Genomic DNA, 49,071 nt, shown 5'->3' with positions numbered 1-49,071 from the left:
CAATCTTGGCACTCGATGCCGTTTCCAGAAAGTGGGAAGTCCCTTCGTATTCCCAAAGGGAGAGGGAAAAGAAGAGGCTTGTCTTTGCTCCCTCTCCCTTCGGGAGAGGGCAGGGGTGAGGGCAAGCGCGGCTCAAGGAGCTGAGTAGGTACAAAAAACAAGCAAAATCGGCCTCCAGCCCTTATGTAACGGGCGGAGATAGCTCCTGTTTTTATAGCAATTTAGCTCAGCTCACGCATGCTGCTTCAGCAACTGTTGCGCCCAGGCATGCAGGGCCTCGCGCAGCGCCGACGGCTCGTGGATCTCAAAAGCAAAGGGCAGCCGCGCCAGCTGACGGGCAAACCAGGCCACGTCGTCCGTCTGGCTGTGCAGCAGCACGCCTTGCCCGGCGGGCTGGAACACCCCAAAACTTTCAGGCAGCTCTCTTTGCGCGGTTTGCAGGTCGGTCTGCAGCAATACACGCACCGAGGTGGCACGCGGCATGGTGGCCAGGCCCAGCGCCAGGTGTTGCACCGCATTAAAGTCGGCCGGCGGTGTGAACACGGCATTGACGCTCTGGACCTGCCGCACGCGGTCGAGCCGGAATGAGCGCAGTTCCTTGCGCAAGTGGCACAGGCCAACCGCATACCAGCGCCCACCGCGGTAGGCCAGGCCGTAGGGGTCGAACTCCCGCTCGGTGTCTACACCGTCGGCCGACCGGTAACTCAGGTGCACGCGCTGCCAGCCGTGCGCTGCGGCGCTCAGGGCCAGCAAGGCCGTGTTGTCGCCCGGCGCAACCGAGCGGCTGAGGTCCAGCGTCACCGTTCCAGCCAGCGCGCGAATGCGGGTTTTGAGATTGCCGGGCATCACGCGTTCCAGCTTGGCCTGCGCGCTCTGCACGGCAGGCGCCGCTTCTGCCAGACCCAGGCCGCGCGCAGCGACCAGGCCGATGGACAGAGCCAGTGCTTCGTCGTCGGTGAACATCATGGGCGGCAGCTTGAAGCCGGCGATCAGGCTGTAGCAGCCATAGCGGCCACGCTCGGCCACCACCGGAATGCCCAGGTCTTCAAGCTTGGCGATGTAGCGGCGCAAGGTGCGGCCATCCACCTCCAGCCGCCGGGCCAGTTCGGCCCCGGTCAGCCGCCCGTGCGCCTGCAGCAGTTCCAGCACGGTGAGCACACGTGTTGTGGGGGAATACATGAAGAAAAGTCTAGCCGGTAATTAGGGCCGATATCGACCTATTACCTTTCTAGACTTGATTTTCACGGTGCTCGGGGATGGGCGCCAGCCACCTGATTCCCTGGAAAACATGAGCCCGACAGATACCAAAGATTTCATCCCGCCTACTGCTACTGATGATGGCCGTCACGATTTCAACTTCATCACCGGACGCTGGCTGGTCAGCCACCGGCGCCTGCGCAAGTGCCTGCAAGGCTGCACCGAATGGGAAAATCTCGAAGGCTTCCAGGACGGCGCCCTGCTGCTGGGCGGGCTGGGCAACATGAACGACCTGGTGCTGGACGGCAGGAAGCCGGCTGGCATGGCGCTGCGCTTCTTCAAGCCAGAGACCCGGCAGTGGAGCATTTACTGGACGGACAGCGGCGACGGTGCGCTCCAGCCGCCGGTGTTCGGGGCCTTTGCCAACGGCGTCGGCCGTTTTGAAGGCGCCGACACCCATGAAGGCCGGCCCATCCGGGTGCGCTCGACCTGGTCGAACATCACGCTGCGCAGCGCCCGCTGGGAACAGGCGTTCTCGCAGGACGGCGGCCGCCACTGGGAAACCAACTGGGTGATGGCCCTCACCCGCCCCGTCTACCCCGCAGCCCGCTACTGAAGCACCAACAACACCTACAACACAAGGCCAACCATGGATCACTTCGCTCACCTCTGGCTGTTTTTCCTGATGGTGCTGGGCATCATCATCCTGCCGGGCATGGACATGGCTTTTGTCATGGCCAGTTCGCTGAGCGGTGGGCGCCGCTCGGGCCTCTTCGCGGTTGCGGGCGTGGTGGCCGGCGGTATTTGCCATGTGGTGGCAGGTGTCCTGGGGCTGGGTTTGCTGCTGCAACTCGTTCCCGGTGTGGCCCGGCTCATGCTGCTGGCGGGCAGCGCCTACATTGCCTGGATCGGCTGGTCGCTGATACGCAGCACCTCGGTCTTCGGCGCGCTGCCGGCTGTCGGAACGCCCTCCTCCTGGCGCACCTTCCGGCAGGCGGCGCTGACCTGCCTGCTGAACCCCAAGGCCTACCTGTTCATGCTCGCCATTTTTCCGCAGTTCCTGCGGCTCGAATACGGCGCGCTGTGGGTACAGGCGGTGGCACTCGGTCTGATCATTGCCCTCACGCAAGTCGGCGTGTACGGCGCACTGGCGTTGGCCGCAGGAGAAGCACGCCAGTGGCTGGCCGACCAGCCGGCTGCAGGAACCATTGCGGCGCGGGCCGTGGGCCTGATGCTGATCCTGGCCGCCGCATTCACGGCCTGGCAGGGCTGGGGGCAGCTCTGAACCGGAGGCGCTGAGGTCTCATCAGCCAGGGTCTGCGGCCCGGGCGTGTCGCAGCCAGACCGGCACCAATGCCAGACCGATGCCGATACACAGCCAGGTCAGCAGCGGTCCGGTTTCCAGTGTTGGAAACAGCAAGCGGCCGACACCAACCAGCAGACTGAACAGGGACACGGCACCAGCCGCAACGGCCCAGGCCGGCCGGCGCAAGGCGTACAGCGAGGCACGGCTGCTCTCGCCGCAGAGCAGCGCGGTTCGTCCCCAAAACCCGTATGGACGAACCCGCGTGTAGAACGTTTTCAGGGTGTCGTCGTCTGTCGGTGGGGTGACGAAGGTCACCAGGATGGCCGCGGTGGTTGTCGCCAGGGCCATGGTGCCGAGGCGGACCCATTCATCCTCAGGGTTAGTGCCGAGGAAGTACAGCAGCAGGGGCGCGGTGACCAGCGACACCGCGATGGCGGCCAGCTCGGAATACAGGTTGATGCGCTCCCACAGCCAGCGAAGCACCAGCACCGAGCCCATGCCAGCGCCGAACAGCAGGGAAATGAACCATGCGGTCTGTATCGATCCGAGATTGGCCATGATGGCCATGGCGATCACCAGGACGAGCACATTGGAAAGCCGCGCCACCGCCACCTGCTCGCGGCTTTTCGGCGTGCGTTTCAAGACATGGCTGCAGAACACGCCATAAACATCGTTGCTCCAATAGGACGCTCCCCAGTTGAGGTGGGTATCAACGGTGGAAGCCAGGGCCGCCAGCAGCCCCACCAGCATGAGCCCGCGCACACCGGGCGGAAGCAGGTCGTCGATACCCCTGACAAAAAGCATTTCCCGTGCAGCAGCAAAGCCTTCGGTGCCAAGCTCATTGGCGCCGAAGGGATAAAGCACCAGCAGCCCGAGCGCGATGGCAACCCATAGCAGGCTGCGAAAGAAAATTTGCAGCCATGAGAAGAGGACTGCGGACATGCGTGCGTCGCGCTCCGACCGGCAGGCCATGAAACGCTGCGCCAGGTAACCGGTGCCATCGGAGTTCATCTGAAACAGCCATTGCATTCCAATGAGCACCAGAAACGGCATCAACAGGTCGCCGGGGCCGTTGGGTGGGCTAAAGGACATCAGCCGGCCCGCCTGCTCGGCGCCATACAGATCGGCAAGGCGTTCGCCCAAGCCACTCAAGCCGCCGGCCGCATCGATCACGAACCACGCATAAAGCGCCGTGCCGACCATGGCAACGGCGAACTGCACCACATCCGTTTCCACCACCGCACGCAGGCCGCCGGTGATGGAGTAGGTCGCGGTGAAAGCAAGGATTAGCAGGATGGAGATCAGGTTGTTCGCGCTCGTCATCGCCGGCGCAAGACCGGTCACGCTTTCCCCCAGCCGGATGCCGCTGGATCCGATGAAACCCACCACAGGCTGGTAGATGGCGGCGGGCAGCCAGTCGTGCCAGGGCAGGAAAACCTCGGCGATGCGGACCGCGGCCACCAGCACCATGGCCAGCACCACGCAGTTGATCACCGTGCCGTAATAAACCGCCTTGAGGAGGCGCAGCGGCGTCACTCCCCGGCCGCTATACCGCACCTGGGTCAGTTCCGCATCCGTCAGCACCCCCGCGCGGCGCCACGCCGCAGCAAACACGAAGGCAAGGACCAGAAAGCTCAGACCATAGATCCACAAGCGCCAGAGAGCGAACACCCCGGCCGTGGCCACCAGCCCGGTGACCAGCAGCGGCGTATCGGCTGCGAACTGCGTCGCCGCCATCGAGGTGCCGGCTTGCCAGCCCTTGATGGTCTTGCCGGCGAGAAAATATTCTTGCAGGCCTTGCGAGGCCTTGCTGCGCGCACGCAGGCCGGCGTTCAGGCTGTAGGCAATAAAGGCGCCCACAATCAGCAAGTCCAGCATCTGGTTTCCTTGGTAAATCGCAATGAAGGCCAAGCGGGCTAAAAAAAACTTCCTTGCGCGCAATGCCAAGCTTGTGCTCGCGCCGCCCGTTCATGGCCAAAGGCATTATTTTCCGCGATTGAGGGCATCCACGCACACGCTGGTGCCATTGCCAGCTCGCGGATTTCCAGCTACGGGCTTGTCAGTGCCTGGCTACGCACGTGACAGCCGCCGTGCCGGCTGCGCCCCGGCACGCGGCAGGCTGGCACTGACTACCGCCGCGGTCAGCGTGACGAGCCACGAGTAATACACCCACACCAGAAAAGCCAGCAAAGGCGCGAAGGCGCCGTAGATGGTGCGGTAGGTGGGCACGTTGGCGAGGTAAAACGCGAAGCCGTGCTTGCCCAGCTCGAACGCGATGCCGGCAAGCAAACCGCCCGCGATCGCATTGCGCCAGCGCACAACGGTGTGCGGCACGAAGCGGAACAGGCAGGCGAAACCGGCAACACTCAGAACCACGGGTCCCAGGTTCAAGGCGTGCGGCAGCCAGGTGGGCCGCGTCCCAACCAAACCGCTCGAGGCAGCCAGAAGATAGGAAACAGCCCACAAGCTGGCGCCGATGATCACCGGGCCGGTGAGCAGCATGGCAAGGTACAGGGCCAGTCGGCGCAGCACAGTGCGCGGCCTCTTCACCTGCCATATCCGGTTGAGCGTGTTTTCCACGTTCAGGAGCAGCATCAGGGCGGACACCAGCAAGACCGTAAAGCCCACTAGCGTGAGCCCCCCGGCGTTGCCTGCAAACTGCGACAGGTGTTTGAGCACCGTCCTGGCGATGTCTGCCGGTAGCAGGCCGCGCAGCAAATGCTCGCGAATCGTCTCGCCAGCCGCACGCAGGGCCGGGACTCGCGCGAACAGCGCAAAGCTCACCGCCAGCAGCGGCACCACAGACATCACCATCGTGAACGTGAGGCCACCCGCTGCCTGCGCAAGGCGTTCTTCCCGGCCGCGACGGAGAATGAGACTGATCAGGCCGCCCCGGTTTCGGCTTGCTGTATTTGCCATGGGAGAAATATATTCACGCCTGTCCCGTTTGGGTTCGGCACTCAGCCCAGCAAACGAACCAACCCGTAGAGGGAAAGTATTCCCGTTAACACCAGGAGTGCGGTCTTTGCCGCGCGAGCGCCGACCAATGTTCCCATGACGCTGCAAGCCAGGATGGCGCCGAAGATGTAGCTTGTTTTCATGTCCCCATCGTAAAGCCTGGCGTGACCCGTCATGACAGTCGGCCGTCGAAATCGGCGTTCGACCGACAACCGGATCTGACCGCCAGCCCGGCGGTCATGATCCCCCAGGTCGGCGGCCCCTGCATGCACGCGCGGCGCCACGCCAGCACGGTCGTGTAGCCTATCGCCATGGACTCCCTGATTACCGCCTCAGCGCGCGCGCTTGCCGCTGGTGACGCGCTCGGCGCCCTCAAACGCGTCGCCCTGCGTGATGACCCAGCGGCGCTGGCCCTGCGCGGCATCGCCATGGCCCAGCTCGGTGAGCACCCGCGCGCCCGTGAACTCCTGAAGCGCGCTGCCCGTGGCTTCGGCACGCATGAGGAACTGGCTCGTGCCCGATGCGTCGTGGCGGAGGCCGAGGTGGCGTTGGCCATGCGTGACTTCGGTGGTTCGCCGCGCGCGCTGGCTGCTGCAGCGGCCACGCTCGAGCTACATGCCGACAATGCCAACGCGTTGCAGGCGTGGCTCATCACGGCGCGCCGGCTGTTGCTGCTGGGCCGTCTGGGCGAAGCAAGCGCCGCGCTGGCCCGCCTTGATGCGCGCGGCCTGCCCCCGTCGCTGCGAGCCGTGGCCGAACTGACCGCAGCCGAACTGGCCTTACGCTCGCTGCGCGTCGGTGAGGCGCGGATGGCGCTGGCGCGTGCTTACGCAGCGGCTGAACACGCGCAGGTACCGGCGCTCCTGGCGGAGGTGACAGAGACGCGCGCTGCGCTGGACAAACCCGCCGCCCGCCGCCTGACAGCGGGCGGCGAGCAGGCGATGCGCCTTGATGAGGTTGCAGCGCTCCTGGCCTCGGACGCGCTGGTGGTGGATGCCTGCCGCCGCGGGCTGGGCGCCGGCGACCAGTGGCGCCCGTTGGCGCGCCGACCCGTGTTGTTCTCGCTGGCACGTTCACTCGCCGAAGTATGGCCTGATGATGTGAGCCGCGAAGCCCTGATCGAATCCGCCTTTCGCACCCGACGTCCTGACGAAACGCACAGGGCTCGCCTGCGGGTAGAGATAGGCCGCCTGCGCGCGCTGGTCAAACCACTCGCAACCATTGAAGCAACCGAGCGGGGTTTTATCTTGAGACCGCTTGGCGAACGCGACGTGGCCGTACTGGCGCCGCCCATTGATGGCGAGCAGGCCTCGCTGGTGGCGCTGCTCTCGGACGGTGCGGCCTGGTCCACTTCCGCGCTGGCGCTGGCCCTGAGCGCGAGCCAGCGCACCGTGCAGCGGGCGCTGGCCGATCTTGAAGCCGACGGGCGGGTGCGCTCCATCGGGCGGGCAAGGGCACAACGCTGGCTGGCACCGCCGCTGGCGGGATTCACGACGATCTTGTTACTCCCCGCTTCACTGCCGATTGGATAGAGTTGTCTCCATGGCGCCGATTCACGGCGCGCAACACAAGGAGCAACGATGACCCGCAAGACCCTCAACAACAAACCCGAAATCAAGTCACGCACCGCCGAGATCGTGCGCGAGTACGGTTTCCCGGGCATCCATGACATTGCCGGTGTCACGCACGACGGCCAGCGTGTCTGGGCCGCCACCGGCGCAACGCTGATTGCCTTCGACCCCGCCAGCGGCGAGCAAACGCGCACGCTGGCGTGTGCCGGCGATGCCGGCACCGCATTTGACGGCAAACATCTCTACCAGATCGCCGAGACGCGCATCGACAAGATCGACCCGGCCACCGGCAAGGTGGTGGCGTCCATTCCGGCGCCCGGCAGCGGCAGCGACTCGGGCCTGACCTGGGCGGAAGGCAGCCTGTGGGTAGGCCAGTACCGCGACCGCAGGATCCACCAGGTGGACCCGAAGACAGGCGCCATCCAGCGCACGATTGAATCGAACCGCTTCGTCACCGGCGTGACCTGGGTGGACGGCGAGCTGTGGCACGGCACCTGGGAGGGCGACGACAGCGAGATACGCCGCATCGACCCAAAGAGTGGCGCTGTGCTCGAGCGGCTGGAGATGCCGCATGGCGCCGGCGTCAGTGGACTGGAGTCCAACGGCGCCGACCTCTTTTATTGCGGCGGCGGAAAGAGCGGAAAGGTTCGCGCCGTGCGACGGCCGAGAGCCAAGGCCGCATAACCAGCCTGAGCGCATAAGCCCCATTCGGTTATTCGACCGATAACGCGCGCTCCCGTTACCAGCACGGGACGGGCAGCGCATTGACCAATGCAACACAAACCAATGCAAATGGCTCATCGAGCCAAGGAAAAAACCATGAACACATCAACTGCCGAAGTAAACCCCATGAAGCACGCCGTCGTCTCGCGGGAGCAATGGCTGGCCGAGCGCAAGACGCTGCTGGCCCAGGAGAAGGAACTGACGCGCCTGCGCGACCGGATCGCCAGTGCGCGACGCGCGCTTCCGTGGGTCCGTGTCGAAAAAGACTATGTCTTTGACACGCCCGAAGGCAAACACTCGCTCACCGACCTCTTCGAAGGCCGGCGCCAGCTGATGGTGCAGCATTTCATGTTCGGCCCCGGTTGGGAACAGGGCTGCCCGAGCTGCTCCTACATGGCCGACCACACCGCAGGCATGAAGATCCACCTGGAGCAGCGCGATGTGAGTTTTGTAGCCGTCTCGCGCGCGACGCTGCCCGAGATCGAGCGTTTCCGCCGGCGCATGGGCTGGAACTTCAAGTGGGTCTCTTCGAACGGTAATGCCTTCAACTACGACTTCCACGTGAGTTTCAAGACCGAGGAACGGGTCAATGGCGCCGTCAACTACAACTACGGCATGGTGGAGTTCCCGGCCGAGGAAGCGCCCGGCATCAGCCTGTTCTACAAAAATGACGCGGGAGAAGTCTTCCATACCTACTCGACCTACGGGCGCGGTGTGGAAGTGATGATGGGGACCTACAACATGCTGGACCTCACGCCCAAAGGCCGCGACGAGCATGACGGGTTTTACAAGATGGACTGGGTGCGCCACCATGACCGCTACGAAACCGCATCCACATTTGCCCCGGCGCCGGAAGCTGCTTCGTGCTGCAGCGTGAAGGCCTGACGCTCTCGAACCGGGGCGCGCATCATGTCAGACTTATGGCCGTGGCTTGTGGTGGCGGGGGTCGGCGCCCTTCATGGACTGAACCCCGCCGGCGGCTGGCCATTAGCCGCCGCCTGGGGCGTGCGCTCGCGTGATCGCACCCAGGCGCTGTGCGCTTTGCTACCCATCGCCGCCGGACACCTTGCGTCCGTGGCACTGGCCGGCGCAGCGGTGGTGTGGGGTCTCTCCATGGACCGCGTGCTGCTTCAGGTCCTGGTGGGCGGGCTGTTTGCCGTCGCCGTGATCGCTCATCTGTCGGGTCGTACGCCCCAGATGGCACGCGCACCGACGGGGCACGCGGGGCTTGCGCTCTGGTCTTTCATGATGTCTACCGCGCACGGCGCCGGCTTGATGCTGGTGCCGGCACTGGTTCCGCTTTGCGCTGGGGACGCATCAGCGCTGGAGATCACAGGCTCGGGACCGTTGGCGCTGGCGCTCGCGGCGATAGGGGTTCATACCGCAGCCATGCTTATCGTTACCGGCCTGATCGCCACCGGGGTTTACCGGGGCTTCGACGCTGGCGCCCGTTTACTTGCCTGGGGTGGTATGAAGGCGGCGTTGTCGCGGAAAGCCGGGTGTCCGCTCATCCCCTGCTCGCCTGCGCAGCGAGCAACTGCCGGAAATGTTGCTTCATGCGCTCCGGATCGGCTTTCAGGCCAGTGAACAGCTCGAAGGCGCCCACGGCCTGACCCGCAGCCATGGCGCCGCCGTCCATCGTCGAGCAGCCGAGCGCCCGCGCTGCCTGTAGCAACTTGGTGTTGATCGGAAAGTAGACAATCTCCGATACCCAGATCGAAGGGCGCAACAGTGCGGCGGGAATGGGCATTCCCGGTAACTTGTCCATACCGGTCGGCGTAGCGTGGATCAGGCCGGTGGCGCCTTCCAGTGCCTGCGCGGCATCACTGCAAGCGATCACGCGGGCACCAAAGCGGGCGTTCAGTGCGTCGGCGAGCGCACTGGCGCGCGCCAGATCGGTATCCACCAGGCGCAACTGTACGGCGCCCAGGCGCAGCACGGCATTTGCAATCGCCGAGCCGGCGCCCCCCGCACCCAGCAGCACCACGCAGCTCAGATCTGCATTCGGCAACGAGCGACACAGGCCCCAGACCCACCCCGAGCCGTCGGTGTTGTGGCCCACGAGCCGACCGTCGTGGATGACCACAGTGTTCACGGCGCCCATGGCCTCGGCCTCGGGCGACAGCTCGTCCAGCAAGGGGATCACCGCCTGCTTGCAGGGGTAGGTGATGTTCAGCCCGGCAAAGCCCATGATGCGCGCTGCGGCCAGCAGGGCTGGCAGCTGTTGCAGCGAGCCCGGGGTCCGGTCCAGATCGATCAGCTGGTAGTGCAGGCGCAGGCCGTGGTGGCGCGCTTCTTCTTCCTGCATGGCGGGCGTCAGTGAGCGCTGGATGCCGGAGCCGATCAGGCCCACAAGAAGCTTGCCGGGGGCCGCGTTCATCCGGTGTAGCCGGCGAGCCGGGGCAGCCACAGCACCATGCCGGGCCACACTGTCACCAGCGCCAGCGCGCCAAGCATCACCGCAAGAAAAGGCAGGGTCTCGCGCACCAGTTCCCTGAGCGAAACATTGGCGATCTTGGTCATCATGAACAGCAGCAGGCCATAAGGCGGTGTCACCAGCCCGATCATGATGTTGAGCACCGCCATCACGCCGAAGTGCACCGGGTCGATGCCCAGGGCCACGGCAGTCGGCAGCAACACGGGCAGGATGATCAGGATGATGGTCGAGCCTTCCAGGAAAGCCCCCAGCACCAGCAGGATGAGGTTGACCATCAGCAGAAAGCCCATCGGCGAGAGGTCCAGGCCTTTCAAAGCGACGCTGAGGGTCGCCGGAATGTTCTCGGAGGTGATCACATAGTTGAAGACCAGCGCACCAGCGATCAGCATGCCGATGGAGATGCTCATGCGCGCGCTGGAGAGCAGCGCGTCGTACATGTCGCCCCAGCCCAGGCTGCGGTACAGGCCGACGGAAATCAGGAGCGCGTAAGCGGCAGCAACGCCCGCGGCTTCGGTGGGCGTGGTGATGCCGCTGTACAGGCAGCCGAGCAGGATGACCGGCAGCATCAGCGCCGGAAAGGCTTCGCGGGTGATGCGCGGCATGTCGCGCAGCGGCACTTTTTCCTCCAGCGGAAAGTTGCGCCGTTTTGCCAGGTAGTAGATCAGCGCCATCTGCACGGCGCCCAGCAGCAGGCCGGGCAGAACACCGGCGATGAACAGGTACCCGATGGACGTGCCTGACACGAGCGCGTAAAGCACCAATGGGATGGAAGGCGGCAGGATGGGCCCGATGACGGCAGACACGGCGCTCAGTGCTGCGGCAAAGGCCGGCGTGTACCGGCCGCCCCGGGTCATCATGGACTGCATCAGCTTGCCCGAGCCCGCAGCGTCGGCCAGGGCAGAACCCGACATGCTGGCGAACACGATGCTCTGCAGCACATTGACCTGGGCCAGCCCGCCGGGGAAGCGGCCCACGATGGCATTGCAAAAGCGCAACAGCCGGTCCAGGATGCTGCCTGTACTCATGATGGTGGCCGCCAGAATGAACAGCGGAATCGCCAACAACAGAAAGCTGGAGTAGGTGCCATTGAGCAGTTGCTCGGCCGCCGCGCCCATGTCCATGCCCTTGAGGTACAGGTACAGGACGGAGCCGCCTATCATGGCCTGACCGACAGGCACACCAAGCAGGCTGAGCGCCACGATGGCGCCAAGCGCCAGGGAAAAAGGGCTGGTGAAGTTCACAAGGCAGAAGGGTTGGGCGGCGAGTCACCGGTTGCAGGAGCGGTGTCCGGAGCGGGCCCGCGCACCAGATGGCGCAGGGCCCGGGCGATGACGGCCACGACAAAAACCAGGTAGATCGAATACATGACGTCCATGCGCACACCCAGCGTTGCGCTCTTTTCGACTTTCATGAAGGTCACATAGGACCACGAAGCCGGCAGCGACATGCCAAACAGCACGATGACCCCGACCGCGCCAATGCCGCCTATCACCCGGCGCGTACGCCGGCTGCCTCGCCCGGAGATCAGGTCGATGCGGATTTCCTCGTCGTCCTTCAGCACAAAGGCCGCACCCCACAACACCAGCCATAGCCAGGCCGCCAGCGACACTTCGGTGGTCCAGCCCACCGGCGCATTGAAGACATAACGCATGATGATCTGCGCCATGAAGGCGAGAAAGATCACCGCCAGCAACAGCGCTGCAACCGCTTCAGCGAAGCGGTGCAGCGGCTTCAACATGTGATCCATCATCGTCCTCTCTCTCTCGCACTCACTCACTCACGCGCCACCTGGCACGCATAGGGGCACATGGGCCATTCCAATACCACCGCGGAACCGGCCTTGGCCTGTCCTGAGCCCGTCGAAGGGCCGGGCCGCTCGTGGCCCCCCTTTGAGGGGGGAGAAGGCCAAAGGCCGTTTCGGGGGTGAGCCTATTTCAGGGCGTTGATTTTGTCCAGCATGCCGGCTGGCCAGTTTTTGGCATCGTCAGAGGCCAGATACACCTTCTGGGCATGGTCGCGGAAGGCGTTGATGTTGGGCACATACACGTCCAGGCCCGCCTTGCGGAAGGATTCCGCCAGATCGGCTTCGCGCTTGGTGTGCTCGGCGGCACTCCAAGCCATGGCCTTGTCGGCGGCGGCCTGGAAGGCCTTCTGCTTCGCGGGCGCCATGCTGTTCCAGGTTTTCATGTTGATGGTCAGCACGTCAAAGGCAACCAGGTGCGAGGTCAGCACGATTTCACCCATCACTTCGTAGAACTTCATGTTCTGCACGTTAGGCAGCGGATTGTCCTGGCCGTCGATGGCGCCGGTTTGCAAGCCAGTGTAGGTCTCGGCATAGGCCATGGGCGTGGGATTGGCACCCAGCGAGCGGCCCAGCAACTGCCAGGTTTCGCCGGGAGGCATGCGCAGCTTGACACCGGCCAGGTCGGCCGGGACGGTGATTTTTTTCTTGCCCTTCAGACCCACGTGGCGCGTGCCGAAGAAGGTGGGGCCCAGAATCTTGACCTTGAGCTGGTCTTCTGCAATTTTCTTCATCTGCGAGCCCAGATCGCTGGCGAAGAATTGCGTCAGGTGGTTGGCATCGCGGAACAGGTAGGCCGAGGTCAGCAGCGACCAGGCTGGCACCTGTTTGGAGATGTCCTGCGGCGCGATGTTGCCCATCTCGAGATTGTCCCGCTGCAGGGCGACCAGCTCGGTGCCCTGGCGGAACAAGGTGGAGTTCAGGTGCATCTCCATCTTGAAGTCGGCCGCAACGTCTTTGGCCAGCATGTTCATCATCTCGGCGCGGATGTCCTTGTCGGAGAACACGGCGGCGAAGCGGATGGTAGGCGGAGTCTGCGCCCATGCCGGCAAAATGGCGCTGGCAGCGAGCGCGCCTCCGGCACCCAGCAAGGTGCGGCGATCTATGGAATGGTTCATGGTTGTCTCCTGTGGTGTTGTCGATGAAAAAAAAAGAATACGAAAACGTGAATCAGGGTGCCGGCGCGGCCGTCAGACGCTGGGCCAATGCACGGATCGCCAGCTCGTAACCGAAAGCCCCGAAGCCGCAGATGACCCCGGTGGCAGCCAGCGACACCAGTGAATGCTGGTACAGCGCGTCGCGCCGGTGGATGTTGGTGATGTGGACTTCGGCAATCGGCTGATCCAGGGTCTTGAGCGCGTCCAGCACCGGGATGGAGTGGAACGACAAACCGGCCGGATTGATGACAAGGGCGGCGGATTTTTCGCGCGCTTCCTGCACCCAGTCGACCATCACACCTTCGTGGTTGGTCTGGCGGAACTCGCAGGCATAACCCAGCTCCTTCGCTACACGCCGGCACAGTTGCTCTACATCGGCCAGCGTCGTGTGGCCGTACAGGTGCGGCTCCCGCACGCCAAGCAGGTTCAAGTTGGGGCCATTGAGAACGTAAACAGTGCGAGTCATGGGATGCGGATCAGGTCAGGAAAATTACGCATAAAAATGTTGTCTCTGAGGGATGCCAAACACGGCATTTATTTGTTGCTGGCAATTCTGCAAGCCGGATGGGAAAATGTTTCTAAATCGGAAACTCATTCCATCATACAAAATGAACCTCGCCCTTGCACGCGGACTTTCCCTTCTGGAACACCTGACCCGGTACCCCGAAGGTCTGCCCATTTCACTGATCGCCTCGGAGCTCGACATTCCGCTGAGCGCGTGTCATCGCCTGCTTGCAGACCTGCAGCAGCGCGGCTACGTGCGACAGGCGCGCAAGCAGGGCGACTATGTGCTGACCCTCAAGATGGTGTCGCTCGGACTGGGCTTCCTGAGCAGCGCAGGAATTGTGGACGTGGCCGAGCCGCTGCTGGAGCGGCTGGCGCAAACGTCGGGCGAGCTGGTGCGCCTGTCCATCGTGGATGAGGACCGCCTGACCTGGGTCTCCAAGTCTCAGGGCATGCGGCAAGCCGGGCTCCGCTACGACCCGGACATGGGTATGGACGCGCGGCTGTCGTGCACGGCATCCGGCCACGCGTGGCTGATGTGCCTGAGCGACGAACGGGCTCTGGAGCTGGTCTCGCGCCAGGGTTTTGGCAAGCCTGCCGACTACGGACCGAAAGCGCCCACCACCATCAAGGCGCTGCTGGGTTTTCTACACGCGGCGCGGGTGCGCGGCTACGCCATGATCGACGAGGTTTTTGCGCCCGGCATGGCGACCATGGCCGCGCCGGTTTTCAGGCGCAAGGAGGTCATCGGCGTCATCAGCATCGCGGGCCCGCGCTCGCGGCTGGACACAGCGCGCATGCACGAACTCGCGCCCGCGCTGCTGGACGTGGCCGCGCAGCTCGGACCGATCAGCAATGCGTCCACCTTGTTTGGCCGTCCTGCGCTGGGAAAAGGCTGAGCACACGCCGCGATGGGCGAATCCTGCGGCGCGGAACGCCTTAATTTTAAGTGAAAATAAGCTCCATCCCATGATTGGCGGGCGTAAGCAGCTATCTTTTTTATAGCAATTCTCACGCACTAAGCTGCTGGCCACGCCTCCTCGGCTTCCGCTTGCCTTGTCCGCTGGATGACGGCCTGCCGTTCTCCCCACGCCCCACCCGCGCGTTCCCCAAAAGCGCCCGCAGCCTGGTCATAGGGGCCATGACCATAAGCGCTTCCCGGCGTAGGGATCGAGCTTGCTTGAACTGACCCGTGTCCGCATCAGAGTTCATTTCAGTAAGCCCAAACGATCGCAGGGGCAGTGGTGACGGGCAGCTCTCGTGACTTGGAAAAGGCCGCGAAGCGGTTTTGCCGATCGGTTCAGCCAAGTCAAGTTCTATCAGCGGAAGCAGAAGATTCGATCAATCCTGGCGTTTGATTTCATTCTCGATGACAGCCAACCGCATGTCGAACTCGGGCAACACCCATCGTCGAAGTGCTTCACCCGGGGCTTGCCAGCGCTCGTTGCCCTGGGCACCAGGCGTGTTGCAGATGCGCACCCACGCCCAACCGAGCAGCACCAGCGCCACCGCGCGCAAGTAATCACCCGCGACCCCATAGGGCAACGCAGGCGCGGTGCGCGCGGCCTCGATCAATGCATCGGTGGTGATTTCCAGGCGTGCGAGATGGCTCAGTACAGTCTTCCCGGCCGCGCCCCTGTCGTCCAACTCGTCGCGCAACACTTCGAACATCATCCGCAGCGCGGCGCCGCCGTCCGGCAACACCTTGCGCACCAGCAAGTCGATGGCCTGGATCTCGTTGGTGCCCTCATAGATCATGCTTACGCGTGAATCGCGGACGATCTGTTCAATCCCCCATTCGCGAATGTAGCCATGGCCGCCGAAAACCTGCAGGCATTCGCTGGCACCGTGAAAGGCCTGGTCAGTGAAAGCTGCCTTCAGCACGGGGGTGAGCAAGCCGCACCACCGCTGGGCCTTCTCACGACGGGCCTGGTCGGGGTGGTGCTTGCTGATGTCGAGCTCGAGCCCCGTCTGGTAAGCCAGCAGTCGGCCACCGTCGATCCAGGCGCGCTGCGTGTCCAGCAGGCGGCGCATCGCAGGATGACCGATGATGAAGTCCGCCGGCTCAGTGCCGCTGCGAGGCCCGGGCACGCGCATTTGCCTTCGCTCGCGCGCATAAGCATCGGCTTTTTGCCGGGCCGCGTCGAGCAGGCCGATGCCCTGTAGCGCCACGTGTAGACGGGCCGCGTTCATCATCACAAACATCGCGTTCAGGCCCTGGCCGGGCTCGCCGATCAGCCAGCCCGCTGCGTCTTCGAAACGCATGGCGCAGGTGGGGCTGCCGTGCAAGCCCATTTTTTCTTCGATGCGATCACAGTGAACCTGGTTGCGGCTGCCCTCCGCCAGCAATTTTGGAACGAGTAACAGCGACAGGCCCTTGGGGCCGGCAGGCGCATCGGGCAAGCGCGCGAGGACGAGATGGAGGATGTTGTCGGTGAGATCGTGCTCGCCGCCGGAAATGAAGATTTTGCTGCCGTTGACACGGTAGCTGCCGTCCGCCTGCGGCGTTGCGCGAGTGCGCACCAGCCCGAGGTCGCTGCCGGCATGAGCTTCAGTGAGGCACATTGTGGCCAGCCATTCGCCGGAGACAAGTTTCTCCAGGTAGGCCGCTTTCAATTCATCGCTGCCGTGATGGGCCAGGCACTCGTAGGCTCCATGCAGCAGGCCTGGCGCCATGGTCCAGCCATGGTTGGCGGCGCTCAACCATTCGTACAGCGCGCCTTCCAGCACCCAGGGCAGACCTTGCCCGCCGTGTTCGGGCGCGCAAGAAAGTGCGGGCCAGCCCGCTTGCCAGAAGGCCTGGTAGGCCGGTGCGAATCCTGGGGGCGTCACAACCGCGCCGGCATGGAAGCGGCACCCGGGGTTGTCGCCCGCCGCATTCAGTGGGGCTACAACCTCGGCGACAAACTTCGCGGCTTCTTCCAGAACCTGCCGCTGCAGGTCACCGTCGGCATCGGCGAAACGCTCGATGGGGCGCAATTGACCGCTTGCGTCCAGCACGTCGAAAAGGATGAATTGTGTGTCTTGCACGGCGGGTTGATACGTCATACAGCCTTTCCTATTGGTCAGCACGAAGGAGCATTATGGTTATTTATCATAACCAAGTTGCCCGTACGTCAATAGGGCAGCGGCGTGGCCGGCCGTCAGGGGCAGGGCTAGTGCTCATCCCGCGTGGCTTTTGCGAACGCGAGGGTTGAGAGGCATCGGATTTGGAGAATGCCCCGGGACGGTGTCTCCGTCTCAGGAAATCTGGAAGCGCACCTGCCGACTTGGCGATGACCGACATGGTCAGACAGATTGCTTGCCTGCTTTGAACGAATTTGAAAATTTAGCCTTGATCAAAGTGCAATACGGGATCGATTGAGGTGGTGGATTTTGAAGGGTTGAAAGTTTGCACTCGGTGCGTGAAGCGCCTTTATGGAATGAAGGCCGGCCGATAGTCCGGCGTTCCCAGTCAACACAGGCGCCTGGCGCAGGCGCGTCCTACGCGTCAGGCCTATGCTATTGCGAAGGGCCGAGACCAGCCGCCGCTTGTACGTAAGCCCAACCTTTTGCTACTCAATTCATAGCAAACTATAGCCACCGAGAAAGGGATACTGCCTTCGAACCAGCGGCGGCCGACAGCCAGAACTGCATCCGAGCAGTTGTTGGAGAGTCACAGGGCCGCCGACCTAGCTTGGCCTAGCGCTTCGCAGCCGCAGCCAGGTCATCCAGCAGCATGCGCGCGGCTTTGCTCAGCCTGTCGAGATCACGGAAGCAGATGTTGAAGCGGCGTTTGGCCCAGACGTCCTGCAACGGAATCACCTTCAAACCGAAAGTCTCGGCCGATGCGCCGACCACCTCCCGGGGCATGATTGAGATGCCCAAGTTCGCGGAAACCACGCGCAGAGATGCCTGGAAATTTGAAACCTGGGTGCGGTAGACGATTTGCTTGCCGGCCACAGCCGCCGTACGGGCCAGCATCACATTGACCGCGCTCGGCGCCTGCAGGCCAATGTGCTCATACTCCAAGGTGTCGGCAAAACTGCAGCGCTTGCGCGATGCGAGCGGGTGGGAAATGTGGGTCACTACAGCCAGCTGGTCTGCTCGGTAAGCGACAGACCTGAGTCCATCAAGGTCGGTGGCGTCCCAGAGAACGCCCAGTACCGCACTTCCCTCCTTGACCCGGCGCACGATATCGCGACTAAAGGCTTCCTCGATGTCCACCTGAATCTCACGATGTGCCGGCTTTTTCATGAAGGCCGCCACATCGTCCGGCAGCGATTCGGCAATCGATGACACCGTCGCCAGCAGTCGGACCTGTCCGCGCACGCCGCTGCCGAAGCTGGCTATGTCCTGCGCAATGCGCGCCGCGCTCGAAAGAATCGAGCGCGATTGCTCCAACAACATCTCGCCAGCGGGAGTGGGTCTCACGCCCCGGCGCTGGCGCTGGAGCAGTGGGACACCGAGGTCATGCTCCAACTGGGTGAGCCGTTTGCTCATGGCGGAGGTGACGATGCTTTCTTGCTCAGCCGCCCTTGTAATGTTGCCCGTTTCGCAGGCCGCGACAAAGTAGCGCAGGGACGTCAGGTCAAGGTCTTTCATTGGCGTAAGTGTTTCGTGGACGGGTTAATCTGCTATGACAAAAAGTGAAGTTAGTCTTGCAAAAATACCACTTTTCACAAAAATAGGAAAGCCTAGACTTGCAGAATGTCCAACACCCATCCCCTCCCGCTTACCGCCGTGATTCGCGAAGTCGGCCTGCGCGACGGCCTGCAGAGCATCGCGAAAATTCTCCCGACCGAGCATAAAAAGGAGTGGATTCGCGACGCCTTCGCCGCCGGTCAACGCGAAATCGAAGTCGGCTCCTTCGTTCCGGCGCGCTTGTTACCACAACTGGCCGACACGGCGGACCTGCTGGCTTTCGCCAAGACACTGCCGGGGCTGTTTGTCTCCGTATTGGTGCCCAACATGAAGGGCGCCGAGCGCGCGATCGCCGAAGGAGCGGACCTCATGATCGTGCCGCTCTCAGCCAGCCATGAACACAGCCTGGCCAATCTGCGTAAAACGCCGGACGAGGTGATCTCCGAAGTCGCGAGAATCGTGGCGGCACGCGATGCGGCTCGGTCCAGTGCCCTGGTTGAAGGCGGTGTAGGAACGGCTTTCGGCTGCACGATCCAGGGCGAAGTCAAGGAATCGGAAGTGCTGCGTTGTCTGCAGGGCCTGCTTGACGCGGGTGTCGATCGCGTCAGCATGGCCGACACGGTAGGTTATGCCGACCCCGCGGCCGTGAGCCGGCTCTTCGAGAAGGCACTGAAAATCGCCGGCGACAAGTTTTGGTGCGGTCATTTCCATGACACGCGCGGCCTTGCCCTTGCGAACTGCTATGCGGCGCTCGAAGTGGGCGTCAAGCGTTTCGACGCATCCTTGGCCGGCATAGGCGGCTGCCCGCATGCCCCCGGCGCCAGCGGCAATGCGTCCACCGAAGACCTGGCTTTCATGCTGGCGTCCATGGGAGTAGACACCGGCATCGACGTCACAAAGTTGCTCACCCTGCGTGCCAAGGTGGCGAACTGGCTGAAGGGCGAACCCACGCACGGTGCCATGTGGCGCGCCGGATTGCCGAAGAATTTCATCTCCGGCCAGCGCAGTGTGAACCCGCAGGACGTTTCCGCATGAGCACCGACAGCATTCGCTTCGATGGCCGGGTGCTCTATCTGGCCCAGGACGCCCAGACTGTTGCCAGGCAATTGGCCGGAGAGGACGTCACGCTCGCACAGGCGCTGCCCCTGCGCACAGACATCTCTACCGACGAAATCACGCCTGCCTTCATCTGCTACCACTATGACGACAAGCTCGGTGATTATCCCTACCTGGGACTGAAATGCGGTGAAGAACTGCCTGTTGCCCCTGGCAGGGTAAAAGCGGGCGGCTTTGCCGTCACAGTGGCGGGGCGTCGTTATGGCAAGGGCTCTTCACGCGAGGCCAGCCCGTACGCCGAGTGGTGCGCGGGAATCCGGCTTGTCATCGCCGAGAGTTTCGAGCGCATCTATCGCCAGAACTGCCGCAACCTTGGACTTTTGACCTCGACGGACTTCGGCCTGATCGAGCGCATCCAGCGGGGCGAAGCAATTCCTGTCGAAGAGTTCACCCGCGGTGAAGACGAGGTGACCGCAGAACTGATCCGCCGCGGCGGGTTGTTCAAGCTGATGCGTGCGCGCAAACTCGGCTGGGGTCCAGTTGTCCGGCCTGCAGCCTTCCGGCCGATGACCTACGCCGAGAAGATCATTGCGCGGGCGAGCGGCCTGCAGGCGGTACTTCCCGGCGACTCGGTATTCGCCAAGGCCGACTGGCGGTACGCGCATGAATATGTCTCCCCCATGTCGATCAGTTCGCTCGAGCGCGAGATGAATGGCAATGTCATGTTGCACGACACCGCTTCGATCGTCTGTTTTGCCGACCACCTGACGTTCATTCACCGCAGCATGCCGGCTGAAAGGCGCAAGCTCGGCATGCTGGACCTGGCGCAGGCCATGGCCCAAACGCAGCAGCGCTTTTGCGAGCGGCATGGCATCAAACTGCATGGTCTTCTCGAGGACCGCGAGGGCTCTGAAGGCATCAGCCACTCGATCATGGCGGAGCGCTACGTGCGCCCGGGCGATCTCGCCATCGGCACCGATTCGCACACGCCGCACTGCGGCGCACTGGGCACGCTGGCATTTGGTGTGGGTGCGACGGAAATGGCCAGTGCCTGGATGACGGGTGAAGTGCGCGTCCAGGTACCGACGACCTGCCGCGTCCGCCTGACGGGCAGCCTGCCAGCCGTCGTCGAGGCCAAGGACATCGTTTTGCACTTGTTGCGCCTGCCCTATGTGCGCGAGGGCCGTGCTATCGGGCAAGTGTTCGAGTACACCGGCGACGTGGTCAGCGCGCTATCGACTGACGAGCGTGCAACGCTCACCAACATGGTGGCCGAAATCGGCGGCTTCACCGGAATCGTGGTGCCCGACGAGGAAACGCGCCAGTTCCTGCGTGAACGCAGGGGAATAGCCTTCGCGCTGGAAGACTGGATGTGTAGTGATGTTGATGCGGAAATCGCGCACACACTTGATATCGACTGCTCGAAGCTTGAGCCCATGCTGGCGCAGCCCGGGGATCCGGGGCTTGGCGTGGCCGTGTCGGAGCTCAATGCGCCTGTGCTGGTTGACATTGCCTACGGCGGCTCGTGCACTGGCGGCAAGCGGCAAGACCTGCAGCGCGTGCACGCTGTACTTCAGTGGGCAACAGAACGCGGCATGCGAGTGGCACGCGGTACCCGTTTCGTGCTTCAGTTCGGCAGCCAGGACGTGCGCGAGTACTGCGTGCGCGAAGGAATGCTCGACGTGTTCGAGCGCGCAGGTGTGGAGCTGATTGAGCCGGGATGCGGTGCCTGCGTGAACGCTGGGCCAGGCGTCTCCGATCGGCCCGACCAAGTGACGATCAGCGCGATCAATCGCAACTTCCCGGGCCGCTCCGGTCCGGGCCAAGTGTGGCTTGCGAGCCCTTCCACGGTTGCGGCCAGCGCCATTGCCGGGCGAATCGTGAGCTTCGAGCAACTGAAAAGAGAAAACCATGACTACTGAAAAAACCGGACTTCCCCTGGAAGGTATCCGCGTCATCGAGTTCACCCACATGGTGATGGGCCCCACCTGCGGCATGATCCTCGCGGACCTGGGGGCGGAAGTGATCAAGATCGAGCCGCCCGGCGGTGACAAGACGCGCAAGCTGCCCGGCCTGGGCATCGGCTTCTTCCGAAGCTTCAACCGCAACAAGAAGAGCGTCGTCATCGACATCAACACGCCCAAAGGCCTCGCCAGTGCGCAAGAACTGATTGGCCAGAGCGACGTCATGCTGGAGAACTTCCGCCCAGGTCTGATGACCAAGTTCGGGCTTGACTACGCAACGCTCTCGAAAAAATTCCCGCATCTGATCTACGCTTCGCACAAAGGCTTCCTACCAGGACCCTACGAGAATCGCCTCGCTCTCGATGAAGTCGTGCAGAACATGGCCGGCCTGACCTACATGACGGGACCCAAGGGCCGACCGCTGCGCGCCGGTTCGTCCGTGAACGACATCATGGGTGGCATGTTCGGCGCAATCGGCGTGCTCGCCGCGCTGCAGGAGCGCAGCCGCACTGGCAAGGGCCAGGAAATCCAGAGCGCGCTGTTCGAAAACTGCACTTTGCTGGCTTCCCAGCATATGCAGCAATTCCAGATGACCGGCGAAGCCGCGCCGCCCATGCCTTCCCGCCTGTCCGCCTGGAGCGTCTACGACGTGTTCACGATGGCCGAGGGCGAGCAACTGTTTATCGGCGCCGTCAGCGACAAGCAGTTCCAGACCCTATGCCGTGTGATCGATCGGCCCGACCTCGCGACCGACCCGGCGCTCGCTACCAATGCGCAACGGGTCGATGTGCGTCCCCAACTGCTTGAGAAGCTGGGCGAGACGCTTATCCATCACAAGATAGACGAGCTCCAGCCCAAGCTGGAAGCTGCCGGCATCCCCTATGCGCCCATCGTGCGCCCAGATCAACTCGTGACCGACAGGCACCTGATCGAGTCGGGTGGCCTGGTGGATATGGACACCGGTGACGGCGACACGACCAAGGTCGTGCTGCTGCCGCTGTTGATGGGCGGCCGCCGCCCTGGCGTTCGGCATGCGCTGCCCAGAGTGGGAGAGCATACCGAAGAGATTCTCGGGCGCCTTGCCGAGCCTGAGCCCGAGCCCGAACCCGTTTTAAACCAAGCCTGATTGAAAACACCTGGAGACAACCATGCCTACCTTTACCCGCCGCCAACTCATCCTTGCTACTACCGGCTTCACCGCCAGCCTTGCTGGCTTTGGGCCAGCATTCGCTCAAACCTTGGCCACGCCGATTCGCGTGATCCTGCCGGTGAGTGCGGGTTCCGGGCTCGACACCATTGCACGCGCCGGGCAAAACGCGCTGAGCAAGCAACTGACCCAGCCGGTTGTGATTGAGAACCTGCCGGGTGCGGGTGGCATCATCGGCACCGGAAATCTCGTTAAGGCGCCAGCTGACGGCCGGACCATCGCCTTCGTTTCAAACAACCACTCCGTGAACCCAAGTGTTTACAGAAAGATGCCATTCGACAGCCTCAAGGACATTACGCCAATATGTGTGATTGGTGAGACGCCCTTTCTTCTTGTGGTCAATCCCGCCAAATTGCCGGTCAAGAATGCCAAGGAGTTGCAGGCAGCGCTAAAGGCCAAACCTGACTATTACAACTACGCCTCGTCAGGCAACGGGACGATTATTCACCTGGCAGCAGAGATGTTTCTGGACGCGGCCGACGTGAAGGCAGGACACATTCCGTACAAGGGAATGGGTGGAATGGTTACCGATATCATCAGTGGTCAAGTCGACTTTGGCGTCGTGGCCATCAACGTCGCCCAGCAACATCTAAAAAACGGAAGTCTGCGTGCCGTCGGCGTGATGGGCGCAATGCGTATCGCCTCGGTACCCGATATTCCCACATTCAAGGAACAAGGATTCAATGACATGGAAGTGGGTGGCTGGTTTGCCGTCGTTGCACCCAAGGGTTTGCCTCCGGCGGAAGTGACACGTTTGCACAAGGCCATCGTCGCCGCATGGAACACGGCGGAGGTGAAAGAAGCGATGGCCAAACAGGAAAATATCGTGCATCCGATGACACCCGAAGCGTCCGCGCAATTCATGAAGTCGGAGCAGGCGCGTTATGCCCGGATCGTGCAGAAAGCCGACATCAAGCTGGACTGAATGAACAGGCGAACGTAATGACAGACTTTTTTGACAATCCGATGGGCTTGATGGGTTTCGAGTTCGTCGAGTTCGCATCGCCCACGCCCGGCCTGCTGGAGCCGCTTTTTGAACGGATGGGGTTTTCGCTGGTTGCGAAGCACCGCTCCAAGAACGTTCTGCTGTTCCGGCAAGGCGACATCAACTTCATCGTTAACAACGAGCCCAACAGCGAAGCGGCCTATTTCGCAGCCGAGCACGGCCCGTCAGCGTGCGGGCTTGCCTTCCGGGTAAAAGACTCGCACAAGGCCTACACCCGCGCGCTTGAATTGGGAGCGCATCCGATCGAGTTCCCCCCTGGGCCGATGGAGTTGCGCCTGCCGGCCATCAAGGGAATTGGCGGGGCACCGCTGTACCTGATCGACCGATTCGACGAAGGCAGGGCGATCTACGACATCGATTTTGAGTTCCTGCCTGGCGTGGATCGGCATCCTCGTGGCCGTGGCCTGAAGATGGTGGACCACCTCACGCACAACGTCTACCGCGGCCGGATGGCGCACTGGGCGGGCTTCTACGAGAAGCTCTTCAACTTCCGCGAGATTCGCTACTTTGATATTCAGGGTGAATACACCGGCCTGACCTCCAAGGCGATGACCGCGCCTGACGGGATGATCCGCATTCCGCTGAACGAGGAATCGTCCAAGGGCTCGGGCCAGATCGAGGAGTTCCTGATGAAGTTCAGCGGCGAAGGCATCCAGCACGTCGCGCTCTCCACAGATGACTTGCTCAAGACGGTTGACGAGTTGCAACTCGCCGGCATTCCGCTGATGACCGCGCCCAATGACGTGTACTACGACATGCTGGAAGATCGCCTGCCCGGCCATGGCCAGCCGGTGCCAGAACTTCAGGCTCGTGGCATCTTGATGGACGGTACTACCGATGGAGGCAACAAGCGCCTGCTGCTGCAGATATTTTCCGGCACGCTGCTTGGACCGGTGTTCTTCGAATTCATCCAGCGCAAAGGCGACGAGGGGTTCGGCGAAGGCAACTTCAAGGCGCTGTTCCAGTCACTCGAACGCGACCAAATCCGTCGCGGCACGCTGAAAATGGAGGCGTGATGCGCTCCATGGAGTCGCTGCAATACCAGTCCGGCTTTGGCAACGAGTTCGCAACCGAGTCCTTAGCCGGCGCGCTGCCGGTCGGCCAAAACTCGCCGCAGCGCTGCCCTTACGGCCTCTACGCCGAACAGCTCTCAGGCACCGCCTTTACCGCCCCGCGCGCCGACAATCGCCGTTCGTGGCTGTATCGCATCCGGCCTTCCGCAATGCACGCGCCGTTCGAGCGCCTGGACAATGGCCGGATCACCAGCGATTTCACCAAGGAGATCGCGCCGCCTAACCAACTGCGCTGGAATCCACTGCCGATTCCGGACGCGCCCCTGGATTGGGTCCAGGGCCTGGTAACCATGGCTGGCAATGGCGACCCCGCGTCGCAGAATGGAGCGGGCGTACACCTGTACGCCGCCAACCGTTCGATGAAGGAGCGCGCTTTCTACAACGCCGACGGCGAGATGTTGTTTGTGCCGCAGCAAGGGCGTCACCGCTTCGTCACCGAGCTGGGCATCATCGAGGCCGAGCCGCAAGAGATAGTCCTTATTCCGCGCGGCGTGCGTTTTCGCCTAGAACTGCCAGACGGCCCGGTTCGCGGCTACGTTTGCGAAAACTTTGGCGCTAACTTCCGCTTGCCAGACCGTGGGCCTATAGGCTCGAACGGGCTGGCGAACGCACGGGACTTTCTCACCCCCATCGCAACCTACGAGGATATCGACACGCCGCACGACCTGGTGGCCAAGTTCGGCGGCCACCTGTGGACGGCGCGCATGGCGCATTCACCGATGGACGTGGTGGCCTGGCACGGCAACTATGCCCCCTACAAGTACGACCTGCGCCGATTCAATGCCATCGGATCGATCAGCTTCGACCATCCGGACCCATCCATTTTTCTCGTTCTGCATAGCGCCTCGGATACGCCCGGTGTGAGCAACATCGACTTCGTGATTTTTCCTCCGCGCATCCTTGCGATGAAAGACACCTTCCGGCCGCCCTGGTTTCATCGCAACATCGCGAGCGAATTCATGGGCTTGGTGCATGGCGCTTACGATGCCAAGGCCGAAGGCTTCATGCCCGGTGGCGCCAGCCTGCACAACTGCATGAGTGGCCACGGGCCAGACGCCGAAACTTTTGAAAAAGCCAGCACGGGTGACATCTCCCAGCCCCATGTGATTGAGGACACGATGGCCTTCATGTTCGAGACCCGCAACGTGTTGCGGCCGACCAGCCATGCGCTGTCTTCCGCCCAGCTTCAGCACGAGTATTACCGCTGCTGGGAAGGCCTCAAGAAACACTTTGACCCAAGGCAACCATGAACCATGTCAATGGCACCCATGCCCCCTCGCTCGAGAGCTGGGTGGAAAGCGCCAACCTCGCCGACGCCGACTTCCCGATCCAGAACCTGCCGTTCGGGCGTTTCAGGCGCCCGGAGGACAGTGGCTGGTGTATTGGTGTGGCCATTGGAGACCAAGTGTTGGACCTGCGCAAGGCGGAACTGATCGACAGCACGGATATGAATCGGCTAATGCGGCTGACCTCGCCGACGCGCCGGCTGATGCGTGAGGCCATTTCGCACGGCCTGCGAAAGGACAGCGAACAGCGGGCGAAATTTGAGGCCGCGCTGGTTCCGCAAATGGATGTCGAGCTGGGCCTGCCCTGCGAGATCCGCGACTACACGGACTTCTACGTCGGAATCCACCACGCCACGGCTGTCGGGAAGCTGTTCCGTCCAGACGCGCCTCTGCTGCCCAACTACAAATACGTGCCCATCGGGTATCACGGACGGGCGTCCACGATCAACGTTAGCGGACATGGCTTTCACCGGCCCATGGGGCAACTGATGAGCCCCGGAGCATCGCACCCCGTGATGAAAGTGAGCGAGCGCCTGGACATCGAACTGGAACTGGGAATATTCATCAGCCGTCCCAATGCGCAGGGCCTGCCCATCGCGATTGAAGCGGCCGAGGAGCATGTGTTCGGCATGGCGCTCTTTAACGACTGGAGCGCGCGCGACATTCAGGCCTGGGAATATCAGCCACTCGGCCCCTTCCTGTCGAAGAACTTTGCGAGCACGGTTTCGCCATGGGTCGTGACGATGGAGGCTTTGGCACCGTTTCGTACTGCGTTCACCCGCCCGGACAGCGATCCCCAGCCGCTCCCCTACCTGGACAGCCCGGCCAATCGGGAGCATGGAGCGATTGACGTCGAGTTGGAGGTCTGGTTGCAGACCCCTGCCATGCGCGAAGCCGGGAATCCGGGCGACTGCATCAGCCGGTCGAATTTTGCGCAAGCGGCATACTGGACCGTCGCGCAACTCGTAGCGCATCACACGGTCAACGGCTGCAGCCTGAGCTGTGGCGACCTGTTCGGATCGGGCACACTTTCTGGTCCGAAGCCCGAGCAGGCCGGATCGCTGCTAGAACTGACGCAAGGGGGCAAGCAGCAGTTGCAACTGTCGAACGGCGAACAACGGACCTTTCTGCTGGATGGGGACACCGTCACACTGCGCGGCTTTTGCCAGCGCGAGGGGTTCAGGCGCATCGGTTTTGGAGAGTGTCAGGGTACGGTGCTGCCTTCAACGAATGGTTCAAAGCACTTTTGACTCTTGGACATCAAGACAACTGCTATTGAGTGCCAACGCAGTGTCCCCCGGGTCAGCGCTCAACCGTGCGGAACGTTTGTGATCCAAGTTCCTACAGCGGCCCAAGCGAAGCACGCCGGCGTGGAATTGGGCGTTCAGTCGTGCAGCAATTCATCCACCAACTCGCGAAGAATTCCTAGGGCTGGGGCCTCAGCGCGTCCAGCCAGCGTCACCAGTCCGAAGCGGGCTTTGACGCGCAGGACCGGCCGCACCGGAAGTTCCACGAGGTCCGGTGCCGAGGCACGAATGGCGAGCAGAACCGCGTCGCTCGCCCGGGTCGCCTCCACCAAGCTCTGAAGTTCCTCACAACGCAAGGTGACGCACTCGTCAGGATGTGCCGTAGATCCGTAGTGCTCCACGATCATGCGAGCGACTTCATCGCTGAGAGGTGTTGCAGCGATCGGAAACTGACTAACCGTCGAAAATGTGAGCGGACCGGAACGTTCCGTCAACGGATGGCCAGGGCGGCACATGAACGATCCGCGCATCTCCGCGAGCGTTTGGACTTGCAGGTCAGGCGCCGGCGAAAGCGACCGTGCATCGATCACCAGGGCGTCAAGACGCCGATCGCGCAAGGACTGCACCAGGAGTCCGGTATGCCCCCGCGCAATGGTCAGGCGCAGTCTTGGGTGTTGCGTCGCCATCCGGGTCAGCAGCGGCGTCATCAGCAGCGCGCCGGGCCCCGATCCCAGGCCGACCCGCAACCTGCCGGCGCGACCCTCGCGTAAACCACGGCCGCTGGCAGCCAGTTCCTCCGCGTCGAACAGCATTTGCTTGGCACGCTGCACGACCTCGTGTCCGAATGGGGTGAGCTGATTCTGGCGTCCCACGCGATCCAATAGCGGCTGACCCAGCTCGTCCTCCAACGCTCGGATGCTCCGGCTTAGCGCAGGTTGAGTGAGGAACAGAGTCTCCGCTGAACGACTGAAGGAGCCACTCTCGGCAATGGCGACCAAGTGTCGGAGTTGGACAAGTGTCATGGTGATTTGATGAGTTTAAATTATGAAACATCGTACAACAATGCATTGGACGTTATCCATCAAGCTTCCTAAGATGCTCCTCATTCATACACAACAGGAGACAAACCATGCACTTGATCGTCAAATATTCCCTGGCCCTCTTTGCCGGCCTCACGCTGGCCACAGGCGTTGCGGCGCAGGCCTTTCCGACCAAACCGGTGAATCTGATGGTTCCATACCCGGCGGGTGGCCCGTCGGATGCCTTGGGCCGAATCTTCAATACGCCCCTGGCGAAGGAACTCGGACAGCCGGTGCTGGTGGAAAACCTTGGCGGCGCGAGCGGAACCCTGGGGGCGCAGAAGGTACTTAACGCCCCTGCCGACGGTCACTACCTCTTGCAGGGCACCCCGAACGAGTTGATTCTCGCTCCGCTGGCGTATTCGGCCATCAAGCTTCGCGCCGAAGGCTTTCGTCTAGTGCACCCGGCGTCGGAGGCAGCCATGGTGTTCGTCACTCGCAAGGATTTGCCAGTAGACAGTGTCGACGAACTGATCGCATTGGCACGCAAGTCAGCTGACAGGCCCCTCAGCTACGGCAGTGTCGGCGTCGGCTCTCTCTATCACTTCATTCTGGAGAACGTACAGCAGCTCACAGGGGTGAAACTGGTCCACGTCCCCTACAAAGGCAACGCTCAGCTGTTGCAAGACATCGGCGGAGGGCAAGTCGATTTCGCAGTGCTCGTCTACAGCGCTGCGATGGGTGCCATGGTTGAGCAGGGCCGGCTGAAGGTCGTCGGTCAGTTGGGTTCCGAACGTTTCGAGCTGCTGCCGAGGGTGCCCACGGCCAGCGAGGGGCGGGAGCTGAAGAAGCTCTCCTACAAAATTTGGGCCGGGTACTTCGTGCCGAAGAGCACCCCCGAGCCGGTCGTGCAGCGCCTGCATGCCGCCATCATCAAGTCTTTGAACGATCCGGCAGTGCGGTCACAACTCGCCTCGCAAACGCAGATGCCGTCCGCTCCCATGTCGCTAGCGGAAGCCGCGCGCTTTTATGCAAGTGAAACTGCACGCTATCGGGCCACTGCCAAGGCCATCCAGCTGCAGCCGCAATGAGCTGCGCATGACCTATTTGCTGGATGCGTTGGTCGAGAGGGCCGGTGAATTTATTCGCCTTCGACGAGATATTCACCGCCATCCGGAGCTCGCGTATGAGGAGCATCGTACGGCTGCCTTAGTGGCGGACAAGCTCGAAGCCTGGGGATACCAGGTGGAGCGCGGCATCGGGGGCACCGGCGTCGTCGGCCGCCTGGTGCGCGGCGATGGCCAACGGCGCCTCGGTCTGCGCGCCGACATGGATGCCTTGCCAATCCATGAGGCGAGCGGGGTCGAGTGGTCCAGTGCCATACCCGGCGTGATGCACGCTTGCGGTCACGACGGCCACACGGCGATGTTGCTGGCGGCGGCTCGCCATCTGGCGGAGAAGGGGCGCTTCGACGGTACCCTGCACATGATCTTCCAGCCCGCCGAAGAGGGTGAGGGCGGCGCCCTGCGGATGATGGAAGATGGCTTGTTTGAGCGGTATCCATGCGACGCCGTGTTCGCGATGCATAACATACCCGGCGTGCCCCAGGGGCAACTGCTGTTGCGCGAGGGGCCGTTGATGGCCTCCAGCGACTACGCGACGGTCACGCTCACGGGCGTGGGCGGCCATGGCGGAATCCCGCACAAGACGGCAGACCCCGTGGTGGCCGCAGCCAGCGTCGTCATGGCGTTGCAGACCATCGTGTCGCGCAACGTCGATCCCCTTCAGGCTGCGGTGGTCACCGTCGGTGCGCTGCATGCTGGAAAAAAAAGCAGCGTGATTCCGGAATCCGCCACGCTGGAAATGAGTGTACGCGCTCTTGATGCTCAAGTGCGCGCCACGTTGGAGCGCCGCATCCGCGAAGTCGTGCAGCACCAGGCACAAAGCTATGGAACGGTCGCCGAGATAGAGTGGAAGCGCGGTTATCCCGTGCTGGTGAACACGCCTGCCGAAACGGCCTTCGCGCGCGACGTTGCCATCGAGCTGCTCGGGGCAGACAAGGTGACGGTGCATGCGTCGCAGGTGACCGCCAGTGAGGACTTCGCGTACATGCTGGAGCGCGTGCCCGGCAGCTACTTGCAGATCGGCAACGGTGCCGGCGACGGGAGAGGCGCGTGCATGGTGCACAACCCGGCCTACGACTTCAACGACGATAACGTTGCTGTCGGCTCCGCCTACTGGGTTCTGCTGGCCGAGCGCTTCCTCGTTCCCTAACAAGTAGTATTTCCGGAATCGGTTGGGAGAGACAGCCCTGCCGCGCCGAAGTAAAACCGGCCCCGACGCGCGGGGTCGTGCCGACCTGAATGCCTACTTTCGGGAGGCTGCGCGACCAGGGGCGTGCCGGTCAGTTCGTTGCGATGGCCTGCGCCAATGCGGCGCGCATTCCCGCCGCATTGATCCGTTGCAGCCAGTGACCAATGCGGCCCGCCCATGGGCCGTCGTTCGCCAGCTCGGTGCCCCAAACTTCCATGTTCATCAGAGAACGCACCGTGGCGACGCAATCCCCGCGGTGCTGCCGAGCCGTTGCGAGCAATGTCTGGCCCAATGGGTCAGACAACTCATAAGAACGCCCTGATTCGTCCTCGCCTCGGCAGTAGCGCATCCACGCAGCGGCTGCGAAGGCAAGGTGCTCCGCGGGTTCACCCGCCTTCAGCCGGGCTAATACCGCCGGGACCCAGCGCTGCGGAATCTTTTTCGAGAAGTCGGTGGCTATCTGGTGGGCCTGGTGCTGCAGGGCCGGATTGGCGAAACGTGCAAGCAAAGCGTCCCGGTATGCGTCCGCTCGGGGCCGCGTCACGTGCGGCATGAGCTCTTTCGTCATCAAGCCATGGATGAACTTGGCGATCTCAGGCTGTGCCATGCAATCGCTGACCGTGGGAAGCCCGAGCACGGCGCCAACCGCCGCGATCGCCGAATGGCTCCCATTGAGCATTCGCAGCTTCGCTACCTCAAACGGGCGAACATCGGGCACCACCTGAACGCCTGCCAAGCGCAAAGATGCGGCGTCACTTGCGTCGGCAAGCCGATCCTCCAGTATCCATTCCCAGAATCCTTCCGTCGCCAGCGCCGCGGCATCGCGCACGCCCAGTAGCTGAAGCGCCGCTTGCGCGACGGTTGCCGTTGCCGCAGGCACGATGCGATCCACCATGCTGTTCGGGAACGCGCAAGCGCTCGAGATCCAGTCACGAAGGGCGCTATCCCCTTCGGCCGCCTGCAGGCACAGCGAACGCAGCAAATCGCCATTGCCGCTGAGGTTGTCGCATGAGGCGATCGTGAGGCCGGGCAGGCCTGCGCGGCAGCGCAGTGCCAGGCCGCCAGCGATCAGCTCGGCCAGGGCCGGGGTGTATCCCTTCTCGGTTACTGTGAGAGTGACCCAACGCGTGGAAGGCGCGGCCAGCGCATACGTAACGGTGTTCGGTTCGCGTGCCGCCACGCATGTTTGCCACAACGTCGCAATTACGCGGCAGTGCGCGTCCGGCAGGCCGGTGATCTGCACGGAGTACAAGCCATCCTGCGCATCGAGCGCATCTGCCACGGCCGTTGACTTCATTGCCACGCCAATCACTCCCCAGCGCGCGTCGCCCTGCTCAAGCAGTGTGTCAAAGACCATCGCTTGGTGCGCACGATGGAAAGCACCCAAGCCCAGGTGCACAACCCCCGCCGCTTGCGAACGCCGCGGATAGATCGGCAGGCGTACCGAGGGAGGCAGGCTTCCCAGCGCGGCCGGGCTCAGCAACTGTGCCGCCACCTCAGCCGTTCCAGCCCAGGTGGCCGAGAAAGTCGCGCGTGCGTTCTTCCAGCGGGTTGTCGAATATCTGCGCGGGAGGCCCCTCCTCCACAACCATCCCGTTGTCAAAAACGATGACCCAGTCGGCCACGCGGCGGGCAAAACTCATTTCATGCGTGACCACCACCATGGTCATGCCCTCGTCCGCCAGGCGTTTCATTACATTGAGCACTTCGCCAATGGTTTCGGGGTCCAGGGCAGAAGTGGGTTCGTCAAACAGCATCACTTCCGGCTCCATAGCCAGTGCCCTGGCGATTGCCACGCGTTGTTGCTGGCCGCCCGACAAGGCGCTCGGGTAGCTCGCCGCCTTGGTTTCGAGCCCGACTTTCACCAGTAGGGCGCGCGCTTTCTCCTCGGCCTTCTCGCGAGGCCAGTCCAGCACGGTCATGGGCCCGACGCAGATGTTCTCCAGCGCGGTCATGTGCGGAAACAGCTCAAAGCTCTGGAACACCATCCCCATTCGGCGCCGGATCTGGCTCGCATCCAGGGCAGGTGTCGCCATGGACTGCCCGTCCAGGAAGATTTCACCTTCGTCCATGACCTCGAGCAGGTTGCAGCAACGCAGCATGGTCGACTTTCCGGAGCCGGAGGGGCCAATGAAACACACCACCTCGCCGCGGTTGACCTGCCCCGATATGCCTTTGAGCGCGGAGAAGCTGCCAAAGCGCTTGTGCACGCCCGAAAAGCGCAACACTGGCGCGCCGTCTGAATTACGCCGCGCGCCCGCGGAGGTGGCGGCGTTCGATGGGCCAGGAGAGTTCATTCGGTAACCCGGTATTTACGGTTGATCCAGTCGGTCAGCTTGGCCTGGGGATAGCCCATGCACCAGTAAATGACCGCCATGGCTGTGAGCGTTTCGAACACGCGAAATGTCTGCGAGCGCAACTGCATCGACACATATGAAAGCTCGGCGACGGCAATGACGGAGACCAGCGACGTGTCCTTGAACAGCGACACCCAGGTGTTGGCCATCACCGGGATGATGCGGCGCACCGCCTGCGGAAGGACGATCTTGCGCATCACCTGCCAGGGGGCCATTCCCAACGCGCGCCCGGCTTCCAGCTGACCCTTGCGGATGGAATTGATGCCTGCGCGAAAGCTCTCGGAGTTGTAGGCCGACACATTCATCGACAAGGCGATCAGGCCGGTGCTGAACTCGGAAAACTGTACGCCGAACTCGGCAGGCAGAACATAGAACGCCCAGTAAACCTGCAGGATCAGCGGTGTGCAGCGGAAGAACTCGACAAAGAATGTGGCCGGGCGCTCCAGCAGACGGAAGCGGCTCAGGCGCATCAGGGCCAGCACCATGCCGCCCGGCAAGGCAATCAACATGGTGAGGACCGCCAGCTGGACGGTCATCACCGCGCCCTGCACAAATTGCGCGCGGTTGTCCCATACCACGCTCCAGTCCAAAGTCATCGGGACGTCCTCCAGCCATGGCCGCGCGTCATGAGCGGCCCAGGTGCGCAACGCGCAGGTAGAAACGGTCCACGCCGCGCGAGATGGGAAACAGGATCAGAAAATACATCAGCATCACGACGGTGTAGACCTCCAGCGGCTTGTAGGTCAGGCCTGCCACCGTCTCTGCCTGCCTTATCAGCTCGGGCACGGCAATCACAGACGCAATCGCCGTGTCTTTCACGGCGATGCCCAGCGCCGAGCCATAGGCCGGCAACATGCGCACCGTGGCTTGGGGCAGGATGATCTTTTGCACCATCTGGCGCTGCGACATGCCCAGCGCCAGTGCCGCCCGGACCTGGCCGGGTCGAATGGATTCCACGCCGGCCCGCACAATCTCGGCGACCGAAGCCGCCAAGTGGACAGTGATGGCCACCACCGCACCCGTCACGGGCGGCATGGATGTCCCAACAAGAAGCGGAAATGCAAAGTACATCCAGATCAGCACCACCAGCACCGGGATCGCCCGCATGGAATCAATATAAAAAACCAGTGGCGCCTTTAACCAGCCGGGGCCGTAACAGCGCCCCAGCCCTACCGCAACCCCAACCACCACGCTGCCGGCCATGGACAGCACGCTGACGTACAGCGTAGTCCACAGACCCAGCGCGAGAAAGCGCCAGTTGTCCAGCAGCGGGGCAATTGAAAAGTCCACTGCGTTCCTATTTGCTTGCTGCGATCATCGCGTTGACCACGCGCTGCTCTTCCGCCTTGAGCTTGCCTTCGTTGGCCTTTTGCACGGCGCGCATCCACTCAAGCAAGGGGGCCTGGTTCTTGTCAATCGCAATGCCGATGGGGTTGGCAAACTCCTTACTGTCCTGGCAGTTGTTTTCCTTGGGAATCACGCCCAGCCCCTTGACCTTGTTGTTAAGCACCACCCAGGGGACGCGGTTGATCGGTATGGCGTCGGCACGGCGCGCCAGCACTTCCTCGACCGGCGCGGCTGCGCCCGAGCTGCTCACACCGCGCAGCTTGGCGTTTGGAAAACGTTTTTTCACCCAGGCCTCTTCGCCGCCGCCCGTGAAATAGGCAATGGTGACCTCCGGATTGTTCAGATCGTCAGCCGTTTTGGCATTGGCAAACTTGGGATTGGCCTGCAGCCCGAACATGCAGATGCTGGTGCTGGACAGGATGACGTAGTCAATCACCTTGAGCCGCTCGGGCGTTTCGGTCAACGGGGTGATGGCAATGTCCACCTGATTGGTTGCCAGCGATGGCACCTTGGTCTCATGGCTCACCGGCACCGTCTGCAGCTTGACGCCAAGCAGGCGCGCATATTCCTCGGCCACCATGTAGGCGGGGCCATACCAGGCAGGGCTTTGCCCCGGCGGGCTTTCGGCCAGCCACGGAGGGTTGGCCAACACACCCACCCGCAGGACGCCGGCCTTGCGGACAGCATCTGCACGGGCACTGACGCCCGGCGCGGGTGGCGCAGGGCTTTGCGCAGCAGCATTGAGCGCCACAAGCATGGCGCCCAGAAACGCCCAGCGCTTGCCGGGCAATAAATTCTTGTTCATCTTTCTTGTCTCCTCATGTGGGCGCAGCAACACTGCGCATTGCAGAAATGGGCTGCTCACGCCCAACCTTTTACAAACTCGCTGATGACCCGGTCAATGTGCGCGTGCATGGCATTGCGGGCGGCCACTGCGTCACGCGCCGCCAGAGCTGCAAACACCTGCTGGTGGTCCTGCAAGCTGGCTTGACGAAGGGTCGGGGTGTGAAAGTGTTTCTCTAGGCGCGCCCAGATAGGTCCGCGCAATTGGTCCCAGAGCGCGCCGACGATGTGCGCCATCACCGCGTTGCCCGTGGCCTCGGCAATCCGAAGGTGAAACAGGCGGTCCGCGGCTTCATTCGCGCGCTTGTCGTCGCAGTGGTCACGCATGTCGGCCAGCGCAGAGTAAATACGGTCGATATCGGTGTCTTTTCGCAATTCAGCGGCCTGCGCGGCAATTTCCCCCTCAATCAGCCGCCGCGCGCGCAGCAACTCGAAGGGGCCAGGCCCTTCAGGCACAAACACCGGTTTGATGCTTTCTGGCGGACGGCATACATAGATGCCAGACCCGACGCGTACTTCCACCAAGTCCTGGACCTCAAGCGCAATCACAGCCTCGCGGACAGATGTGCGGCTGACCTGAAACCGGTCCGCCAGGGCGCGTTCGGACGGCAGACGTTCGCCGACCTGAAACTCGCCGCCGGCAATCAGGGCGGTGATCTGTTCGGCCAGGCGCTGGTACGAGCGTTCTGCGCCTGGTTCCACGCCGCCATCGGCTCCAAGCTCCTGGCTGGTATGACCTATTTCTGCGATTTCGACAGGTGTATTTACTGACATGATGCGGATCCGGATAATTGGTAAACCAGTTTATAGACCAATTCACTAATATAACCTTCTATGGTTTACCACTAATGCGTTTCTTTTATCGTAGGCCACATAATGTCAGGATGCATGAGCGCTGTTTTCGCTCATATTGGTTGGACCAATTTTTAAATTTCATGAAAATCACCGCCGCCCGAGTCATTGTTTGTTGCCCTGGCCGCAACTTCGTCACCCTGAAAATTGAAACTGACGAGGGCCTGACCGGGATTGGCGACGCCACACTCAACGGGCGCGAGATGTCCGTGGTGAGCTATCTGACGGAGCATGTGATTCCCTGCCTGATAGGCCGTGACGCGCACCAGATTGAAGACATCTGGCAATACCTCTACAAAGGCGCTTACTGGCGCCGCGGCCCGGTCACCATGAGCGCGATTGCGGCGGTCGACACCGCCCTATGGGACATCAAGGCCAAGGCAGCCGGGCTTCCGCTGTATCAGATGCTGGGCGGCCGCAGCCGCAATGGGGCGATGGTTTACGGCCACGCCAATGGCAGCGACATTTCGCACACAGTGGAAGAAGTGCTGCGCTACAAGGAGATGGGCTACCAGGCCATCCGCGCGCAAAGCGGCGTGCCCGGTCTGGAGAAAGTCTATGGCGTAGGCCGGGGCAGCATGTTCTATGAGCCGGCAGACGCCAACCTCCCAAGCGAGCACGACTGGAGCTCCGAGAAATACCTGCTTCATACGCCCCAATTGTTCGACGCGGTGCGTCAGGCGGTGGGACCGGACATTCACCTGCTCCATGACGTTCACCACCGCCTCACCCCAATTGAGGCCGGCCGGCTCGGCAAGTCGCTGGAGCCCTTTCACCTGTTCTGGATAGAAGACGCGACACCGGCCGAAAACCAGGAGGCCTTCCGCCTGATCCGCCAGCACACCACCACGCCGCTGGCGGTGGGCGAGATTTTCAACAGCATCTGGGACTGCAAGGACCTGATCCAGAACCAGCTCATCGACTACATACGCGCCACCGTGGTCCATGCCGGAGGCATCACGCATCTGCGGCGCATTGCGGACTTCGCGTCCATGTACCAGGTGCGCACCGGCTGCCATGGCGCCACCGACCTGTCACCCGTGTGCATGGGCGCGGCGCTGCATTTCGACACCTGGGTGCCGAACTTCGGAGTGCAGGAATACATGCGCCATACCGAAGAAACCGACGAGGTCTTCCCGCACGCCTACAGCTTCGAAAAAGGTTATATGCACTGCGGGGAAACACTGGGGCATGGCGTCGATATCGACGAGAAGCTGGCGGCGAAATATCCCTACCAGCGTGCGTACCTGCCCGTGAACCGGCTGCAGCACGACGGAACGCTCTGGAACTGGTGACCAAGCCCGCTCCGATCAGCCAGGGCAGTCGGCCGGAAGGAGACCCGCAACCGCTTCCCTACCTGGACAGCCCGGCCAAGCGGGCCATGAACGATCGACGACCAGCGGACTGCGCGAAACCTGGTACTCGGGCGATTGCATCAGTCGGTCAAATTTGTTGCAAGCAGCGTACTGGACCGTCGCGCACCACAGGACAATGGCTTGTAGCCTGAGCTGCGGTGACCTGTTCGGCTCCGGGACGCTTTCTGGCCCGAAGCGGGACTGGCCGGGTCGCTGCTCGAAATCACGCGAGGGGTCAGCACTGACGAAGATCGAGCTCGTAGAGCGCGACGGCATTGCCTCCGAAAATCAGGCCCTGTTCACGCGCGTCCAGGTCCGCGAGCAAGTCGACACACATCGCGTGCCATGTCAGGTAGCTCGCCGTCAAGGTCACGACCGGCCAATCGCTGCCCCAGACAAGGCGCGCCGCGCCAAATTCTGACAGCAGCAGCTCGACGTAGGGCCGAAGCACCCGGACATCAGCGCCAATCAGCGCTTCCGTTAGCAGGCCCGACAGCTTGCACGCGACATTCGTTTCGCGCGCGAGGGTTGTCATTGCGGCGGCCCAGGGCGCGAAGGCAAGATCCCAGCCGGAGGCGATCGCGGGCTTGGCCGCGTGATCCACGACAGCACGAAGTTTGGGTTGGCGCTGGAGCAGCTCCAATGCAGTGTCGATCTGGTGAGGTTTGATCAACAGATCCAGGACCAAGCCGTGCCCTTCCATTGCCGCCCACGCCCGATCGGCCTGTGGGCCCAGTACCCAGCCTATGTCGGGCATGTCCTGCAACATGGGACGTAGCCCCTTAAGCAGGGGATCCCGAGCGCAGCGCGCGATGCGTTCGGACGCATCGGCAGCCTCCAGCGCGCACCAACCTACCACGCCAAGCACCATCGAGTCTGGCTGCCTGCCGATCTCCAGCAGACGCTCGGTTTCAGCCTCCGAGGGAGCGGCTTGCACAAGCACTGTGCCTTCGATATTGGCGGCCTGCAGGTGCGGGCGCAGGTCTGCGGGCGCGAAATCCCTGTAGAGGGCCTTCAACGCCGGCGTGGGCTGGAGCCATCCGTAGTCACCGTGCTCCAGTGACCAGAAGTGCTGGTGCGCGTCAATTCGCATAGGGTTTCGGCCGATCCGCTGTTTGGTCATGTACCGGTCGGCGCCGCCTTTCGGAACAATCGTTAACCCAGGCACCGCTGTCACTGCTGCCCAACCACGCCTTTGCGCAACAGCACGTTGCCATACAGCCGGCGCTCGCCAGTCTGAACGACCGCAAACGCCCCGCGCGCCCGGGCGTAGAAGGCCATGCGATCAAGTTCTTCAGAAGGTACGGCCCGGCCTTCGCTCTCGCGAGCCTCGGCCAGGATGTCCCGAACCGCGTCCGGCACTGCACCAGGTTGCCCCTCCACAGCCATCGTGGCGATAGGCGGCCCCCCAAAGCCATCCAAGGGCATTACGCTCAAGATTGCGCGCACGGCCTGCGCAGCGCCTGCTCCTTCAAGTCGCAACAGCCGCTGCGCGCAGGCCGCTCCAGGGAAATTCGCATCCACGACTGCAATCTCGTCGCTGTGCCCCATCGAAGCAAGGGCATGCAGCAGATCGGGGCAGAGCAAAGGGTCCAGCAATTTCAACATCAAGTCACCTCTCTTAGGGCAAAGCACGGTCAAGGTGTGTGTAGCCGCCGTCTGGATGCACCCATTGGCCGGTGGTATGGGACGAGCGGGCCGACAACAGGAAACACACGGTATCCGCGATCTCCGAGGCGGTTGTCATGCGTTTGCCCAACGGGACTCGCGCCTCAATCTGAGCGGCCGCTGCATCCGGAACGGGCCGCTGCTCCAGCCAGCGCCGGTACTGCGGAGTCATGACCTCCGCCGGGAGCACAGCGTTAACCCGGACGCCCCAGGGTGCGAGTGACGCCGCCCATTCGCGTGTCAGACCAAGCTGCGCGGCCTTGGATGCCACGTAGCCGCTTGTGCCGCCCTGACCTGTCACCGCCGTCTTGGAGGAGATATTGACGATCGCGCCCCGGCTGAGCTTCAAGTGCTCTACGCACAGGTGCGCCATGACGTAGTAGTGCACGAGGTTCGCTTCCAGGGAACGAACAAAGGCATCGCGGCCCGCTTCCAGGCCTGCTCCATCGTTGACTCCGGCGTTGTTCACCAGGCCGTCGATCCCGCCCCACTGGGTGGCAGTGCGCGACACGGCGTCAAGACAATCGGCCTCGTTGGTGAGGTCTAGCTGAAAATGCGGGCACGCGGGGCAGAGCGAGGTGAGTTCGGCGGTGAAGGCGGTGTCGGGCGCGCTGCGTCCGAAGATCACAGGAATAGCCCCCTCGCGTGCCAGCTGCAGGCTAATGGCTGCCCCAATCCCTGCACCACCCCCGGTGACGATGATGATCTTGCCTTGAAGGTGAAGGTCCATGGCTTTGCCCCAATCGGTCGACTAACGGTACGCGTACTCGGCCAGAGATGCCGCCTTCATCTCGATGGAGTAGCCGGGTCGCAGTGGAACCATGTACGCAGCGTGGCGTACGACACAAGGATCGACGAAATGCTCGTGAAGGTGATCGACATATTCGATGACACGGCCTTCCTTTGTCCCCGCGATGCAGAGGTAGTCGATCATGGACAGATGCTGCACGTACTCGCACAGGCCAACGCCGCCTGCATGCGGGCACACCTTCAGTCCGTGCTTGGCTGCCATGAGCATCACTGCCAACACTTCGTTGACGCCGCCCAGGCGGCACGCGTCAATTTGCAGGATGTCTGCGGCGCTGCGCATCATGAATTGCTTGAACACGACCCTGTTCTGGCACATCTCGCCAGTCGCCACCTGCATCTGCCCTTTCATCGCCTCACGGATTTTCCGATGACCTTCAACGTCGTCGGGACTGGTCGGCTCTTCGATAAACCAGGGCTTGGCGAAGGCCAACTCCTTGAGCCACGCGATGGCAATGTCGACATCCCATACCTGGTTGGCATCGATCATCAGGTGTCGATGTGGGCCCAGGACCTCGCGGGCGATGCGCAGGCGACGGATGTCGTCAGCCAGGTCTCGCCCGACCTTGAGCTTGATGTGCGCAAATCCAGCGTTGACCGCGTCCTGGGCCAGGCGGCGTAGCTTGGCATCCTCATAACCCAGCCAGCCAGCGGAGGTGGTGTAGCAGGGATATCCGTTGGCCAGCAGCTCGACGCGACGCTCCGATTTGCCCACGGCGCGCTCGCGCAGCAGCGCCAGCGCCTCTTCTGGCGTGATGCAGTCGGTGATGTAGCGGAAGTCGATGACTCGAACCAGTTCTTCGGCGCTCATGTCGGCGACCAACTGCCATAAGGGCTTGCCCTCATGCTTCGCCCAAAGGTCCCACACGGCGTTGACAACGGCCGCTGTCGCCAGGTGAATCACCCCCTTCTCGGGACCGACCCACCGCAATTGGCTGTCGGAAGTGATGTGGCGCCAGAACTGGCCCATGTCACGCGTGACCTGCGCGAGGTCCAGACCGACCACCAGATGCTCCATGGCCCGGATGGCGGCGCAGCATATTTCGTTGCCGCGACCAATGGTGAAGGTCAGGCCGTGGCCGGCCAGGCCTGGCTGGTCAGTCTCCAATATGACGTAGGCAGCCGAATAATCGGGAGCTTGGTTCATGGCATCGGAGCCGTCCAACTGGGATGACGTCGGAAAACGCACGTCAACAGTACGCATGGCGCGGATGGTGGTCATGGGTTGACTGCTTAGAGCTGAAGGGCCTGCGGGAGAATCACCAAGTCGCGGATGACTACATGCCTGGGGCGAGTGAGCATGAACAGGGCTGCCTCGGACACGTCCTCTGAGCGGAGGCCTTCGCTCGTGGCCACTTTGCGGTCGACTTCGGCGGGGTCTGTATAGCCCCAAAGTTCGTTGAGCACCGTGCCAGGGGCGATCGAGCCAACCCGGATGTTTTGACCTGCCACTTGCTGCCTAAGCGCGTGGAGGAAGGCATTCACCGCGTGTTTGGATGCACCGTAGACGGGTTCGAAGGGAATCACCTGGTGCGCCGAGATCGAGCTGGTGACCAGGATGTCGCCGCCGCCGTTCTTTCTCATATGAGGGAGCACACGATTGATTGAGCGGAAGACCGCGTGGACATTGAGCATCAAGAGTTTGTCCCATTCGTCTGGATCGCCCTCCGCGGCATCCCCGGCGATGTAAATGCCAGCGTTTGCGAACAGCACGTCCAAGTGGACGAGCCGGTTGATAGCGGCATCGATAACGCCATCGACTTCCTGCGGTTTCGACAGATCGGCCGGAATCACGACCGTGTCCGGTCCGATCTCCCTTGCGAGGGTCATCAGTTTGTCTGCAGAGCGCGCTGTGATGGCCACGCGCACTCCCTCGCGGGCGAGGGCAAGCGCCGTGACTCGCCCAATGCCCGTGCTTGCGCCGGTGACTAACGCCGTTTTGCCGTGGAGTGATTGCATGATGTGAACGTTCAAGTCTTGGTGATCCGGTCGGGCGGCGATGTGGCTGGCGCAGAGCCGCGATTACTTGTATTTGCGTGCCCAGTAATTGGTCATCCCCTTGACTGTCGCGGGAGTTGCTACCGAGCCCTTGGCCAGGCACCCTTCGCCCACACACTTGGGGTCCTTGCCTTCAGCAATGTCCAGCAACACACGAACGGCTTCCTTGGCGTGAGCCTGTGCATCCCACGTCACAGCGACATCGATGTAACCGTTCTCCATGGCTGTGATGGCGCTCGTCAGCAGGTCGTTCGATGCGATCCAGACGTGCTTCGGGTTGCCGGTTGGATGCCATTTGTCGAACTTTTCCGCCGCGGACCGCACTGCGTCGATGGCCCAATCCGAAGCAAGCAGAAGGCAATTCGCGTCCTTATGCGCGCGGAAAGCATCGGTCAGCCCGGACAACACACGCTCGGGATTCCACTCGCTCGGAACCCTGGCAACGATGGAGATCGTTGAACTTGCGCTGTCAAGCTTCTTGAACTCGTTCGTCCGATTGATGGCGTTGATGTCTGCGAGTGAACCCTGGACTTCAATGCACTTCGCCGCCGTCACATTCCGGGCCTTGAGCAGCTTCTGGAACTCCTCTCCGAGAACCTTGGCCTGGTCCTTCGAATCCCCCCCCACATGTGCCGTGGGTTTCTCGCCACTGGAGGCCCGGTCAAACGTCACAAACGCAACATTCGCCTGTTTCGCAGCGCGGATGGATGAACCGATTGCCGCAGAGTCCAGCGCTCGGGCGATGATGATGTTGACGCCGCTGTTTATCAGATCTTCGATGTTGGCGGCTTGGCGGCTGCTGTCGTTGTTGGCCATGTTGACGACCCACGTCACGTTGATACCCCGCGCCGCGCCCTGCGACTTTGCCTCCGCGCGCATGTAGTCTTCCCACGCTTGATTGAGCGCACTTTCCCGTGCGTCCCAGCTGAGGCCGATCTTCACGTCCTTCGCGATCGCCGCCGTCGTTAGCGAGGCGGCAATCATAGTGCCAATAATGAAACGTTTCATAAAATGCTCCTTCTGATGCTACGTTGGCTGCCCCGCATCGCGGGTCAGGATCCCTTCGGGATTTGGGTGCGGTCAGGGCGTCGCCCGACCTTGAGCGCGTCCGCGTACATCGCGATGAAAATCACGACGCCCTCGACGAGCCGATATGAATACGGGTTGGCCCCGAACTGCTGCAGACCGCTGCGGATCACCTGAAAGATCAGGGAGCCGATGAGCACGGAAGCAAGCACCTTGCCGCGGCCGCCGAACAAGGAAATTCCGCCCACGACGATGGCTGCCACGGCGGTGAACTCCATTCCCTCGCCGATCTTCGCGGTGTTAACCGCGACCTGCATCGTGTACATGACCCCCGCGGTAGCAGCCAGCACCCCAGAGATCACCAGCGATACGGAGATCCTCCGCTGCACGGGAATCCCGATGCGCCGCGCCACGTCCTCGCCGTTTCCGATCGCCGTCAGTTGCCGGCCAAACGCTGTCCGGCGATGGACGGCGTCGATCAACAGCAGCAAGGCGGTCGCGACCAGCGTGTCGACGTAGATCGCGCCGATGGCTGCATTGCCCAGGTTCTTAGCCGCCTCTGGCAATTCGATCAGCCCACCGTTCGTGAGCCAAAGTCCAAAGCCCCGGAACGCAATCATGGTGCCGAGCGTCGCGATCAGCGAGTTGATGCCCAGCCCGCAAACGACCAGGGCGTTGATAAGACCGAGCACCACCCCGCAACCGATTGCGGCTGCGACAGCCAGCGGCAAGGGGGCAGCGTCGGCCCGCAGGAGAAGCGCGAACACCGCGGATGCAACATAGGCAATGGACCCGACGGAAACATCAAGACGTCCGGCAATCACGACGAGCGCCATTCCTGAGGCGCAGATGGCGATCGGTGCCACCACGTGCAATAGCTCCACCAGGTTCTGGAAACCGAAAAAGCTCGGAGCCGCGATCGAGAAGAATAGGTATGTGGCAACCAGAATGAGGGGTACGCCCAAATTTCGGAGGTGAGAGAGGTGACTTCTCATGTGGCCTCCGCCGGCTGGGCTGTTTCAGAGAGCGCGCGCAGCAGATCGCCATGGCTTGCGGCAGCGGAGAGCTCGCCAACAATCTGCCCGCGCACCATGATCAGGTATCTGTCGGCCACGCGCGTCAGCTCTTCCAGTTCAGACGACACCAGGAGCACCGCGGTGCCGGCGTCCGCCAGCTCGCTGACGAGACGCAAGATTTCAGTCTTGGCAGCCACGTCAAGACCGCGGGTGGGTTCGTCCAGCAACAAAAGCTGTGGCGCACCCGCCAACCAGCGTGCGAACACGACCTTCTGCTGGTTTCCGCCCGAAAGGGTGGAGACGCGTTGAGCTGCGTCATTGACCTTGATTGCTAGTCTCTTGATCATCGAGTCCGCAAAACGACTGAGCTCACCTCGCCGGAACAGCCCGAATCTCGCGCATGTGCGAGGAAAAGTCATGACGATGTTCTCGGCCACCGACAGGGGCAGGAAGAGTCCCTCGCCTCGGCGATCCTCCGTGACAAAGCCCGTTTTCCGGTACAGGGTCTTTGGCCGGATTTTTTGCAGCACCCCTGACTCGCGCCAGCGTACGGTCCCGCTGTCAAGCGGGTCCAGCCCGACCAGCGCTCGCAGGAGCTCGGTGCGTCCTGCTCCCAGCAACCCCCAGATCGCGACGATCTCCCCCGCACGAACTGCGAAGCTGACGTCGTTCAGGGCTCCGCCTCTTGTCAATCCCTCGGCAACCAGCAACGGCTCACCCGTCAAGCGCCGGCATGGACGCAGAGGCCGCTCGTTCTCCTCGCTCCCGAGCATTTGATGAACGATCTCGCTCTCGGTCATGGATGCAGCTGTTCCGTCGAGAACTGTGGTGCCGCCGCGCATCACGACGACGCGGCTGGCGATGCCGAAGACCTCATCGATGAAGTGCGTGATGTAGACGATGGCAACCCCTTCGCGCTTGAGGTTGAGAATGACCTCGAACAGCCGTTCGCGCTCTCGAACACTCAGTGACGAGGTAGGCTCGTCGAAGATGACAATCTTCGGGCTTCTGCGCAGGGCGCGAGCAATCTCGACGAGTTGACGGTCTCCGATGCTCAGGTCGCCCATCGCACCGCGCGGGTCCACAGTGGAACCGAGCCGGCCCAGCAGTTCCTTCGCTCGCCGATGGCAGGCTTCGAAGTCGATGCGCCCACCACGGCAGGGAAAGTCATCAATGAAGATGTTTTCGGCAACAGACAGCGTTGGTACGGAATTCAGTTCCTGGTGAACGAATGCGATGCCTGCATCGAGCGATTCCCGCGGGGTTCTGAGGGCGACGGCACGCCCGTCGAGCAGCACTTCACCGCTGTCCCGGCGGACGATCCCGCCGAGCACGTTCATCAGCGTCGATTTGCCGGCGCCGTTTGCACCCATCAAGGCGACCACCTCGCCAGCGTGGACCGACAGGTTCGCGCGGTTGAGCGCTGCGACGCCCGGAAACCGCTTGCTGACGTTGCGCATGACCAGGTATGGCAAGCTCATGTCAGGCCTTCGGCGCAACGCGGTCCAAGGCAACGAAAGCAATGATCACGCCGCCGCGGATCATTTGATTGACATACAGACTGACCTCCGCCGCGTTGAGCGCGTTGTTGAGCAGGGTGATGAAGACAGCTCCGAGAGCCGCTTTCCAGATCTGTCCGACGCCGCCCTGGATGCTGATGCCTCCAATGACACAAGCGCTGATCACGTCAAGGACCATCGATGCACTGGCGAGGTTCGACGACGCCGAAGCCAGGCGGCCGGTCAACATGACGGCGCCAATGCCGGCGGCCAACCCGGCAGCCATGTAACTTGCCATCACGACACGCGGGAAGGGGACGCGGGCTACTTCTGAGGCCTTGACGTTCGTTCCGACTGCGTACAGCCACAGGCCGTAGACGGTCCGGGACATGAACACCGACGCGACCGCGACCACGGCGACCGAAATGAGTACCGGCAGTGGGAGCAGGCCCAGGTACCGCCCCGTGAACGGATCGACAAACGCTGGGGGAATGTCCGCGATGCTGATCGAATTTGTCAGCCAGACGGCCGCGCCATTGGTGATGGTCATCATCGCAAGCGTGACGACGAACGGGATCATGCGCAGATAGCCAACGGCGACGCCGTTGCACACGCCGATCGCAAGGCCGGAGAAGAGCATGATCAGCAGCCCGCCCATCGCATCACCGGTTGCGCGCATATACATCGCGCCCAGAACGGCGCTCAATGCAGCCGAGAACGGAATGGAAAGATCGATTCCCCCTCCGATCATCACCACCGCCATTCCGCTGGCCAGCACGGCGAGGGTAGACGCCTGGACCAGGATATTCAGAAGATTGTTGGGCCGGAAGAAGGTGGGGGCCGACAACCAAAGCGTCGCGAGGATGATCACCGCGGCGGCGGCGGTGATGCCTGGGCGCGCCCATGCTTGCCAGCCCATGAACGGCGCCTGCGCTGTGGCGGCGGCGCTCAAGTACCGATCCTCCGGCGTTGAGGGCCGGTTGTCGAGCCGCGCACGATCAGCTTCGGATCGAGCCGGACATGCCGGGTTTCCAGCGTCTCACCCGCGATGAGGCGCCGCAACATGGTCCAGCTATTGCGCGCAATGGCTTCGCTGGGCTGAGCAACGACGCTGATTCCTGGAGTGAGCAAGGTGAGCGCCTCGAAGTCGTCCATCACAAGCAGCCCGATGTCCTCTGGAATTCGCAAGCCAAGCGTTTGAAGAGCGGAGATGACTCCCTTGGCGACAAGGTTGCTGGCGGCGAAGATTGCTTCAGGAAGCGGCTCCCTCTCGAGGATGCGCAAGCTCTCATCCTTGATGGTTTCGGGGGTGAGCCCGAATTCATACGACTGGCAGCTGCTCGTGGCATGCGCATCGCGCACGGCTTCCATGAATCCCTCGCGGCGCTCGTTCAGTATCCAGTGCTCATGCCGGTGCCCGAAGAAGCTGACGCGCTTGTAGCCGGAGCTGAAGAGGTGCATGCCGCCCAGGTGGCCGGCTCGCCGGTTGTCGACGGCAACACTTGGAAAGGGGTTCTTCGACTCGACCCGGTCCACCAAGACAACCGGAACACTATAGGTTTCCAGTGCCGGGATCGTTGGCTGCAAGTCGAACGACGGAATGAGGATCAATCCATCGACGCGCTGGGAGATGAGGTTGTGGATCTGTCGCTGAGCACGCTGCTGTTCTTCGCCGGTCGTGAGGAACATCACGCCCTCCGAGTCCGTCACGCCAATGTGCTCGATGAGCGAAACGAACTCAGCAAAAAATGCGTTCTCGATGTTCGGGACCGCCACAGCAACCATGCCTGTCTGGTTGGACCGAAGGCTTGCTGCGTTGCTGTTGCGCCGATACCCGAGCTTGGCAGCTGCTTCGACCACTCTTAGTGCCAACTTTTCTTTCACGCTGTTCCGGCCGTTGAGCACGTTCGATACGGTGCCAAGCGACACACCCGCGAGCCGCGCAATGTCGTTAACCGTTGGTTCCTTCATGTCCGTATGTTCCTGCACCACTGAGCGGCATCGTCGCAATTTATGAAACGTTTCACAAAATATACGCCTGAGTTGTCAGCGTTGGATCAGGGTTTTCCCCGGGACATACGCATTTGCCTGCCGCCCGCATCAGTTGCCGCAGGCTGGCCAGGTAATTGTCATCGGGACGTGGCGGGCTTCAAGCTGAGTGGGCGCGATGCTTTTGTCAGCCTGCGCATTCACTGAGGCCGGCAGTCATGGTGCAATGCCACGGTGTCAGAACCCGGCAGCCGGCCTTGCCCCTGCACCTTCCACTGCTGCCGCAAACCGGGCTCGAAAGTGGAGACACCCTCCCCCAGCAGCACACTACCCACCAGCAGGTGCAGTTATCGACCAGCCCGTGCGCCAACAGGCTGTTGTAGAGCAGGTGGCGCCGCTGCCACGGCGCCTTGATCGACACACCTCAAACGGCGCACGATAGATGCACCCAGGCCTTCCTTGGAGCTGTGGATAGTGGGCTGCAGAGCGCCTCTCACATCGAAGTGCTCGATTGAACACGTTCAAGTGGACATCAACGCCAAGCCGCGCTGAACGGAAGCTCCCGTGGATCAGGGCTCGCTATGGGCCAGAGCAGCCGTCGTCGGCCGGCTTGTCATGATGGTGATGTTGATGGCTGGGGCAGGCCTGTTCGGCATGAAGATGGTTCTGATGGCGCCGATGATGACATTGGTACTGCACCTCATCTTTGGCGCCGTGCTCGGTTGGGTTTACGCTCGCAGCTAGCATAGCTACGCGCTTGCCGCATTAGTCTTGAGACTAGTGACGAGTCTGCCATGACGCAACGCGGCATCAGGCCTTGGTGCCCCGGACAGGATACGGTTTTGCTTGTAGTAATCACGTCGCTACCCGACATGAGTGCCCCCAAAACTGACGCGTGCATACACACGCTGACCGTCATTCGACGGTCACTGACTTCGCCAGGATTCGGGGTTTGTGCGGCCACATAACTTTGCGCTGCAAAGTGAACGTCGACCAAACCCCGCAGTGCTGTTTGGAAAAGGAAAGAGTGTCAAAATCTTCCCTACAAGGAGATTCTTTCGAGAGCCTGTAAAAACCCACACTTTGCAGCGTTTTTCTAAAACCGAGAAAAGTAAAGTCTGTAAAAGCTCCTCCTGGTGAGCTCGGCTCGTATGCTTGAACAGCACATGTAAAGGCACTGAGAGCTTCGCTATGCGCTAAAGCTTATCAAACTCATCAGCTCCGTCCAGGAGCTTCTGCTTGAGTGTTTTTGAGCCGCGGAGTCGGATGACATTCCCCCCCACACTTGGTGGAAGATTCTTGACTCGACGAGGAGATTTTGCTCGCTCCTCTTTCGAATCGAATTGATGCAAAATTTCCGCTTCAATATTGCGCTGATTTTTCTCGTTCGCATCAATCGCTGCCGCTTTGGTTATAGGCTCCTGCTCGCGATAAAAAGGGCACCAGAGATCCCCTCTTAAGCTCTTACCAATGATTTGCTGCTTGAATAAGATTTCGATGTCCTCGCGATGCACCGTGTACTTTGCTGACCTGTAGGCACTACGTATGTCCTGAATTGTTACCTCAGCATGTTTAGGTGGGCGCCTGGAAATTTCATATGCACCGACCAACAAAGCCACAACTGCACGCTTAATCCCAAACGTAAGCTGATGGATCTCAACTTCTACCTCGTCTACGTCGAATGTAAAAATGGTCGGCTCAATTTTCTTTAGCTCTTTAAGGAAGCTCTTCCAGTCGGGTGTGGAAACTCGCTCCGGATCCAAGAACATTGGCTGTGTAAGAAGTCGATCACGATCTTCCTGACGGCGCCCTGTAAGCGTTCGGCCATCCCCTTCTTGAATCCTGGCATCTAAGCGGCAAAGATGG

The 49,071-nt window shown here is 62.1% G+C and carries 47 protein-coding genes; 18 read left to right on the top strand and 29 right to left on the bottom strand.

The genetic code is table 11. From position 1 onward, the window contains the following. Positions 1-231: 231 nt before the first annotated feature. Positions 232-1,179 carry a YafY family protein gene (locus tag ABI660_RS10960; protein ID WP_348067834.1) on the bottom strand — a complete coding sequence of 316 codons (948 nt, stop codon included), beginning with the start codon at positions 1,177-1,179 and terminating at the stop codon, positions 232-234. A gap of 109 nt (positions 1,180-1,288) precedes the next feature. On the opposite strand from ABI660_RS10960, the gene ABI660_RS10955 reads away from it, so the two are divergent. Beyond that, positions 1,289-1,813, top strand: a complete 525-nt coding sequence (locus ABI660_RS10955) for a hypothetical protein (RefSeq protein WP_348067832.1) — start codon at positions 1,289-1,291, stop codon at positions 1,811-1,813. Between the two features lie 33 nt (positions 1,814-1,846). Continuing rightward, the gene (locus tag ABI660_RS10950; RefSeq protein ID WP_348067830.1) at positions 1,847-2,482 is read left to right on the top strand and encodes a LysE family translocator; all 636 of its coding nucleotides are present in this window, start codon (positions 1,847-1,849) and stop codon (positions 2,480-2,482) included. A 21-nt stretch (positions 2,483-2,503) separates the two neighbouring features. Here the strand turns inward: ABI660_RS10950 and ABI660_RS10945 are convergent, their stop codons facing one another. The 3 genes from ABI660_RS10945 to ABI660_RS10935 all read right to left on the bottom strand — a co-directional run bounded on the left by ABI660_RS10945 (position 2,504) and on the right by ABI660_RS10935 (position 5,604). Continuing rightward, entirely contained in the window at positions 2,504-4,381 is a 1,878-nt protein-coding gene (locus tag ABI660_RS10945) for a sodium:solute symporter family protein (protein WP_348067828.1), read from the bottom strand. Between the two features lie 192 nt (positions 4,382-4,573). After that, entirely contained in the window at positions 4,574-5,422 is an 849-nt protein-coding gene (locus ABI660_RS10940; RefSeq protein WP_348067826.1) for a YhjD/YihY/BrkB family envelope integrity protein, read from the bottom strand. A gap of 41 nt (positions 5,423-5,463) precedes the next feature. After that, positions 5,464-5,604: a hypothetical protein gene (locus ABI660_RS10935; protein WP_348067824.1), complete on the bottom strand. Its 141-nt coding sequence runs from the start codon at positions 5,602-5,604 to the stop codon at positions 5,464-5,466. Between the two features lie 168 nt (positions 5,605-5,772). On the opposite strand from ABI660_RS10935, the gene ABI660_RS10930 reads away from it, so the two are divergent. From ABI660_RS10930 to ABI660_RS10915, 4 genes are all read left to right on the top strand, one after another. Next, a complete protein-coding gene (locus ABI660_RS10930; RefSeq protein WP_348067822.1) occupies positions 5,773-6,993 on the top strand; it encodes a helix-turn-helix domain-containing protein in 1,221 nt (406 codons plus the stop codon). Between the two features lie 48 nt (positions 6,994-7,041). Continuing rightward, positions 7,042-7,716 carry a hypothetical protein gene (locus tag ABI660_RS10925; RefSeq protein ID WP_348067820.1) on the top strand — a complete coding sequence of 225 codons (675 nt, stop codon included), beginning with the start codon at positions 7,042-7,044 and terminating at the stop codon, positions 7,714-7,716. Positions 7,717-7,851: 135 nt separating this feature from the next. Next, the gene (locus tag ABI660_RS10920) at positions 7,852-8,640 is read left to right on the top strand and encodes a DUF899 domain-containing protein (protein WP_348067818.1); all 789 of its coding nucleotides are present in this window, start codon (positions 7,852-7,854) and stop codon (positions 8,638-8,640) included. Positions 8,641-8,664: 24 nt separating this feature from the next. Beyond that, positions 8,665-9,342, top strand: a complete 678-nt coding sequence (locus tag ABI660_RS10915; protein ID WP_348067816.1) for a hypothetical protein — start codon at positions 8,665-8,667, stop codon at positions 9,340-9,342. On the opposite strand, the gene ABI660_RS10910 is transcribed toward ABI660_RS10915, so the two are convergent. From ABI660_RS10910 to ABI660_RS10890, 5 genes are all read right to left on the bottom strand, one after another. Further along, a complete protein-coding gene (locus ABI660_RS10910) occupies positions 9,263-10,135 on the bottom strand; it encodes a shikimate dehydrogenase (protein WP_348067814.1) in 873 nt (290 codons plus the stop codon). The two genes, ABI660_RS10915 and ABI660_RS10910, sit on opposite strands and share 80 nt — an antisense overlap. Further along, on the bottom strand, positions 10,132-11,433 hold the full coding sequence (locus tag ABI660_RS10905) for a TRAP transporter large permease (protein WP_348067812.1): 1,302 nt from the start codon (positions 11,431-11,433) through the stop codon (positions 10,132-10,134). Before ABI660_RS10905 ends, ABI660_RS10910 begins: the two co-directional genes overlap by 4 nt. Then, positions 11,430-11,939, bottom strand: a complete 510-nt coding sequence (locus ABI660_RS10900; protein WP_348067809.1) for a TRAP transporter small permease — start codon at positions 11,937-11,939, stop codon at positions 11,430-11,432. Before ABI660_RS10900 ends, ABI660_RS10905 begins: the two co-directional genes overlap by 4 nt. 182 nt (positions 11,940-12,121) lie before the next feature. Further along, on the bottom strand, positions 12,122-13,111 hold the full coding sequence (gene dctP / locus ABI660_RS10895; RefSeq protein ID WP_348067807.1) for a TRAP transporter substrate-binding protein DctP: 990 nt from the start codon (positions 13,109-13,111) through the stop codon (positions 12,122-12,124). Between the two features lie 52 nt (positions 13,112-13,163). Further along, positions 13,164-13,616 carry a type II 3-dehydroquinate dehydratase gene (locus ABI660_RS10890; protein ID WP_348067805.1) on the bottom strand — a complete coding sequence of 151 codons (453 nt, stop codon included), beginning with the start codon at positions 13,614-13,616 and terminating at the stop codon, positions 13,164-13,166. 142 nt (positions 13,617-13,758) lie between these two features. On the opposite strand from ABI660_RS10890, the gene ABI660_RS10885 reads away from it, so the two are divergent. Beyond that, the gene (locus ABI660_RS10885) at positions 13,759-14,553 is read left to right on the top strand and encodes an IclR family transcriptional regulator (RefSeq protein WP_348067803.1); all 795 of its coding nucleotides are present in this window, start codon (positions 13,759-13,761) and stop codon (positions 14,551-14,553) included. A 442-nt stretch (positions 14,554-14,995) separates the two neighbouring features. On the opposite strand, the gene ABI660_RS10880 is transcribed toward ABI660_RS10885, so the two are convergent. Continuing rightward, on the bottom strand, positions 14,996-16,702 hold the full coding sequence (locus ABI660_RS10880) for an acyl-CoA dehydrogenase family protein (protein ID WP_348067801.1): 1,707 nt from the start codon (positions 16,700-16,702) through the stop codon (positions 14,996-14,998). A 633-nt stretch (positions 16,703-17,335) separates the two neighbouring features. Further along, positions 17,336-18,238 (bottom strand): LysR family transcriptional regulator, encoded by a 903-nt coding sequence (locus tag ABI660_RS10875; RefSeq protein ID WP_348067799.1) that lies wholly within the window; start codon positions 18,236-18,238, stop codon positions 17,336-17,338. A gap of 105 nt (positions 18,239-18,343) precedes the next feature. Between ABI660_RS10875 and ABI660_RS10870 the strand changes: the two genes are divergently transcribed. From ABI660_RS10870 to fahA, 7 genes are read left to right on the top strand one after another with little or no spacing between them, the layout of a single operon-like run. After that, positions 18,344-19,312 (top strand): hydroxymethylglutaryl-CoA lyase, encoded by a 969-nt coding sequence (locus ABI660_RS10870; RefSeq protein ID WP_348067797.1) that lies wholly within the window; start codon positions 18,344-18,346, stop codon positions 19,310-19,312. Beyond that, positions 19,309-21,255, top strand: a complete 1,947-nt coding sequence (locus ABI660_RS10865) for an aconitase family protein (protein ID WP_348067795.1) — start codon at positions 19,309-19,311, stop codon at positions 21,253-21,255. The genes ABI660_RS10870 and ABI660_RS10865 overlap by 4 nt, the downstream gene beginning before the upstream one ends. Next, on the top strand, positions 21,245-22,423 hold the full coding sequence (locus ABI660_RS10860; protein ID WP_348067793.1) for a CaiB/BaiF CoA-transferase family protein: 1,179 nt from the start codon (positions 21,245-21,247) through the stop codon (positions 22,421-22,423). Before ABI660_RS10865 ends, ABI660_RS10860 begins: the two co-directional genes overlap by 11 nt. 22 nt (positions 22,424-22,445) lie before the next feature. Further along, positions 22,446-23,429, top strand: coding sequence for a tripartite tricarboxylate transporter substrate binding protein (locus ABI660_RS10855; RefSeq protein ID WP_348067791.1), 984 nt, complete (start codon positions 22,446-22,448; stop codon positions 23,427-23,429). A 17-nt stretch (positions 23,430-23,446) separates the two neighbouring features. Continuing rightward, positions 23,447-24,526, top strand: a complete 1,080-nt coding sequence (gene hppD, locus ABI660_RS10850; protein ID WP_348067789.1) for a 4-hydroxyphenylpyruvate dioxygenase — start codon at positions 23,447-23,449, stop codon at positions 24,524-24,526. Continuing rightward, positions 24,526-25,833, top strand: a complete 1,308-nt coding sequence (hmgA, locus tag ABI660_RS10845; protein WP_348067836.1) for a homogentisate 1,2-dioxygenase — start codon at positions 24,526-24,528, stop codon at positions 25,831-25,833. The genes hppD and hmgA overlap by 1 nt, the downstream gene beginning before the upstream one ends. Further along, positions 25,830-27,119 carry a fumarylacetoacetase gene (fahA, locus tag ABI660_RS10840; protein WP_348067787.1) on the top strand — a complete coding sequence of 430 codons (1,290 nt, stop codon included), beginning with the start codon at positions 25,830-25,832 and terminating at the stop codon, positions 27,117-27,119. Before hmgA ends, fahA begins: the two co-directional genes overlap by 4 nt. Before the next feature lie 134 nt (positions 27,120-27,253). Here fahA and ABI660_RS10835 read toward each other — a convergent pair whose 3' ends face one another. Further along, on the bottom strand, positions 27,254-28,138 hold the full coding sequence (locus ABI660_RS10835; RefSeq protein ID WP_348067785.1) for a LysR family transcriptional regulator: 885 nt from the start codon (positions 28,136-28,138) through the stop codon (positions 27,254-27,256). Between the two features lie 107 nt (positions 28,139-28,245). Here ABI660_RS10835 and ABI660_RS10830 point away from each other — a divergent pair, with 107 nt between their 5' ends. Together ABI660_RS10830 and ABI660_RS10825 are read left to right on the top strand one after the other, a co-directional pair. After that, positions 28,246-29,226 carry a tripartite tricarboxylate transporter substrate binding protein gene (locus ABI660_RS10830; RefSeq protein ID WP_348067783.1) on the top strand — a complete coding sequence of 327 codons (981 nt, stop codon included), beginning with the start codon at positions 28,246-28,248 and terminating at the stop codon, positions 29,224-29,226. Positions 29,227-29,233: 7 nt separating this feature from the next. After that, on the top strand, positions 29,234-30,409 hold the full coding sequence (locus ABI660_RS10825) for a M20 aminoacylase family protein (protein WP_348067781.1): 1,176 nt from the start codon (positions 29,234-29,236) through the stop codon (positions 30,407-30,409). A gap of 130 nt (positions 30,410-30,539) precedes the next feature. Here the strand turns inward: ABI660_RS10825 and ABI660_RS10820 are convergent, their stop codons facing one another. From ABI660_RS10820 to ABI660_RS10795, 6 genes are read right to left on the bottom strand one after another with little or no spacing between them, the layout of a single operon-like run. Beyond that, positions 30,540-31,943 (bottom strand): mannitol dehydrogenase family protein, encoded by a 1,404-nt coding sequence (locus ABI660_RS10820; protein WP_348067779.1) that lies wholly within the window; start codon positions 31,941-31,943, stop codon positions 30,540-30,542. A 1-nt stretch (position 31,944) separates the two neighbouring features. Next, positions 31,945-32,745, bottom strand: a complete 801-nt coding sequence (locus tag ABI660_RS10815) for an amino acid ABC transporter ATP-binding protein (protein ID WP_348067777.1) — start codon at positions 32,743-32,745, stop codon at positions 31,945-31,947. Then, complete coding sequence (locus ABI660_RS10810; protein ID WP_348067775.1) at positions 32,742-33,401, bottom strand: amino acid ABC transporter permease; 660 nt, start codon at positions 33,399-33,401, stop codon at positions 32,742-32,744. Before ABI660_RS10810 ends, ABI660_RS10815 begins: the two co-directional genes overlap by 4 nt. A gap of 28 nt (positions 33,402-33,429) precedes the next feature. Continuing rightward, positions 33,430-34,095 (bottom strand): amino acid ABC transporter permease, encoded by a 666-nt coding sequence (locus tag ABI660_RS10805; RefSeq protein WP_348067773.1) that lies wholly within the window; start codon positions 34,093-34,095, stop codon positions 33,430-33,432. 7 nt (positions 34,096-34,102) lie between these two features. Next, positions 34,103-34,957 carry a transporter substrate-binding domain-containing protein gene (locus ABI660_RS10800; protein WP_348067771.1) on the bottom strand — a complete coding sequence of 285 codons (855 nt, stop codon included), beginning with the start codon at positions 34,955-34,957 and terminating at the stop codon, positions 34,103-34,105. Between the two features lie 56 nt (positions 34,958-35,013). Beyond that, positions 35,014-35,769 carry a FadR/GntR family transcriptional regulator gene (locus tag ABI660_RS10795; protein WP_348067769.1) on the bottom strand — a complete coding sequence of 252 codons (756 nt, stop codon included), beginning with the start codon at positions 35,767-35,769 and terminating at the stop codon, positions 35,014-35,016. Between the two features lie 161 nt (positions 35,770-35,930). On the opposite strand from ABI660_RS10795, the gene manD reads away from it, so the two are divergent. After that, a complete protein-coding gene (gene manD / locus ABI660_RS10790; RefSeq protein WP_348067767.1) occupies positions 35,931-37,142 on the top strand; it encodes a D-mannonate dehydratase ManD in 1,212 nt (403 codons plus the stop codon). A gap of 295 nt (positions 37,143-37,437) precedes the next feature. Here the strand turns inward: manD and ABI660_RS10785 are convergent, their stop codons facing one another. Genes ABI660_RS10785 through ABI660_RS10740 form a run of 10 tightly spaced genes read right to left on the bottom strand, consistent with a single transcriptional unit; the run spans position 37,438 to position 47,187 of the window. Continuing rightward, positions 37,438-38,325, bottom strand: coding sequence for an amidohydrolase family protein (locus tag ABI660_RS10785; RefSeq protein ID WP_348067765.1), 888 nt, complete (start codon positions 38,323-38,325; stop codon positions 37,438-37,440). A 50-nt stretch (positions 38,326-38,375) separates the two neighbouring features. Further along, positions 38,376-38,810 (bottom strand): RbsD/FucU domain-containing protein, encoded by a 435-nt coding sequence (locus tag ABI660_RS10780; protein ID WP_348067763.1) that lies wholly within the window; start codon positions 38,808-38,810, stop codon positions 38,376-38,378. Positions 38,811-38,823: 13 nt separating this feature from the next. Then, positions 38,824-39,600 carry an SDR family oxidoreductase gene (locus tag ABI660_RS10775; protein ID WP_348067761.1) on the bottom strand — a complete coding sequence of 259 codons (777 nt, stop codon included), beginning with the start codon at positions 39,598-39,600 and terminating at the stop codon, positions 38,824-38,826. Between the two features lie 21 nt (positions 39,601-39,621). Next, the gene (locus ABI660_RS10770) at positions 39,622-40,899 is read right to left on the bottom strand and encodes an L-fuconate dehydratase (protein WP_348067759.1); all 1,278 of its coding nucleotides are present in this window, start codon (positions 40,897-40,899) and stop codon (positions 39,622-39,624) included. An 11-nt stretch (positions 40,900-40,910) separates the two neighbouring features. Beyond that, entirely contained in the window at positions 40,911-41,651 is a 741-nt protein-coding gene (locus ABI660_RS10765) for an SDR family oxidoreductase (RefSeq protein ID WP_348067757.1), read from the bottom strand. A gap of 48 nt (positions 41,652-41,699) precedes the next feature. Next, positions 41,700-42,683: a sugar ABC transporter substrate-binding protein gene (locus ABI660_RS10760; protein WP_348067755.1), complete on the bottom strand. Its 984-nt coding sequence runs from the start codon at positions 42,681-42,683 to the stop codon at positions 41,700-41,702. Positions 42,684-42,727: 44 nt separating this feature from the next. Beyond that, positions 42,728-43,696: an ABC transporter permease gene (locus tag ABI660_RS10755; protein ID WP_348067753.1), complete on the bottom strand. Its 969-nt coding sequence runs from the start codon at positions 43,694-43,696 to the stop codon at positions 42,728-42,730. Then, positions 43,693-45,198, bottom strand: a complete 1,506-nt coding sequence (locus ABI660_RS10750; protein ID WP_348067750.1) for a sugar ABC transporter ATP-binding protein — start codon at positions 45,196-45,198, stop codon at positions 43,693-43,695. Before ABI660_RS10750 ends, ABI660_RS10755 begins: the two co-directional genes overlap by 4 nt. Before the next feature lies 1 nt (position 45,199). Then, positions 45,200-46,168 carry an ABC transporter permease gene (locus ABI660_RS10745; protein WP_348067748.1) on the bottom strand — a complete coding sequence of 323 codons (969 nt, stop codon included), beginning with the start codon at positions 46,166-46,168 and terminating at the stop codon, positions 45,200-45,202. Further along, positions 46,165-47,187, bottom strand: a complete 1,023-nt coding sequence (locus tag ABI660_RS10740; protein WP_348067746.1) for a LacI family DNA-binding transcriptional regulator — start codon at positions 47,185-47,187, stop codon at positions 46,165-46,167. Before ABI660_RS10740 ends, ABI660_RS10745 begins: the two co-directional genes overlap by 4 nt. Before the next feature lie 582 nt (positions 47,188-47,769). Between ABI660_RS10740 and ABI660_RS10735 the strand changes: the two genes are divergently transcribed. Continuing rightward, positions 47,770-47,949, top strand: a complete 180-nt coding sequence (locus tag ABI660_RS10735) for a DUF6789 family protein (protein ID WP_348067744.1) — start codon at positions 47,770-47,772, stop codon at positions 47,947-47,949. Between the two features lie 452 nt (positions 47,950-48,401). On the opposite strand, the gene ABI660_RS10730 is transcribed toward ABI660_RS10735, so the two are convergent. Further along, positions 48,402-49,071, bottom strand: a 670-nt coding sequence (locus ABI660_RS10730; protein ID WP_348067742.1) for a hypothetical protein, incomplete at its 5' end; no start/stop codon positions are given.

The organism is Polaromonas sp., from assembly GCF_039930745.1.
In the GTDB taxonomy this organism is placed as follows: domain Bacteria; phylum Pseudomonadota; class Gammaproteobacteria; order Burkholderiales; family Burkholderiaceae_C; genus Polaromonas.
This window is presented reverse-complemented; position numbering and strand designations above follow the sequence as displayed.

What these genes read in the sequence shown, in the direction of transcription:
- ABI660_RS10960 (WP_348067834.1), bottom strand. Translation starts at nt 1,179, where the DNA reads ATGTATTCCCCCACAACACGTGTGCTCACCGTGCTGGAACTGCTGCAG.
- ABI660_RS10955 (WP_348067832.1), top strand. Translation starts at nt 1,289, where the DNA reads ATGAGCCCGACAGATACCAAAGATTTCATCCCGCCTACTGCTACTGAT.
- ABI660_RS10950 (WP_348067830.1), top strand. Translation starts at nt 1,847, where the DNA reads ATGGATCACTTCGCTCACCTCTGGCTGTTTTTCCTGATGGTGCTGGGC.
- ABI660_RS10945 (WP_348067828.1), bottom strand. Translation starts at nt 4,381, where the DNA reads ATGCTGGACTTGCTGATTGTGGGCGCCTTTATTGCCTACAGCCTGAAC.
- ABI660_RS10940 (WP_348067826.1), bottom strand. Translation starts at nt 5,422, where the DNA reads ATGGCAAATACAGCAAGCCGAAACCGGGGCGGCCTGATCAGTCTCATT.
- ABI660_RS10935 (WP_348067824.1), bottom strand. Translation starts at nt 5,604, where the DNA reads ATGAAAACAAGCTACATCTTCGGCGCCATCCTGGCTTGCAGCGTCATG.
- ABI660_RS10930 (WP_348067822.1), top strand. Translation starts at nt 5,773, where the DNA reads ATGGACTCCCTGATTACCGCCTCAGCGCGCGCGCTTGCCGCTGGTGAC.
- ABI660_RS10925 (WP_348067820.1), top strand. Translation starts at nt 7,042, where the DNA reads ATGACCCGCAAGACCCTCAACAACAAACCCGAAATCAAGTCACGCACC.
- ABI660_RS10920 (WP_348067818.1), top strand. Translation starts at nt 7,852, where the DNA reads ATGAACACATCAACTGCCGAAGTAAACCCCATGAAGCACGCCGTCGTC.
- ABI660_RS10915 (WP_348067816.1), top strand. Translation starts at nt 8,665, where the DNA reads ATGTCAGACTTATGGCCGTGGCTTGTGGTGGCGGGGGTCGGCGCCCTT.
- ABI660_RS10910 (WP_348067814.1), bottom strand. Translation starts at nt 10,135, where the DNA reads ATGAACGCGGCCCCCGGCAAGCTTCTTGTGGGCCTGATCGGCTCCGGC.
- ABI660_RS10900 (WP_348067809.1), bottom strand. Translation starts at nt 11,939, where the DNA reads ATGGATCACATGTTGAAGCCGCTGCACCGCTTCGCTGAAGCGGTTGCA.
- dctP (WP_348067807.1), bottom strand. Translation starts at nt 13,111, where the DNA reads ATGAACCATTCCATAGATCGCCGCACCTTGCTGGGTGCCGGAGGCGCG.
- ABI660_RS10890 (WP_348067805.1), bottom strand. Translation starts at nt 13,616, where the DNA reads ATGACTCGCACTGTTTACGTTCTCAATGGCCCCAACTTGAACCTGCTT.
- ABI660_RS10885 (WP_348067803.1), top strand. Translation starts at nt 13,759, where the DNA reads ATGAACCTCGCCCTTGCACGCGGACTTTCCCTTCTGGAACACCTGACC.
- ABI660_RS10880 (WP_348067801.1), bottom strand. Translation starts at nt 16,702, where the DNA reads ATGACGTATCAACCCGCCGTGCAAGACACACAATTCATCCTTTTCGAC.
- ABI660_RS10875 (WP_348067799.1), bottom strand. Translation starts at nt 18,238, where the DNA reads ATGAAAGACCTTGACCTGACGTCCCTGCGCTACTTTGTCGCGGCCTGC.
- ABI660_RS10870 (WP_348067797.1), top strand. Translation starts at nt 18,344, where the DNA reads ATGTCCAACACCCATCCCCTCCCGCTTACCGCCGTGATTCGCGAAGTC.
- ABI660_RS10865 (WP_348067795.1), top strand. Translation starts at nt 19,309, where the DNA reads ATGAGCACCGACAGCATTCGCTTCGATGGCCGGGTGCTCTATCTGGCC.
- ABI660_RS10860 (WP_348067793.1), top strand. Translation starts at nt 21,245, where the DNA reads ATGACTACTGAAAAAACCGGACTTCCCCTGGAAGGTATCCGCGTCATC.
- ABI660_RS10855 (WP_348067791.1), top strand. Translation starts at nt 22,446, where the DNA reads ATGCCTACCTTTACCCGCCGCCAACTCATCCTTGCTACTACCGGCTTC.
- hppD (WP_348067789.1), top strand. Translation starts at nt 23,447, where the DNA reads ATGACAGACTTTTTTGACAATCCGATGGGCTTGATGGGTTTCGAGTTC.
- hmgA (WP_348067836.1), top strand. Translation starts at nt 24,526, where the DNA reads ATGCGCTCCATGGAGTCGCTGCAATACCAGTCCGGCTTTGGCAACGAG.
- fahA (WP_348067787.1), top strand. Translation starts at nt 25,830, where the DNA reads ATGAACCATGTCAATGGCACCCATGCCCCCTCGCTCGAGAGCTGGGTG.
- ABI660_RS10835 (WP_348067785.1), bottom strand. Translation starts at nt 28,138, where the DNA reads ATGACACTTGTCCAACTCCGACACTTGGTCGCCATTGCCGAGAGTGGC.
- ABI660_RS10830 (WP_348067783.1), top strand. Translation starts at nt 28,246, where the DNA reads ATGCACTTGATCGTCAAATATTCCCTGGCCCTCTTTGCCGGCCTCACG.
- ABI660_RS10825 (WP_348067781.1), top strand. Translation starts at nt 29,234, where the DNA reads ATGACCTATTTGCTGGATGCGTTGGTCGAGAGGGCCGGTGAATTTATT.
- ABI660_RS10815 (WP_348067777.1), bottom strand. Translation starts at nt 32,745, where the DNA reads ATGAACTCTCCTGGCCCATCGAACGCCGCCACCTCCGCGGGCGCGCGG.
- ABI660_RS10810 (WP_348067775.1), bottom strand. Translation starts at nt 33,401, where the DNA reads ATGACTTTGGACTGGAGCGTGGTATGGGACAACCGCGCGCAATTTGTG.
- ABI660_RS10800 (WP_348067771.1), bottom strand. Translation starts at nt 34,957, where the DNA reads ATGAACAAGAATTTATTGCCCGGCAAGCGCTGGGCGTTTCTGGGCGCC.
- ABI660_RS10795 (WP_348067769.1), bottom strand. Translation starts at nt 35,769, where the DNA reads ATGTCAGTAAATACACCTGTCGAAATCGCAGAAATAGGTCATACCAGC.
- manD (WP_348067767.1), top strand. Translation starts at nt 35,931, where the DNA reads ATGAAAATCACCGCCGCCCGAGTCATTGTTTGTTGCCCTGGCCGCAAC.
- ABI660_RS10785 (WP_348067765.1), bottom strand. Translation starts at nt 38,325, where the DNA reads ATGACCAAACAGCGGATCGGCCGAAACCCTATGCGAATTGACGCGCAC.
- ABI660_RS10780 (WP_348067763.1), bottom strand. Translation starts at nt 38,810, where the DNA reads ATGTTGAAATTGCTGGACCCTTTGCTCTGCCCCGATCTGCTGCATGCC.
- ABI660_RS10775 (WP_348067761.1), bottom strand. Translation starts at nt 39,600, where the DNA reads ATGGACCTTCACCTTCAAGGCAAGATCATCATCGTCACCGGGGGTGGT.
- ABI660_RS10770 (WP_348067759.1), bottom strand. Translation starts at nt 40,899, where the DNA reads ATGACCACCATCCGCGCCATGCGTACTGTTGACGTGCGTTTTCCGACG.
- ABI660_RS10760 (WP_348067755.1), bottom strand. Translation starts at nt 42,683, where the DNA reads ATGAAACGTTTCATTATTGGCACTATGATTGCCGCCTCGCTAACGACG.
- ABI660_RS10755 (WP_348067753.1), bottom strand. Translation starts at nt 43,696, where the DNA reads ATGAGAAGTCACCTCTCTCACCTCCGAAATTTGGGCGTACCCCTCATT.
- ABI660_RS10750 (WP_348067750.1), bottom strand. Translation starts at nt 45,198, where the DNA reads ATGAGCTTGCCATACCTGGTCATGCGCAACGTCAGCAAGCGGTTTCCG.
- ABI660_RS10740 (WP_348067746.1), bottom strand. Translation starts at nt 47,187, where the DNA reads ATGAAGGAACCAACGGTTAACGACATTGCGCGGCTCGCGGGTGTGTCG.